Source organism: Flavobacterium hungaricum, assembly GCF_015182285.1.
Classification (GTDB): domain Bacteria; phylum Bacteroidota; class Bacteroidia; order Flavobacteriales; family Flavobacteriaceae; genus Flavobacterium; species Flavobacterium hungaricum.
Genome location: NZ_PRDM01000004.1, coordinates 57672 through 115342, shown reverse-complemented (window position 1 = coordinate 115342; position 57671 = coordinate 57672). Strand labels below are relative to the sequence as shown.

Below are 57671 nucleotides of genomic sequence, written 5' to 3'. Positions count from 1 at the left end.
TATTTCTAATTCGTGGCAGTTAACACCAGGATTATGCGAAGAATATATTAAAAAATCGAATGATAATGGCGATAATTTTTTTGGTGTTGTTAATGAAGCCCTTCATAGAACTGCATTTAAAGTTTTAGGATCAGGAAATGCTGATAATCCCAGTAAATATAAAAATTACACGCAGTTAGACTGGCTGCAGCAGCATCACAAAAACGAGGGAGTAGAAAATGTTATTTTATGGCTTGGCGCAAATAATGCGTTAGGAACGGTAACAAATTTGAAAATAAAACAAACATCTCCAGACGGGACAGCTTTTTTAAAAGGACCCGATAAGGTAAGTTATAAAGAACGTAAAGAGAACGATTGGAACTTATGGCATCCAGAAGATTTTAGGGTCGAATACCAATATATGATGGACCAAGTAATAAAAATTATGGAAAGTAATCCCGATAAAAAGGATTATAAAGTTTTTGTTGCGACTATTCCGCTTGTCACAATTTGCCCTCTTATCAAAGCCGTAGAGTCTTACGGCAGAACCATGATAGAAGTAACAGAGTGGATTGTTGATGCTGCAAATCCTGCACCAATGGGTGTCGGCCAATTGGGTGGGAGAACTAAAGAACCTGTTTCTTATGGTAAATATTATCCTTATTTTCTTTTTGAAGACACCTTTGATATAACGTTGAAACACCTCAATCAAAGAGATATTTTACACATAGACAACTGCATAAGAATGTACAACAGAATTATACAAGAAATTGTTGCAGAAGCTAATGAGAGAGTAGGAAAACCAAAGTTCTATTTGGTGGATATTGCGACGGCTCTTAATCAAATGGCTCTTAAAAGAAATAATAATAATCCGCCGTATGAATATCCTTCTTATTTCGAGTTCTGCCACCCTAGAGTTGATTCGCGTTATTACGGTGTTACCCGTAAAAAAGAAATCAAATCGGGAGGTCTTTTTAGTCTTGACGGAGTGCATCCAACTGCTATAGGACACGGTCTCATTGCTTACGAATTTCTTAAAGTAATGAAAAAAGCAGGGTCTTTTTCTGGATTTCCTGAAGCCGCAATTGATTGGAAAGCTGTTTTTGAAAGTGATACCTTGTACAGTAATCCAATTGGACTGCTGGGGGAGATTTACGACAACGCTAATTTTAAAGAATGGATCTACAAAAGAATTGAAGATTCTTGGGAACATAAGAAATATTAGAAAGTGGAATATTCTTAAATGCTAATCCAATTTGTATTGAGAGCAAAGCAGTGGTTTTTGTTATAGAATTCAAACATTATTAAATGAAACTATTATGGATAATGAAAAGACTGAAAATAAAGCATCGTTTTTCTCCAATATTGTTGCAATAGGAAAAGATTTAGCTGCCTTGTTAAGAGATTTTGCTTTACTTATTATTTTTCTCGCATTGTTGTTATTTCCAGAAACATTCAATGATATTATGATTAAAGCAGGATTCGAAGAGGGAAGCATTATTGGAATGAAATGGAAAAAAGGCATTGCAAAATCGGATATTGCTTTAAAAGAAGCTCAGGCTACTATCGGTATTATGCAAAAACAACTCGACAGTGTATCAAAAGTACTTAATGAAGCAAAAAAAACAACAAACAATCCTGATTTGAAGAAAAAGATAGAAAATGTTCAATTGAAAAATTTTGAAATCGAAAAACAAACCGAGCTAATTCAAAAATCTGTAAAAAAAACTATTTCTTCTAATGCCGTTCTGGTAGAAAATGCTCAAAAAGCAGTTAACACTACAAATTCGTGGGGAGTATTATTAGGAACAGATGCTACGCTCAAACTGGCACAGAACGAATGCAGGATTTACAGCAGTAAATACGGAATTCAAAATGCTGTTATTTACTACCGGCAGGGATTTTATCTCAGCATTGTACTTGCAGGAGACAGGGATACGGCGGGAGAACTGTTGTCAAAAGCAAAACGAAGACGATCAGATTCTTATATTGTTCCAATGACAACCTGGTGTCAAAATTCAGTTCAAAGAGATGGCTATATAGAATGTTTGGGTAAATGATAAAGATATTCTGAAAGGTTTAAGGCTTCGGTTTAGACTTTCCTGAGGTGCTTATTCAATTTGTAATGTGGAATAAAAAAGACAAAATGATAGATAAAACAGAAATAAAATTAGAAACGGAACTTTCCATTTTTAAATATTCTTTGATAGGTTTAATACTTGGTGTAATAGTGGTTATTGGATTTCCATTGGCAAGTACAGGAAACGGGTTTTCTCTAGTTTTTATAGGGCTTCTGCTTGCAATGGCATCTTTGGTCTGCGGTTTCTTTACAGGAACATTGTTTGGAATGCCCAAAAGAAACGAAACGGATTCGAGCGATTATACTTTAAACAATAGTCTTGTCGAAATTTCGGAATGGCTCACAAAAATAATTGTGGGGCTGGGTTTGGTAAATTTAACAAAAGTGCCGGATTATCTTAATAGCGTAGGGCAGTTTGTAAAAAAAGATTGTAAGGATACTTGTTATGTTGATTTTTATGCAATGTGCATTTTAGTTTATTTCTCCATTTTAGGATTGTATATGGGGTATAATTACATGAGACTTGTGCTGTCACCTCAATATAAAATAGCAGATGACAATATGCTTAAAAAGCAATTAGTTAAAGTGAATGAAAAATTGGAAGAAACAACAATTGAAAATAAAAAATTAAAAGAAGCCGCTACTGATTTACAAGATGAAATGAATGTAAAAGGCAATGTGACCAAAGAACTTATAAAAATGGTGAATCAACCAGAAATTCCGATTGAGGATATTCAGATTACAAGTTCAGAAATTGCCAGCAGGGAAGATGTAAACGAATCAGAAGAAACGATACAATCATATGTTGATAATATGATTAATGAAGCAAAAGAAAAATTGAAACGAGGATTGGTTATTAATCCTATTGACCCGCAACAGGGACAATGGGGCGGAAAAGCCATAAATAACGAAAGAGAATTGTCTGCAGCTGTTGTTGAATTCTCTAGATGGATTTTTGAAATTAACATTACTATTAAATCGACTAACGATAATAAACCATTACAGTCTGGAGAAGTTATACTTGTAGCATTACATGATACGTTTGGAGAGCCGCCTTTCCGTTTGGTTACAGTTGAAAATGGAATTGCGCAGCTAAAACTAGTTTCCTATGGCTCTTTTACGATAGGAGCATATGCTGATCGAGGCACTACAGAATTGGAATTAAATTTAGCGAAATTACCAGATGTCTCGGATTATTTTAAAACTCATTAAAAAACAAATAAAGATATTCTAATGGAGTGTCTTTATTGTTATTATACTCTTTCCAAAACAGCTGCATTATCATTAAAAGAAATCCCACTGAAAAAAGTAAAATACAAGCCTATAAGATCAAAAAACCACATTTTAAACTGCAAAAAGAAACAGACAAATAGTTGATTTCTCTTGTATTAATTGAAAGAGACTACCTCTTTTACTCTCAAAAAAGTATTTTTTTATAGGGTTAATCTTAAAAACAGGTATTACTACTCGGTGTTGATCAAAAACACCATGCTATATTTGTTATTGTTTACTGCTCAAATGTTTATAGTGTGAAGGAGGTAGTAGTTCTAGAGCGTAAAGTCTCTAAATGACCCTATAGAATATACAATTTTAAAGAAAAATAAATTTTAAATCGCAGCAGCTTTGCTCTAATAGGGATTAAAGTTTCTATGAATTTAATAACGATCTGTTTTATCCTTTAAAAGTTTAAAAAAAATAAAATCCAAATCTTACTGCTATGAAAAATACTGTAAAATTCTTTCTAAACGGAAAACCTACGACCATAGAAAATCCTTCACCAGATTTGCTTTTAATTGATTTTTTAAGATCGCCGGAAGTGGGGCTTTCTGGTCCCAAAAAGCCTTGCGGTCAAGGAGGCTGCGGCGGCTGTACCGTTATTTTATCTGAATGGGACGGAAAAGAAAACAAAGCCAATCATTTGGCTATAAACTCCTGTCTTAGACCTGTCTGTGCCATAGGAGGGCTTTCGGTCACTACAATCGAAGGAACCGGTGCTGCCCGTAAACCTGATCCGAAACATTTTGTGCAAACAAGTAGTTCAACACGCGGCAGTGTGCCCCTGGGTGAAGATAAATCTCCAGTATTATACGATGCAAAAAAAGAAGCAGATGAAAAACGCAGCGCTGTTAAGGCAGCTATAGCCAATAGTGCGCCAAGTGGGACTTGCACGGCAGAAATAGAAATAAAAGAAGATATTGCAGATTTTCCGTCTGAAGAAACACATTCAGGAATAAACCCTGTTGCTTATCAGCTCGCCTTAAATAATGGAAGTCAGTGTGGATATTGCAGTGTGGGATTTGTCATGAACATGTCCGAATTTATACACAACAACCCAGCGGCAACCAAAAAAGAAATTGAACAGGCGTTTGATGGAAATTTATGCCGTTGTACGGGATACCGATCTATTCTTACCGGAATGAAAACTTTTGCTTCTGACTGGGACGCTGCTGATGAAAAAAAGAGAATGCCTTGTAAACTTGATCCTGTAAGTAAAGCGCAGCTTCCAGGTAAACTAGAAATCCCTTTCCCTCCTGCAGCACAAAATCCTGCTTCTGGAGTATCCACCAGCCGATGGACAACTCCAACTTCACTTTCAGAACTTGCAAAAACTATAAAAAATAATAAAAACGTTCGACTTGTACATGCCAATACTTCTTACGGTATTTATAAAAATGAGTACTTAGAGGATACTTTTTATATTGACATTCGATTTATCCCAGAGTTAAATACTAAAAATGAAGTAACAGATGACCATCTTGAAATTGCAGCCAGCACTACCTATACCAGCCTAATTGAACTGCTTTCTGAAGGTATTGAAAAAGCCAAACATGCTGCTGGTAAAATATCCAAATCGGATAGTACAACTTTGGAAGCTTTAGATTATATGGCCAGAAGAACTGCGGGGCGCATTGTTCGTAATGCGGCTACAATTGGAGGCAATACTATGTTGGTCTTAAAACATATCCCGAAGGGTACGGGCGAACCATTTCCTTCCGATCTTTTTACAGCTTTATACGCCGTCGGAACCAAAATCAATTATTTTTCATTAGAAAAAAACGGCGAATTTAAAGCCTATACAAAATCAGCAAAAGAACTTGTCGATGCGGTTGTAAAAGACCCGGAACTTGCCGATACTATTGTTCTGAGTTCTTACGAAATTTCTTTAAAGGATTCCAATGCGATAGTATTTGCCCAAAAAGTAGCTCTTCGTGAAGTAAACGCGCATAGTATTGTTAATACCACAACCAATTTTAACATCGATGATAATTGCATTATTAAATCGGCAGTAATTACATTTGGAGGTATTGCACCTTTTCCGTGGAGAGCAGCAGAAACCGAAAAAGCAATGAAAAATAAAGAATTGACATTAAAAGATGTCAATGAACTTTCAAAAATTCTTGCAAAAGAAGTCTTAGAAGAACTTATCCATCAAGAAGAACGTATGGAAGAAGTTCCTAATGAGGGATTTACTTTAGAATATCGTACACAGCTGGCAGTTTCCTTTTTTTACAAATCCGTTGTAAATGCTTTATCAATTAAGGGAATCGATATTCCAGCAAACCTTAAATCAGCAGCAGAAAACAAATGGGGTAATTGGCCGGTGAGCGACGGTGTTCAAAATTACAAGACCCAAGATTATAAAGCACCTGTAGCGCAGCCCTATATCAAAGTCACGGCGATGTATCAAACATCTGGACAGACTCACTATACACATGAGCTTCCTGTGCCGCCGCTTACATTAAACGGAGCATTTGTACAAAGTCAAAAAGCTTTGATGAATTATTCATTTGGTTTAAAAAATGAAAAAATAGAGCTTAGTGAATTAAAAGCACATCTAAAAGATAAATACCCTGCTTTTGCGGATATTATTACCCATGAAAATATTAAAAACGGAGGACGTAATTACCAGGGAATGGGCAATGACCAGCCGCTTTTTGCAGAACAATTAGTAAGCTATGTCGGGCAGTCTATTGCGATGATACTTGCTTCAAGCGAGCAGGATGCTGTCAAAATTGCATCCTACGTTTCTACAGAATGTGTCTTTTACGAAAAACCTGGCGCCCCTTGGACAGGAGAGTGGGATGAGCCGATTATTGATTTAATTGAAGCCATCAAGAAAGGAAGTATTTTTCCAGATGCACCTGTTTCTGCTTCATTTAATTCTCATATCTGGAAAATAACGCGCCCCGGAAGTCAATTTGACTGGGTGAAAAATCACCAGCCAATTGCGCCTAAAACTCTTATAAGAGAAAAACAAATAGATACAAGAACAGAAAATGTAGATAATATTCCGTGTACGGTGGTGACTTCTTCGCAGCTTTGCGGGGGACAGGCACATTTTTATATGGAACCTCAGGCTTGTATTGCAACTCCTGTAGATGAAGGGCGTATAAAAGTACAGCCATCTGTGCAAAGTCCTGGCGGAATGCATGACACTGTTGCTTCAGCATTAGGACTATACCATCACCAAGTCGAAGTTAATGTGCCGCCAGTAGGGGGAGGTTTTGGAGGTAAAACAGAACAAACTCGTTTTGTTGCCGGGCCGACTGCAGTTGCGGCAAAAGCAACCAAAACCCCTGTCAGATTAGCAATACCTCGTGATGAAGATACTGCAATGATAGGAAAACGCCATGCCTATTATGGCGAATACGAAATTGCCGTTGACACGGGAGAATATAAACCAGAAAATAAGGGAATCATTCATGGTTTTCAATTGAAAATGTGGGGAGATGGAGGAGCATTTTACGATTGTTCTTTTATAGTTTCAAATTGCGTCCAGCTGCGTACAGACAACGCTTATAAAATTAAAAACTTCGAAAGTCAAATAGATGTATGCCGAACCAATACTGCTCCTAGTACCGCAATGCGTGCTTTTGGAGACGTACAAGGCAAAAACATTGTTGAAAATGCCATTGATGATGCTGCTATTTCGATCGGTATGAGACCAGAAGATTTACGAGAAAAAAACCTTTATGATCGCGGTGATGTAACTCCTTTTGGGCAGGCTCTTACCTACTGTTATATGAAACAAGTATGGTCGTATGCCAAAGATGTTTCCAATTTTGATACAAAATACGATGATGTCCAAAAGTTTAACCGAGAAAACAAATGGGTGAAAAGAGGTATTTCTATGCTCCCTGTAAAATACGGTTCAGGGTATAATTTACTTGCGTTAGAGCAGTCAGCCGCTATCGTAGCCATCAATCCAAGTGACGGAACTGTTGTGATTCATCAGGGAGGTGTTGAGATTGGACAAGGTTTAGTTACTCAGGCACAACAGGTGGCCGCTTATGTGTTGGGAATTCCGATGGAAATGATATTTATTGACAATGTAAATACCAGCATTACCCCAAATCCTACAAGTACAGGAGGTTCTACCGGAACACCCTATTCTTGCGAAGCAGTAAAACAAACGTGTGAAGAAATGCGAGCCAGACTTATGGAATTTGGTTATCAAATGCTGAAAGAAAATGGAGAAGATTGGTGTAAGCAGAAAAATATAGATTTTTGGAACTATGGTGCAGGAGAAAATAAAGGCTGGGCCCAAAAAATCAACCCCAATCTAGGAAATAAACCAATGATTTGGCAAAATCTAATCACTTTAGCGGCATCACAAAGAGTCAATCTTATTGCTTCTTTTAATGCTAAAATACAAGGCGGTGAGGTTCAGATTCCGGCCATGACTTTTAAAACAGAAAAAGACCAGCCTAATATTCCAGGGGTAGAACGTGTAAAAGATGCGAAACTTGGCGGAGGTGTCGATTCGTTTGTCGGTTTTACTTACTCTGTAGCATGTTCAGTTACTGAAGTTGATATTCTTACTGGAGAAGTAAAAATCATCAGCTCTGATATTATTTACGATATGGGATGGAGCATGAATCCAGCGATCGACATAGGACAGATAGAAGGTGCTTTTGTTCAGGGTATCGGCTATTTGATGACTGAGAAATTAGTGGCAGAAACAAAAGGAACAAATATCGGACGATTAAATTCAACCAATACCTGGCGTTATAAAATTCCAGCTGTAACGACTATCCCATTAGAAATGAATACGTTTCTTTTTCCTAGAGACGAACAATCGGTAAGCAGTATACCGGCAGATCCTAATCAAATATTTTCTGCCAAAGAAGTTGGTGAGCCGCCATTAGTGCTTGCCAATAGTGTCTTCTTTGCCATAAAAGACGCTATACGCGAATCAAGAAAAGAACGTAAGCTGCCTGATTTGTTTCAATTTGATGCCCCGGCAACAGTTCAGGAAGTACGAAGAGCTTGTCAGGTAAGTTTAAAAGATCTCTCAGAATAACTATAACACACAAACACACACCAAAAACACAATAAAACAAATACGAACCAAATTATCTACTAATGAAAGAACTAAGATCTATTATTATTGCAGCTTCTATTCTTTTTGCGTCTTGTAACGAAAAAAAGGAAACTCCAGAAGCCGAAAAAAAGATGTCTAATGCTTTGGCAGTGCTAGAAAGACAAAACTATGAAGAAGATGGATTTCCTGATTTCGGTTATATGGTCAGCCCTCAGGAATACAGAGAAAAATATTCTGATCAGCCGATATTTCGTCTCAAAACAGATTTCCCGACTGAAATGCCTAAAGAAATGCCTAAATTTTTAGACATTGATTTTAAAAAAGATCCTTTAAAATACATAGAAGCTGTTCGCGATTACGGCTTTGAAGGAAACACAGAAGAATGGAATCCGTTCAAAAATAAAATACGCGACTGGTACCATATTCCGTGGCTGCACCCAAGTGTAGAAGGACCAAATGCTTATCCGCCAAATGGAGGAACAGAAGGTTTTCACGGACTTATTAAAGAAGCGCCTCTGGGACCACTTCAATTAGGACCGGGATTAAAAGGAATTGAAGGCGATTATTCTGTATACGCGATTACTTTAATCAATGATAAAGCCGGTTATGCCATGTACAAAATGTGGAAAGACACGCAGAATCCTAATATAAAAGTATTGGATAAACGTTATGATAATGGAGGATTTCCAACAGGAACTGTTTTTATAAAATTACTTTTTACTGATGCGCCTAAAGGAACCGATTTCGTAGATTATCTTGTAAATCCGTTGACATGGAAAGCGTATATTACTGAAAACTTCTGGAAATCTGACAAAAGAGTGGTTTCTGATGTACATCTTTTACAAATGGATATTTCCGTTCGCGACCCAAGAGCAGACAGAAGTGCAAGCAATCCTGAAGGAACCGGATGGGTATTTGGAACTTTCTGCTACAACGGTAAACTGAACAATAAAAACAAATTAATGAATCTGGTACCGGTTGGACTTACATGGGGGAATGATCCTAAAAACAAAATTAACAAAACATCACCATACCCGCCAATCAAGACCGAAGTAAACAAAGATTTGAAAGAAACCGTGATTTTTGATGGTCCAAATCTTCCGCCGCAGCACCTTGGATGGAACGGAAGGTTAGATGGTCCTGCTGATTTAAATACTGTTTCTTGTATGTCCTGTCATAATGCGGCCCAATATCCGGCAGTAACATCATTGGTACCGCCAGGTGCTGCTCCAGACGGTGGTCAAGCACCGCCAAAAGAAGGAGGTAGTGCTGAATGGATGAAGTGGTTTCAGAATATAGACTGCGGTACTTCTATGAACGACAGTGTATATTCAACCGATTTCTCTTTTCAGGTAGCCATCGCTTTAGAAAATTTCTTCACTGCTAAAGAAGCTTCCGATAAGGGAAAATTTGCTTCTCAATACAAAGCAGTTCACGTGCCTATACGTCGTGGAGACATTGCACCAAACAAATAATCTTATAACATGCTAGATTCTAAAAAATACCGATTCAAGTTTAACAATTTGGATCGGTATAATTAGCATGCACTATTATAACCCAACCTTATAAAATAAAAAATGGCTAATACTATCAATAACGGAATTTCTGCATTAGATGAAAGCGGTAACCCAGTGGATTGGTGGTTCGCATATAAAGTTCCTAAACTTGGAAAAACAGCAAACGACCCTACAGCTACTGGTTACGAATACATTTATTATGATCCTAATATAAAAAAAGTTGTTCAATCGCCTAATTTACTGACAGACGGAAAAGGGGCGCTTGATCTTACGTTAAAGGCAGTTTTTGATAATCCGTCGCCTACTACAGGATGGATTCTTTATAATGACGAAATGCCTGCCGATGCCAACAGAACAGACAGTAGTTCGTACGGGCATACCAAAGGAGTGCTTGCTTTTGATACCGATACCAAAACTGCTTTATGGGTATTGCATTCATGGCCAAAATATGCCGATGCAGAAGCAACCTCGATGCCGACTCCAGAATATGGGCAAACCTATCTTTGTATTTCTATAGATATTGAAACAGCAAGTAAAATTGCAGCTCAGATGGCAAACCATCAAGTACCGCAAGTATATGTACCCCGCATTCCTTCCTCATTAGATAAGAATGATCCGCTTTATTTACTTAGCCAGCCGCTAAATCCTGATCCCGCAGGAGATTCAGATGTATTGTCGTATCAATCGAGAGGAGGATTTGATTTTAAAGTCATTGCAAAAAATGTAAAATGGAATAAGGATTTCTGGAACGATCTGGTGGGGCCTACGCTTGGAGCAGATATTAATGTAGAAACCTGGATTCGAGGCAAAATTCCGCCAACATTAGACAGCGACGGTATTCATAAAACTTTCGATGTTAAATATATCGATCTAAGTCCGCTTGGGGTTCCGTGGAACTGGCCAGAAACACACGACCATGCTAAATGGGCTGTTACCACCGACTCTGACTGGGTGTGCGTAGGAGACATCAATCGTATGATCTCTCAGGAAAAACGCGGCGGCGGTACTATTGCATTTCAAGACAATACATTATGGACCGCTTTGTCAAAAACAGATCTGATTGTCTCGCCTCCAGGACACACAAGAGTTGATGCACAGAACTTAATCACGGCAACACACTAAACGATACCCGATTCTTATCACAAAACCAAAGCAAGATGAACCAATATCTCACTCCTAATAAAGACAAGTTACAGAGTACAATAAAGCACATCGTCGTGCTCATGTTAGAAAACAGATCTTTTGATAATTTATTAGGCTGGTTATACGCAGATGAGGTTCCGCCTCATGACCAACAATTTGAAGGGCTCAACAAAGACCTTTGGAATCCTCTTGAGAATATAGACTCAGATGGTATACCGTTCATTGAAAAAGTGATGATTGAGAAAAACGGTCAAGCCAAAAAAAGAAGAGACGAATATATTCCAAATCCAGTAGATTTTACCCTTCCGAATCCAGATCCGGGTGAAGGTTTTAAAGACACCAATCACCAGTTGTTTTTAAAGTATGAGGTAGCACAGCAATATGCTCCGCCCGCTATTAATATGGGATTTGTTCAAAATTATCAAAATGCAATGCTCTATGGAGCCTTTAGTTTTGGCGATAATCCAACAAACCCTAGGGCTATAATGAAATGTTACACTCCAGAACAAACCCCTGTTTTAAGCGAATTGGCCAAGAGTTTTGCTGTTTGTGACCATTATCATTGCTCGGTGCCCAGTCAGACGATTCCGAATCGTGACTTTGTGCACGCTGCAACCTCTACAGGACATGTAAACAACAATCCTGTTGCGCAATGTGATGCAAAAACGATCTTTAACCAAATACAAGATGCGATTGACAGCGGGAGAAACGATTTAAGCTGGGGGATTTTTGGCAACAATGACTTTGCCAGTTCTAAAGATCAGGACGGAGAATTTGGAGACAATCATTTTTCGCTTACCCGATTGATCATGACGCAGCTGCATGATGCTAAATACAATAATAATTTTGGGACATTGTCTGATTTTGAGGCAAATTGCAAAAACGGAAACCTGCCCAGTTATTCTTTCTTAGAACCAAATTACGGTGGAACAGGGCAAAACGATCAGCATCCGCCGACCGATATTAGAGCCGGTGAAAAGCTTATTGCAGATCTTTACAATATGATAAAAGAATCACCTGTTTTTCATCAAACCATGTTTATTATCACTTATGATGAACATGGTGGTACCTATGATCACGTGGCACCTCCAAGCGGAGCAAAAAATCCTTACGCAGATGAGCGAGCCGGTCAGGACGGATTCCTTTTCAATCGTTTTGGGGTGCGTGTACCTTGCGTCGTAGTTAATCCTTATATCAAAAAAGGACTTATTGCAAGACCAGATGGGTACATTCCATTTGATCATTCTTCTATTATAAAAACGGTTCAAAATTGTTTTAATCTTGAAGGACATCTTACCGAAAGAGATAAAGCGGCGCCTGATTTTTCTTCCTTATTAGAATTAGAATACGCCCGAAAAGAAGACATTCCCACTGTTACTCCATTAGAATGGAATTTGCAGGCAGGAGAACTGCACGTAAACGATTTACATCATTTGATAGCAGATGTTCTAGAAGACATGACGGGGAATCCCAAACCTTCTTCCAGTGAAATTCTAGAATACATTCAGATCAACTATAAAAACCTTTTTGGCAACAATTAAGTAGTACCAAAGCTTAAACCGCAGGATAAATGACCCACGAATTTTTACAAATAATAGCATCCTACAAAAAAGCTGCTCAAAAAAATACACGAACAGTTCTGGCAACCATTGTTCATGTAGAAGGTTCTTCTTATCGTAAAGAAGGAACTCAAATGCTTATTGACCAATTTGAAAATATAACAGGAGCACTAAGCGGCGGTTGTGTAGAAAAAGAAGTAATCAGACAAGCCGATAGTGTATTTGCTTCCGGCTGCCCAAAAGTATTTAAATATGACGGTCGTTTCAGATTAGGATGCGAAGGCAGTATTTATATTTTAATAGAATTATTTTATCCTAATAACGAACTCCTCAATTTAATTGAAGATGCGATACAGCAAAGACAGGATTTTTCTTTATCCTTTTCTTTTTTGGCCGATGAAATAAGCAGACCCGATTTCGGAACTTCGTTTATCTTCAAGGACATTGTTATTTACCATTCTAATTACAAGAAAGATTCTGATAATCGGATTTATACGCAAAAGATAGAACCCCTAAACCGATTGTGTATTTTTGGAATAGAACACGACGCGGCAAAATTAAGCCAAATGGCTTCCTTTTTAGGTTGGGAAGTTATTGTAATAGGTTCTGAATACAGTAGCGTTGATGGTGCTGATTTCCCGTTTGCAAAATCAGTTTTAACAATGAAACCAGAAGATTTGGATCAAGACTTATTTTGTAAAAATACTGCCGTTGTTGTCATGAGTCATAATTTTTCTAAAGATTTACGTTTTTTACTCCAAATCATTACTTCAAAAGTTCGGTATATTGGTCTTCTAGGCCCCGTGCATCGAAGAGAAAAACTTCTAAATGCCATTCTGGAAACCGAGTTGTTTATTGATGATTTTGAATTTGACAAAATTCATGGTCCTGCAGGATTGTCTATCGGGAGCAAAACTCCAGAAGAAATAGCATTAGCCATCATGGCAGAAATTACAAGTATTTGGCGGACAAATCAAAAAGAGATCGAACATGCTTGTTGTTCAGTAAGTAAATAATTTTTTTAACTATCATTTAGAATGTTTTATAAAAAAGCATTCTATTCTTACTTTTTTGCAGTATATGTGCCGAATTGATGCTAATTGTTTGGTCAAATTAAGGTTTTGTTGATATAAAATTTATATTTGCTTCATAAACAAACACAAAATTAATTCAGAAAAAGAAAATATTCGTATTGATGAAGCGTACTACAAAGAACTTTTTTATTCTTTGTATCCAAGACTTGTGAGTTATAGTTTTGGTTTTGTAAAAGATAATTTTCTTGCCGAAGAAGTGGTAGAAAATGTAATGCTGCAGCTTTGGGAAAACCGCATCAAATTTGAAAAAATAATCGATGTTAAGTCCTATTTATATACTATGGTTCGCAATGGTTCTTTATTGGCTTTAAAAAAAGAACAAAAAGTTGTCGAACTAGATCCTAAACTTTCAGACCAGACAACAGACTTTGACTTTAACATTCTGGAAGAAGAATTATATTCGGTTTTAATGGATGCTTTAAACTCGCTGCCGGAAAAATGTAAAGAAGTTTTTGAACTTTCCTGTCTGGAAGGAATGAAGTACAAAGACATCGCCGAACAGCTTAATATTTCTATCAATACAGTTAAGTCGCAGCGTGCCCGCGCCATCGAATTATTGAAAGAAAAGCTCAAGAATCACTCCGAACTTTTATTTATTTTGCTTTTTCTTTAAAAAAAATCAAAAATCTTTCCACCCATTTTTGGTATTTCGTACTCTTACTTATATAACATTTATTTAAAGTGTTAATAATAGAGACTTAATATCAAAAAAACATGTATTCAGGAAAGAAAGAATTTGTAATCGCTGCTCTTATCAGGAAAGAACTGCTTGTAGGAGAATTATCGATTGAAGAAAATGCTCTTTTGCAGGAATGGCTTTCTGTACCCGAAAATCAAGAATATTATCAAAAAGTTATTGATTTAGAAACTTTAAAATCAAAAGAAAAATTTTATAGTGCTGTCAATACCGATGCTGCATTTGAAAGAATTCAGGGAAAAATCAATTTAGTTGAGAAACCTGTGATTTCACTTTTTACTTATAGCAAAATGTTGAGGTATGCAGCAGTTTTAGTGCTTTTGGCAGGAATCTCTTCTGTTTTCTTTTATTTAAATACGACCAGCGTTTCTAACAATCAAGTAGTAGAGGTAAAAAGCATTGAGCCAAAATACAATCATCCTACTTTGGTTTTGGCAGACGGAAGTGTTGTTTCATTAGAACCTAAAAAAGAAAAAATCGTTTCTAAAAATGGTATAATTTCGAATGTAAATCATGTTTTGGTTTACGATTCCAAAGATTTAAAAGGAGTGATTTCTACAGGAGACAATACGTTAATTGTTCCAGTAGGCGGAATTTATGCCGTAAATCTTTCAGACGGAACCAAAGTCTGGCTCAACTCCAAATCTTCTTTAAAATATCCTGTAGAATTTAGCGGTGACAAAAGAACCGTAACCCTTGAAGGAGAAGCTTACTTTGAAGTCAGTAAAAATGTGCACAGTCCGTTTACTGTTAAAACAAAATCTGGAAATGTTACCGTATTAGGAACGCATTTTAATATAAGTGCTTATGATGAAGACCGAAATTTTGAAACCACACTTGCCGAAGGCAAAGTTGCAATTTCTGGAATAAGCAAATCAAAAGAAAGTGAACCGACTATTTTGACACCAGGGCAGCAAGCCAGAGTTCGTAACGAAACATTAAGAATCGCAACAGTTGACCCGGCCGTTTATACTGCATGGAAAGACGGCAAGTTTTATTTTGAAAATGAAAATCTGAAAAACATTTTGACCAAAATGGCAAGATGGTACAACTTTAATGTGAAGTTCGAACAAAAAGCACTGGAGCAGATAAAATTTACCGGAATTGTTTTAAAAGACGAACCAATCGATCAATTTCTGGACATTATTAGTAAAACATCGAATGTGAAATATAAAATAACCAAACTAAACCAAACGTATGAAGTAACCGTAAGTAAATAAAACAAAAAACCGGAAAATGTTTGCACCATTTCCCGGCGAGTATTTGTTCAGTCGAAAAAAAGAGTTCAAAATCTATTAACCAACCAAAACATTTAAAAGTATGAAAAAAAAACTATCCGCAAAAGATTGTGGGGTAAAATCCGCGCTTTGGGATAAATTTCTTGACATTATGAAGAAATCCCTAATATTATCCATATTTCTTTTCAATATTGTTGCCTTTGCCTATTCCCAAAAAGTAAGCATAAACGCGAAAAACCAGTCTGTGTCTAATGTTTTAAAAACAATTACGAGAAAAACCAATGTCGAGTTTTTTTACAGTGATGACGTTTTTGACGCACAGAGAAGAGTAAATATATCAGTTAACAATGCTGATGTAATGGAAGTGATCAAAGAATTAATTGGAGATGATTACAAAGCAGAATTTGTAAATAATAAACTGATTGTTATTGCAGTAAATCCAAAAACAAATAGCGGCACTGCTGCTGTAATGGACGAAAAAGTCAAAATTAAGGGAGTCGTAACCAATGCCAAAAAAGAATTTTTAATTGGTGCAACCATCTGGGTAAAAGGCACAAAAAATGCAGCAATTACAAACTTTGATGGTTCTTACGAAATCATGGCCAAAAAAGGCGATGTGCTCGTTTTTGAATACATGGGGTACAAAAAACTAGAGGTCACCGTTTCGGACAGTTTGATTATCAACCCTATTTTGCTGGAGGATGTGAGCAAATTGGATGAAGTAAAAATCGTTTCTACAGGTTATCAAAATATTGATAAAGAGCGTTCTACAGGTTCGTTTGCTGTAATTACGGCAAAAGATTTAGAAAAAGTTCCTGTTAATAACGTATTGCACAGATTAGAAGGTCAGGTTGCAGGTTTGCAATTGAACATTTTAGATTCTGATAATACCTTCGTGTATGGAACTACGTTTGGTGCAGGAGCAGGAAAATCGAGTTACAATGTTGCCATTAGAGGAAAATCTACTTTTGATACTGGAGGCACTAATGCAATGCCATTAATTGTGCTTGACGGTACACCTACAGAATTGGACATTAGAACGATAAATCCAAATGATATTGAAAAAATTACTTTTCTAAAAGATGCAGCTGCAGCTTCTATTTATGGCGCAAGAGCGGCAAATGGGGTTATGGTAATTAATACTAAAAAAGGAAAACAGGGACAAACCAGAATTAATTTTTCTCAAAATTATAGTTTCTCTAACAAACCTTCTTTGTCAAAATTACCTTTGATGAATTCGTCTCAGGTTTTAAATTTAGAGCAGGAATTTGTAGATAAAAATCTGGTTACAGATCCGGCAAGTGTAACCTACATGCTTACTACTCCGGTCAGCCAGGGAATGGATTTAATGTTTCAGTACAAACGCGGGCAGATCACACAGGCTCAGAGAGATGCCGGGTTAGATGTTTTACGCGGTCGTAATACTTATGGTCAGGCAGAGCAGTATTTGCTGCAAGCTGCAACAAGCCAGAATTATGATTTGTCTTTTAGCGGAGCAGAAAATGATTATTCTTATTTCATGTCAGGTTCGTATTCTAAAGAAGAAACTCAGGCAAAAGGATCCGGCGGACAACGTTTGACATTACTGTCTAATCAGGATTTTAAGCTTTTTAATTATGTAAAAATAAATACAAATTTAAGAGGTTCGATCTTTAAATACCAACAAAACGGTTTAGGACTTTCTCCGTTAGGAACGTCATTGAATACTTTACTGCCTTACGATCAAATCGTTGGAGATAATGGTAACTCAGTTGATTATTACCGTCATTACTATGCGGGACAAACAATTCCATTAGAACAAGCTGGATATTTACCGTGGACTTACAATTACATTGATGAATTAAACAATAGAGATAATACCATAGACGAACAAAATTTTGGCGCTACCGTTTCTGCTACACTTCCTTTATTAAAAGGTTTAGATGCTGTTGGTACGTACTCTGTAGAAACTTCGACTTCATCAAATGATAATATGTACAATGAAAATACCTATTACGCCCGTGACGCTGTCAATTCAGCTACTTCAATAAACAGTAGCGGTGATTTGGTATACGGAATTCCGTTAGGAGGTATTTTTCAAAGTAATAGATTTGGAAAAACCAGCTCTACAATGCGAGGACAATTAAATTATGACGGCATTATTGGTGAAGATCATTTGATTAACGCTATGGGAGGTATTGAAGCAAGAGAGGCTGGAGAAACCCAGGATTCGAGAACACTTTATGGTTATAATTCAAAAACGCAGACTTCTGTAGATATCCCATCACAGCAATATATAGACGTTAATGGATATAATTATACTGTAAGTAACGGTAATGTGCATAAAGATTTCAAGAGAAGATTTTTATCTTATTATGCAAATGCAGGTTATACTTTCAAAAATAAATATACACTTACAGGAAGCGCAAGATTAGACGACTATAACAATTTTGGAGTTAGTAAAAAATTAAGACGAACGCCTTTATGGTCTACCGGAGCTAAATGGAACATTAAAGAAGAATCTTTTCTTAAAGACGTAAACTTAGTTAATAATTTAGCTTTCAGAGCGAGTTACGGATTTAACGGAAATATCAACTTAGAGGTTTTCCCTTTTACAAATATTAGTATAAGTGATTTAGATAACTTTTCGCAGCAGCCGTATGCTTTTATCAGCCAGCCGGCAAACCCTAATTTGCGTTGGGAAAAAACAGCAATCTTAAATTTTGGATTGGATTTTTCGCTTTTAAACAACAGATTAAGCGGTACAGTAGAATATTATAAAAAAAATAGTACGGATTTAATTGTAGACTTTCCGGTATCACCATTTTACGGAGTATCAAACAATACATTAGTGCAAAATGCTGCAACTTTAGAAGGGCATGGAATCGATTTAAATTTAAATGGAACTATCCTTAAAGCAAAAGATTTTTCATGGAATTCGGCTCTTGTAGTTTCTTTTAACAATACAGAAGTTACAGATACCCGTCTTCAGAACTACAGTTCTTATTTAAACGGTACAGGATCAACACCACCAATTGAAGGTTATCCTTTAAACAGTGTATTTGCTTTTAGATCAGCAGGATTAGATGCAACCGGGAGAACTCAGGTATATGATAAAGACGGTAATATCGTAAATTCTTTTACTTCTCTAAAAGATATTGCAGACATGAAGTACATGGGAACCAATATTCCTTCGTATTACGGAAGTTTGAGTCATACTTTCAATTATAAAAAATTGTCACTGTACATTTTGGCAACTTACAAGTTTGATTATGTATTATTTAAACCAACTTATGGAGGTTACGTTAACAGACAAGGAAGATTTAATCAATATGATTTAAATACAGATATCGATCAAAGATGGAGAAATCCAGGTGATGAGGCAACTACTTCTGTACCGGGAATCCAGGGCTCAACAGGACTAAGTTACGTACGATATATGTTTGGAGAAGATCAAGTTATGCAAGGAGATCATATTCGTTTTAGAGAACTTTCATTAAAATATGATATGACAAACCTGATTGACAGAGGATTTGTACGAGGAGCTTCTTTAACTTTTACAGCTAGAAATCTTGGTTTCTTCTGGAGAAAAAATAAAGATGGTTTAGATCCTGACTTTTTACCTTATACAGGAACTAATATGAAACTGCCTGCAACGGCGATCTATTCAATTGGTTTTAATGTTAATTTTTAATTTTTTAAAGATGAAAAAATATTTAAAATACATAGCAATTGCTGCAGCAGGAGTTCTTGTTTTAAGCTGTGATAATTATGTGGATATCAAGACAGAGGGTAAACTAATACCTGAGGAAACATCAAACTACCGATATCTTCTAAACAATACGTCTGTATTAGACAAAAGTTATGGTAATGTGGATATACCATCAGATGATATCAGTTTTCAAAATGCAGCGCAGACCACTGCATTAGAGGCTGCAGATTACCTTCGTCCTTTTAGAAATTTGTATAAATGGTCTGATGTTGTCTATTTTGACGGGGAGACGGATTATGATATGAGTAATCTGTATAATGCATTATACACTGTTAATATAGTCATCAATGAAGTAATGAAAAGTAAAAATGGAACGGAAGCCCAAAAAGCGGCCATAAAAGGGGAAGCAGAAGTGCATCGTGCCTTTATTTTTCTTACTCTGGTGAATGCGTTCGGAAAAGCGTATGATGCCAATACATCGGCCACAGATCTTGGAATTGTTCTTTTTACAACACCAACTGTTTCAGATGATATCAAAAGAAGTTCTGTACAGGACGCTTATAATGTAATTCTCAGCGATCTTAATGATGCAGTAAATTCAGGATTAAAACCTGTAAATTCTGGTAACAATGTGGCATTTCCATCCAGAGCTGCGGCATACGCACTTTTGGCGAGAACCTATTTGTATATGCGTAATTATCCGCTGGCTTTAGAAAATGCCGAAAAATCGCTGGCATTGCAAAGTACACTTAACAATTTGGAAGATTATGAGTTTAGTGCTTTCCCTACAAGAAAATTAGATAGAGAATTGATCTTATCAAAATGGAATGGATACAGCAGTTACTCGTATGCACCGCAAATATTATCGTTAAGCAATGAATTGATTAATTCTTTTGATACCAATGATTTACGCTACGTATTGTTTACACAGCCATCCAGCAGTTTTAATTCGGAATATACTTTAGGAAGAACATACTCTAAAGAAGGTTTGACAGGAGAAAGCAGAAATGCAGGCCCGACTGTACCTGAAATGATGCTGATAAAAGCAGAATGTCTGGCAAGAGCAGGTTCTGGAGATTTAGCAATGGACGAAATAAATAAATTAAGACAAAAAAGATTCAGGGCGGGACAATATGCCGCCATGACCGCAGCAGACAGTAAAGATGCCTTAATCAAAGTTTTAGCAGAAAGAAGAAGAGAGTTAATGGGAACTGGAGGTTTTAGATGGTTTGATTTGAAACGTTTAAACAAAGAACCAGAATTTGCCAAAACCATTACTCATGATTTTGCCGGACAGACGTTTACACTTGCCCCAAATAGTGATCGTTATCAAATGCCTTTTGCCCCAATTTATTTTGAATACGCACCAAACTTACAGCAGAATCCATAATTAAGTTAATTAAGAATGTGCACTCAAGAAATTGAGTGCACTTAATTCAAAAAAAATAAAAAAATGAAAAATTTAAAATTAATCCTAGCCTTATTTAGTGTTGCTGCACGAATGTTTGCTCAGGATGCACCTGCACAAAAACTGTCACTTTCTCCCGAACATCCCAATCCAGGAGATGAGATCACTATAACTTATAATGCCGCCGAGGGACCGCTGGCAAATGCCATGTATGTAAACGGGGTAGTGTATACCTATGATAATTTTAAATGGATTACAAACGATATTACTTTAAAAGCTGCAGGAGATAAAAAATGGGAAGCTAAAATGAAACTTTCAGATCATGCTTCCTTTATTAACTGTGTTTTCAAATCTGATACAATAGTTGACAGAGGAGAAAGAATGCCTCACGCCTACATGTTTGCACAAGTCCCGGGAGCATATACAGGATGGGGGATTTTGAGAAGCAGGGCTTTTCAAAATGAAGTTCCAAATGTGGTGAGTGACAGCGCGTACATTGCAGATCAGGTTGGTTTGATGTGGATCAACTATGAATTGCAATACCATCCTGAAAGCCGCAAAAAAGTTTTTTACTACGGCCTAAAATTAAAACAGCTTTCAACTGGTATCGATCAGTCTGCAGCAATAAAAAAAGAATTACGAGGCTTATTGGCAGAAAAGAATCTAGATAATACAACACAATATGATATTCAAAAAACATTGTCTGTATTAGATAATTCGACAAACAAAGTATTTACAGATTCTGTTCAAAAGGTTTTAGTAACGAAATATCCTTTTGGGGTTTTAGCCAGAGACAAACAAATTCAGGAAATATTTAGAGAACCTGATTTTTCTAAAAAAGTAAAATCATATGCTGAATTCAATAAAAACTTTCCGCAGAACAAATTTGAAGATGTTTACACTGATGTAGAAAGTTTGTATTATGATAAAATGGTTAAAGCAATCGTTTACGGCTATATCGTAAATAATAAAGATTATAATTATGCTCTTAACAGTGTAAAATCAGTTTCTTTTACAAACTTATTGGACTATCACTGGCATTTAGTATCTATTCCTTTTGACAGAGATCATGAAGGAACCGAAAAAGCTTCTATAGAAACTTTAAAAAAGTATGCAGATATTTTTATGGGAGAAATGGAAAACAGATTAACCTATGTTCCAAAAATGTTTGCTGGAAAATTATCTTTGAAAGAATGGCAGGAGCAGGCTTTACAAATGATGGCAAGAGAATATTTTACGTATGCTAAATTGGCAGAAGTAACAAAAAACTATGATGTAGAAGAAAAATATATGGCAAAAATTAAACCATTGTACGGTTATAATGATGCTGTATACAATGAGGTTTATACCAGAATGCTGTTGAGAAAAGGACAAACAGCCGATGCTAAAAATTATATGGCACTTGCGGTAAAACAAAATCAGGTAACACCACAGATGCTGGCTTCCTTAAAAGAAATTTACCTAAAAGATGGCGGCGCGGCTGCTGGATTTGAGGCTTATGTGGAATCTTTAAAATCTTTAAGCAATATTGAAGAACACAAAAAGAAAGTAATTTCAGAATTGATAAACCTTCCGATTGCAGATTTTGATTTAGAAAGCAGCAAAGGAGGCAGCGTAAAACTATCTGATCAAAAAGGAAAAATCGTAGTATTGGATTTTTGGGCAATGTGGTGCGGACCATGTAAAAATGCCATGCCGGGTATGCAGATGGCAGTTGAGAAATATAAAAAAGATGCGAATGTAAAATTCTATTTTGTAGATACTCAGGAATACATCAAAGATTTTAAAGCACAGACCCAAGCCTTTATCAAAGAAAAAGGATTTGATTTTAACGTGCTGTATGATGGAAAAAATCCCAAAACAGGAAAGTTAGATTTAGTATATGAGCAGTACTCAAAAGCTTTTGGATTTTCTGGGATTCCAGAGAAAATGATTATTGATGGCGATGGAAAATTACGCTGGAAGTCAAACGGTTATTTTGGAAGTCCAAGCGAATTGGTAGATGAAATTTCAATTATTGTTGAGTACTTAAAGTCAGAGAAAAAATAATGAAACGATTATTTAATTTAAAGAAAACAAACCTTCTTTTAAGATTGTTAATTTTCGTAATGATGACCAGCCAGTATAGTTTTGCACAAACTATCTGGCAGGGCCAGCATCACTCATATCGAATCATTTTATCGGGAGATTTGGACAAATACAAAACAGATTCCCTGAGTCTTAGTATGCCCGAATTAGATATCAATAAAAAAGTAGCCACAGTCGTAAAAGGAGACAGCGTCTCTTTTAGAAATGAGATGTATGGTTTTTCTTTTAAAGGAAAATACAATGCAGACAAAACCGCTCTTTCAGGGATTTTTGACTACTATTCCATTCCAAAAACAGCAATTGTTCTAAAGAAAGAAAAAGAAATCCAGCCGTTGTTTTTTACACAGCATCCTAAAAAGCCCTATCCGTATCAAGTTATTGATATGACTTTTCTAGGAAAAAATACAAAACTGACTTACGGAGGAACTTTGACTATTCCGCAGGGAAAAAAGAAATATCCGCTGGCAATTTTAATTTCTGGAACAGGAAGACACGATCGCAATTATACTTATTCTGGAAGAAAATCCTTTGCAGTTCTGGCAGATTATCTTGCAAAACACGGAATAGCAAGTTTACGTGTCGATGATAGAGGAATCGGTAAAACAACAGGTGATTTTGAAGCCTCCACGACTGGAGATTTTGCCGATGATGTTGAGGCACAGATTGCATATTTAAAAAGTGATAAAAATATAGACGCTTCTCACATTGGTTTAATCGGACACAGCGAAGGCGGTATGATTGCCTCAATTGTAAGTTCGAGGAACAAAGACGTAAAATTCATGATAAGCTTGTCTGGAGTAGGCGTAAGCGGATTGGATATGCTGAATCTTCAAAACACAGCAATTCTAAAAAGCTATAATTTTTCGGATAAAGTGGTGGCCAAACAAATGGAAATGTACAATATCATGTTTAAAGTAGTTTACGATACTAAGGACGGCGAGTCTGCACAGCCCGAAATGGCAGTCAAGCTGAAAGAATGGATGCAGCAGCAAGATTCGACAACTTTAAAAGAAGTTCAAATGTGGGACGGACGCGAGCAGACTTTCTTGTATCGTTACGGAAAAGATGCCGATAGAAGCTGGTACCGTTACACCATTCATTATAAACCAGAAAATTATCTTCCTAAAATTACGATTCCCGTAATGGTGGCAAATGGAGATAAAGACATACAAGTTCCAGCGGTTGAGAATATTAATTCGTTTAAAAAATATCTAGGGACAAAAGATTTGACAACCAAAATTTATCCAGGTTTAAATCATATGTATCAGCATTGTAAAACGTGTACACAGAAAGAAGTTTCAGAACTTGATGAAGTCTTTGCTGTGGAAGTGATGGATGATATTTCGAAGTGGATTTTGGCAAGATACAAAAAATCATAGCTTGTCAGACTAAACGAAGTCGAAGGGCGCAAAGAAGTGCCGCGGGCTTCGACTTCGTTCAGCCTGACAGTGCGTGCCGACTTGTGAAAGTTTAAGAGATAAAGGCTGACTTCTCGTTTCTCAAAATGACAAGATTGAGTCAAATTAACTCTTTTAAAAGCCTGACAAAACAAGAGATTTCATTGCAATAATCTAAAATCTGAGATCTAAAATCTAAAATTAGTTACATGAAAAAACTATTCTATTGTATCGTATTTCTATTTACGATAAGTAACCTTACTGCCCAAATTTACGATCCAGTTTCGTTTACCACATCGGTAAAAGAATTGGGAGAGAACAAGTATACGTTGATCATAACGGCCAAAATTGATAAGACTTGGCATATTTATTCGCAAAATGTTCCATCAGGCGGACCAGCACCAACGGCATTTACTTTTCCGAAGTCCAAAAACTACAAAACAATAGGCTCTGTAATAGAACCTGCAGGACATGAAGTTGATGATCCGGTTTTTAACATGCGAATTAAATATTTTGCAGACAAAGCTGTTTTTACACAAAATATAGAACGTAAAACAGCAGATGCTTTTACAATAGATGCATCTGTATTTTTTATGGTTTGTAATGATAACAGCTGTTTACCGCCAGGTGATAAAGAAATAAAATTTATTTTCAAAAAATCAGATACGCCGATTAAAAACGAAAATGCTGCGAATGCAGTAAAAGAAGAGAAAAATACAGATTTGACTGCAAAAGACGAATCAAGTACTAAAAAACAGGATACCACAAACAACACAACAAATTCTGTTACCAAGAGCGGTAAAGCCGTTCCTGAAAGCTTAGATAATAATAGAGAAAAAGCGTCGGCAGGAAAAACAGCCCCTGAAGAAAGCTTGTGGACATTATTTTTCTTTAGTTTTTTAGGAGGTCTTGCCGCTTTGTTTACTCCATGTGTTTTTCCGATGATCCCAATGACAGTAAGTTTCTTTACCAAACAAAGTAAAAACAAAGCTGTCGGAATAAGAAATGCCATGTTTTACGGGTTTTTCATTATCGTTATTTATGTAATTTTAGGAAGTCTTGTCACGGCAGTTTTTGGTGCAGATGCCTTAAATGCTCTGGCAACAAATGTTACCTTCAATATTGTTTTTTTCCTGCTTTTGGTTGTTTTTGCTATCTCATTTTTAGGCGCATTCGAAATCGTACTGCCAAGTTCTTGGATGACCAAAGTAGATCAGAAATCAGAAATCGGCGGTATTGTGGGCATCTTTTTTATGGCTCTGGCATTGGCTTTAGTTTCATTCTCCTGCACCGGACCAATTGTTGGCACTTTATTAGTTCAGGCAGCAAGTCAGGCGGGAATAGCACCCATCATCGGAATGTTAGGATTTTCATTGGCCATTGCATTGCCTTTTACCTTATTTGCCGCATTTCCAGGCTGGATGAATTCGCTTCCAAAATCTGGCGGCTGGTTAAATTCTGTAAAGGTTGTTTTAGGCTTTTTAGAATTGGCTTTAGCCTTTAAATTTTTAAGCAATGCCGATTTAGTTTTACAATTACATTTATTAGAAAGAGAAGTATTTCTGGCTATTTGGATTGCTATATTTTCTGTCCTCGCTTTATACTTATTTGGAAAAATCCAACTATCTCACGATACTCCGCTAACACATATTTCTGTCGGAAGATTGAGCTTAGGAATCGCTGTTCTCGCGTTTGTAGTGTATTTGATTCCAGGACTATGGGGAGCTCCGTTACAATACATCAGTGGATTTCCGCCTGCAAAACAATACAGCGAATCTCCAAATGGTTTTGGAAATACGACTGTTTCTACTGTAGAAAAAACAACTTTACCAGAAGGAGCAGAAAGCGGTCCAAACGGAATTCCGACTTTTCATGATTACGATTTAGGTCTGGCTTACGCGAAAAAAGTAAACAAACCTGTTATGATTGATTTTACCGGATACGCCTGTGTTAACTGCCGTAAAATGGAAGAACGTGTCTGGCCGGATCCAAAAGTATTGCATACTTTAAATAACGATGTGGTTTTAATTTCGCTCTATGTTGATGATAAAAGACCTTTGGCAGAAAAGGAACAGGTAGTTTCTAAAATAACTGGAAAAACCCTAAAATTTACAGGTCAAAAATGGAGTGAATTGCAAATCCTAAAATATAAAACCAATGCACAGCCGTACTATGTTTTAATGGATCACAGCGAAAATGATTTGAACAAACCATCGGCTTACAATCCCAATATCGAAGAATATTATAATTGGCTGCAAGAAGGAATTAATAATTTTAAAAAATAGAACGCTGATAAAAACAGTTTAAAATCTGTGTAGAGCTGCTTTTAAAATTAAACTCAAGAATAAAGACATAACTATCAAAATGAAAATCTCAAAATCAAAATACTTGTTTTTTGCCTTTTTAATAGGATTTAAAAGCATGGCTCAGTTTACAACCACAATTCCGTTGAGCAAAGACGTGGTTTCTGGAACTTTAAAAAACGGAATGAAATATTACGTTCTTCATAACGAATGGCCAAAAGACCGTGTTTGTTTTTATTTTGGCCAAAATGTAGGCGCAATTTTAGAAAACGACGATCAGAACGGACTAGCGCACTTTTTGGAACACATGGCTTTTAACGGAACGCAAAACTTTGAAGGCAAAGGCATAATTGATATGCTTGAGAAAAAGGGAGTAAGTTTTGGTAAAGATATTAATGCATATACAGCACAAGATCAGACGGTGTATAATTTAAGCAATGTGCCCGCAGGAGATTCTAAACTAATAGATTCCTGTCTGTTGGCATTACACGACTGGTCCGGTTTTCTTTCTTTAAAAGATGCAGAAATAGATGCAGAACGCGGTGTAATTCGTGAAGAATGGCGTACCAGAAGAAACTCAGAATTCAGGCTTCGTTTAGAAACCGATAAAATATTGTACAAAGATTCTAAGTATGCAAAACGTGATGTAATAGGCGATTTAAATCTCATCAATACTTTTGATTATCAAGTACTAAGAGATTATTATAAAAAATGGTACCGTCCAGATTTACAAGCCGTTATTGTAGTTGGAGATATTGACGCGAAAGAAATTGAAAAGAAAATTATGGCCGTTTTCTCCTCTATAGAAATGCCAAAAAATGCTGCGGAGCGCTATTATGTTTCGATTCCTAAAAATAAAGGAATGGAATACGTTTTGGCAAAAGATAAAGAAGCACAAGAAACGTCTGTTGTTTTGTATTATAAAAAAGATTTTGATAAAGTAAAGAATAACGAAACCATCCGAAGAGATTTAGTAAATAATCTTTGTACGGATATGATGAACAGACGTTATCAGGAATTCATTCAGAACAATGAAACTTCGGTTTTAGGAATAGGAACAGGAACTTCGGAAGTATCAAGATTGACGGATTCTTATTATTTGTATGTGACGCCAAAAAACAATAAAACACTGGAAGGCTTCAAAGAAATGATGATCGAAACCGAAAGAGCCGTGCGTTATGGATTCACACAAAAAGAATTAGACCGCAACAAAGAAGCTGTTTTGAGTTCTTACGAAAACATGCTGAAGAACAAAGATAAATTCGAAAATGACGGATTATCAGAAGAATTGGTGAATTATTTCTTGAAAGCGATTCCGTTTGAAAGTATCGAAACACAATATGAAAATGTAAAAACAAGATTGGCTTCTATCACAATTTCAGAAATAAATCAGGCAGTAAAAAAACTGCAGACCAGCGACAATATGGTAATGACCGTTACAGGGCCAGAAAAAAGTGATGTTGTTTACCCTGCCAAAGCCGATTACCTAAATGTTATGACGGCGGTAAAGAAAATGAAGCTTGAAAAATATAAAGAAACCAATACCGACCAGCCTTTGGTTACCAGAGTTTTAAAAGGTTCTAAAATCGAAAAGGAAACCCCTGTAGAGGGAATTAAAGGAGCAAAAAGTTATGTTTTGGCAAATGGAGCAAAAATTGTTTTGTATCCTACTGCTTTATCAAAAGATGAAATTTTATTTGCAGCTTTTAGTTTTGGTGGAAATTCATTAATCAAAACAGAAGATATACCGTCTGCTCAGATCGCTGTAAGTCTTGTAGAAAGTTCTGGTTTAGGTACTTTTAAAGCAACAGATTTGAGTGATAAACTCAATGGGAAAATTGTAAATATCAAACCGTATATTACAGAATTGACAGAAGGTTTTAAAGGTTCCAGCAATCAAAAAGATTTTGAAACGATGCTGCAATTGCTGTATTTGTATTTTGAAGAGCCAAGATTTGATAAAGATTCCTATTCTAGAATGCTTACAGGATTTAGCAATTCTCTGGAAAATGCAGAAAACACCAATCCTAAAATTTTTCAGGATACCATTTCACAGTTAAACTACAATCATAATAAGAGGGTACCCCTGTTCAATAAGGAATTTTTGAAACGATTGAGTTTCGAAAAAGCTGCAGAATTATACCAGCAAAGAATTCAAAATGCAGCCGATTTTACTTTTGTATTTACCGGAAACCTTCCTGAAAATACACTTTCATTACTTGAAAAATATATTGGAAGTATAACATCAGATGCCACTAAAAAAGAAAATTTTGTAGACAATCATCTTGATCCTGCAGCCGGAATTTCCAAACAATTATTAGTTCGCGATATGAATGTGCCTAAAGCGAGTGTTTATATTCGTTTTGTAAAACAATTTCCGTACAGCTACAAAAATGTATTTACCTCTCGCATTGTAGAAGAACTATTATCTAAAAAATATCTGGATTTAATTCGTGAAGAAGAAGGAGGCAGCTATGGTGTTCATGTTTCGTCTGGCATCAGCAGAAAACCATCTGACGAATATTCGATGACAATCAATTTTGACAGTGATCCAGAAAAAGAAGAAAAACTGACTAAAATTGTATACGAACAAATCGATTTAATGCAAAAGAACTTAGCAAAAGACGAAGACATACAATCGGTTAAAAATACACTTTTGAAAGCGAGATCAGAAAAAATCTTAACAAACGGATTTTGGTTAGGAAACCTTAATAATATGTTCCTTAATGACGAATCGTTTAAAGACGATGCCATTTACAAGAAAACTTTAGACTCTGTAACCGCAGAAGACATCAAGGCCTTTGCAAAAGAGTTTTTCGCAAAACCGAGTACAGTAGAAGTAATCATGAAATCAAAACCGCAGTCTGAAAAAGCGGCGTATTAGAATATAAAGGTTTTTCTGTTATTATATTTTTTTAGAAGTATTTTGAATTAGTAAGCTTGTACAACTAACTCGAAAAACCTTAAAGAGCTGTTTTTGCCAACAGCTCTTTTTTTGTTTTTTTAATAATCAAAATAACGTAACTTAGTGTAAGAGCTAAAAAAAACAACCTCAAATTTACACTAAGAATGCACATTAAATACGTCCTGATTTTTATAATTCTATTTTCTATTACATGCAATTCACAGATTGTAGAAGAGAAGAAAAATTTTCGTGCCGCAGATTCACTGCTGAAAGAAAATAGTTTTTCTGTTCACCGCGACAACTACTTTTTAACAGGAGTACCAATCAACGAGCCCATAACCCGTACTTCTGCCGATGTAAAATATCAGGTCAGTTTTAAACTCCGATTAAATTCAAAACCATTATGGGGCGGTTTTTTTCCGTATTTAATGTATACTCAAAAAGCCTTTTGGGATATTTACGCCAGTTCCAAACCCTTTTCAGAAATCAATTTTAATCCAGGAGTAGCCATCGTCCGCCCTTTTTATTTAAAGGGAGGAAGACTTACCTACGGAACCGTGTCATTAGAACACGAATCCAACGGCAGAGATTCGATCTATTCCAGAACTTGGAACATGCTTGCTTTTTCACTAAAATCGCAGGTTTCACCAAGATGGACAGTAGGAATTAGAGGCTGGATACCATTAGTAGATAAAGACGATAATCCCGGCCTTACACAATATGTCGGTTATGGCGAAGCGAGTGCAACCTATCAAATAAAACCCGGACGCTGGAGTGCCGATGTGCTTTTTAGAAAAGGAAGCGGTTTAATAAATTACGGATCCCTGCAGACACAAGTAAACTGGAGGCCTTATAAAAATGAAAACTATTACCTTACACTTCAATGGTTTGTGGGTTATACAGAAAGTTTAATAGATTATCAGGAACATAAAAGCATGATTCGTCTGGGCTTTACAATTAAACCAGAGGGAATGGGAATCTTTTAATGTTGTTTGGATAATTTTCTAATGATTCTGGGGCTTTATCTTCTTGATTTGGCCAAAGTATTTAGAATGTATTTTTAGACCCTGCAGATATTGTTCCAATGTCATGCCGTATAATTCGTGCACCTTAATGGCTATCGTATTTGGCGGTTGTTTTTTAAAATGATTTTGAGCGGCACTTTTTAAAAGTGCTTCTTTTTTATTAGAGCGGTTTTGGGTTGACATAGTAAATTTTTGGTTTTTAGTTATGGATTAATTGGACGTTAAAAGTTTAATTTTTTCGATTGCTTCCTTATTCTCTTTCGCCACTTCTACTAATGCCAGTAAAATATCATTTCTAAAAATAGTTCTGTTTCTTACATTTCTGACTAAAGATTTACTCGGAGCAGCCTGTCCTTTTTTTGTAATACAAGCAATTGTCAAGTCTACATAAGTGACTGGTAAATGTTGATCTATATACGTGTAGGCAATTTCGGTGTGAGAATTATCTTCCTTTGGCTTGTTAATTTTGATTAATTTTGACATATATTTGCTATTTATTACTTAATATTGCTTCCAATTGTAAAAGTAAGAAAAATAATATATAAAACATATATTTTGTAGTTAAAAAAGTATACATAATGTTATGTTTTGTAACAATTTTAAAAAAAATATGTACAACGAGAAATTGGGAAGATTTTTTAAATCGAGAGGGCTTAAGCAAAAAGAAGTTGGTGAAATTTTAGGGTACAGTCCCGCAATGATGGGAAGATACCTGCATGGAACGGCAAGTATTGGTCCAGATTTTTTGATCAGTCTGCACAAGCATTTTCCAGAAATTGATTTAAATGAACTTTTTGAAATTGAAAATGGACCAAGTATGGTTAACGATACAAGAGCTGTTTATGGAAAATCAAATGTATTATTTGATTTGGAAGATATAGAACAGCGAATTCATAAAATAAGAATACAGCTGGAAAGTAAAAAATTTGATGAATAAAGCGCAATACAGTATTCTCAGCTGTAGATAATGCCATTCAAAAGCTGTAAAAAAGTAAATAGAAAGACAGAATAATTTTGATTTTATTATTCTAACGTTTTGATTTGTTGTTGTTTAGTAATTTTTATTAAATTTGATAATAGAATTTCTAGCCAATAACCACATGGAAAAATTAAAACGACCAGTTTATGTCAAATCTGGAACTGATGATTTTTTTAAAAAGATGCGTTTAGAAGTGAATGAAACGGTCTTGAAGAACTCATCTTATTATGTTCTAAATGTTGTTAAGTCTTTGGGACTTCTTGTAGTTTTCTTTTTGTTTTATTCCGGCATTTTACTATTCGGAAATCAAACTTCTTTATTGTTTCTTTTTTACATTTTGTGCGGTATTACTATGATTGTGCTTTTTATCAATGCCTTTCATGATGCGGCACATGGCGCTTTGTTTAAAAAATCAAAACATAACAATTGGTTTCTGTATGTTTTAGAACTTTTTGGCAGTAATCATTGGCTTTGGATGCGGCGTCACATTGGGCTCCATCATGCTTATCCAAATGTTCCCGACTGGGATATAGACATTAAGCAAAGTGATATTATTAGGATTTTTCCAAACAGTCCGCATTTTAATTATCACCGCTACCAGCATATTTATATGTGGTTTATATATCCTTTATACAGCCTGAATTGGATCTATATTAGAGATTTTAAAGACTTTTTTGGAAAGAAAAATAACTACGTCAAAAAAATAGTCGATAAAATCCCGAGACAAGAGATTTATCGATTGTTTGCGGCAAAAATCACTAATCTGGCGTATTTGCTTTTTGTACCCATGTTGCTTTTAAAGCAGCCTTGGTATACTGTGCTTTTGGCGTGGCTGGCTATGCACATGTCCGGTAGTGTTTTGGGCGTTGTTGCTTTGGTTTCGACTCATGTCGATGAAGATGCCCATTTTCCTGAAACAGATCAAGAAGGAAATCTCTCAGATACTTGGGCTGTACATCAGATGATTGTAACAAAGGATTTTAGTACAGAAAGTAAATTGGCAAATTTTTTATACGGAGGGTTTACGCATCACGTAGCGCACCATCTATTTCCCAATGTCGGTCATACCTATTATCCGTATATCACGCCGATTATTAAGAAATACGCCGAAGAATATAATCTGCCCTATACCTCTTATCCATTTTACCATGCAGTTCGTTCTCATTTTAGAATGCTCAAAAATAAAGGTGTAAAAGAGAATATTTTGAGGATGGGAGAGATCTAGTTTATATTTTTACTCAAATAAAATTTTCATCTCAGGATTATTAGATTCTTGGGATAATTTATAACCTAATTCCCATATTTTTCTTTCCCATTCTTTCCAGTCTTCTGTATTTGGATTGTTAACGTCTATGTAGGTATCAATATTTTTTGAGACTATTCTGATTTGGTAAGCAGCACCATCAAGAGTAATATTATCGTTAGTTTTGAATAAATTAAAATGGAATGAATTTATTATTTCATCTGATGTATCAGTAGATTTTATAGTAAAAATTTCAGGTTTGTTATTATTAAAAAGAAAAAGTCCTTGTATTAGCTCTGCTGGATTTTCATGTTCCCTAAATTTGTTTTCTTTAAATTTAATTCCAAAAATACTGCCCCAGCCAACAAAAGAGCGGGCAATGTTAACAACCCAAATATAATCAACAGCTATTTCATTTTCACGCAATCCTTTTTCATTTCGAATTATCTGAATACCGCTTTTTAATTCAGCAAGCCCCAGACATTTCGCAATTGCTTTTTGTATTTCAAGAAAATGAATTTGCTTTTTAAGATAAAGATCACTGCTCGTCTCTCGTTCTGCCATATTTTATTTATATTAAATCTATATTTGTTTTGAAATAAGCTATCATTTCAAAACCGGAATTTTCACAAAACTGTCGTTATACCATTTTATTTCTAATGGCACTTTTGCATCCTTAATCGTTTCTTCGCTCACATCTTTTTCGGTTCCGTAATTTAACTGCGAAAATGGATTTTTATTTACGTTTAAAGAAATTAATAAACGACTTCCTTTTTTCAACTGCTTGCTCACAAAATGCGTATTAGAAAAAGCAATCGTCTCTATTTTGTTAGGTTCCAAAAGCTGTCTCTTCTCAATATCTTTTGCATAACTTGCTCTTCCGATGTAATACGACAAATGAAAATATTCGCCTTCAGGAGTTACTTCGTAAAGCGTTACGCCCACATCCAAATCTTTTTTATTAATGCTCAGTTTGATTGCTCCCAAGAAAGAACCGTTTACAATTAAAGGTTCTTTGAGCGGTTCGCTGATAAAAAAGAAACCATCATTGGCATTTACTTCTTTTCTAATAATAGGACTCGGATAATAATTATTATTGCTCGTTTCCCGATCTGCAAAATTGACCTCTTGGGTTAAAAAAGCTTTCACTTTTGGTTTTTGAGAAGCCGCCTTAAAAAATGAATCAGCTGGAACAGCAGTAAGATAAAAAGTCAGGAAGTCATTGTGCATTTTATCAAAAGACGGAGCACTTTTCCATTCATTAGCGCCCATAACCTCGTAATTAATTTTGTCCTTTAAAAACTCAGGTTTAGTTCCGTTTTTCAAAATATAATCAAACCATTGATACGTAATTTTTTTGATGTCTATTAACGCATTAGAATCTACAGTATAATCGTTTAAAACTGCTTCGCCTCCAACTTGAGTTCCAAAATGCCCATAAGGACCAATGACCAGATAAAAAGGCGTTTTGGGACTGTATTTTTGAAGTTCTTTCAAATAATACAAACTCGAGTTTTGAGAATCATTATAATAACCGTCAAAAGCCAAAACCGGAATATTGATCTGCGAAAAATCTTTTTTATAAGGCGCCATTTTCTGCCAGTAACTGTCGAATGAAGGATGGCTGATCCATTTTTGAAACCATCTGTTTGGTGCTCCATCAATGCTGTCCATTTTTTTGTAAGCAGCACCGGTTTCCCACCATCGAAACATCATTCCTCTAAAACGGCCCCTGTTAGTTCCCGCAACCGTATCCAGATATTTATTGTTTCCAACATAAAAAGCCCATTCGTAATTAGGATTTATAAACACATTATTTTCCATCGGAAGCCCCATTCCCGGCCGGTTGGCAACATAGGGTACAATGGTTTTGAGCGCTGGATGCATTTTTTTGCAGGCTGCCCATTGTGTAAAACCGTTATAACTGCCGCCATACATTCCGATACTGCCATTACACCACTTTTGTTTGCTTATCCAATCTATGGCATCATAAACATCATTACTTTCGTTTTCATACGGATTAATTTCGTCGGGGCTAAAGCGTTTTCCTCTCGCATAAACAATTATTCCGATATACCCTTTATCAACTGCTTCTTTTATGCTTTTAAGATCTCTGCCTTTGTCTCGTACATAAATAGTGTATTGCAATACAACCGGTTTAGATTCCGTATCATTTTTTTTACGTGCAACCATTGCAGACAAAATTGCTCCGTCTCTTGTTTTAATCGAAACGCTGTCTTGAATATCGTAATCAGTACTATTTTCTTTTGATTTAAAGACTTTTGTCTGTTGTGCGTTAAGAGCTGCCACCGTAAAAAGGAAACTTAGAAACAAGAAATATACTTTTTGAGTCATAATTAGAAAGCTTTTAAGTGGAACGAATTTAATTATTATTTCTATATTTACTTATCAAAGACTCAAATTATAACTTTATGTTACATTTTATAAAACCACTCTTTTTATTGTTTTTCTTTTTTAGCATCACTGCTGGGAATGCTCAAAATGAAGCGTACTCAGATGCTGCAGAATCACAAATTTCTGATACAACTTTTGTAAAACTGAGAGATTACAGCAACGATTTTGTGTATGATATGAAATATGCGACCGAGGATAATTTCTTAAAAGCAAAAGTCTATGATTGTGCAGAATGCATGCTGCGCTTAAAAACCGTAAAAGCTTTGATTGCAGCCAATAATGATTTCTTGAAAAAAGGATTTAGAATAAAATTGTATGATTGTTACAGACCTTTGGACATACAAAAAAGAATGTGGGCCATTGTATCTAATCCGTCTTATGTGGCAGATCCAAAAAAAGGCTCCATCCATAATAGAGGAGGAGCCGTTGATATTTCTTTGGTTGATATAACAGGAAAAGAAGTAGATATGGGAACTTCTTTTGATTTTTTCGGAATTCAGGCGAGTCATAATTTCAAGCAGCTTTCAAAAGAGATACTTTCCAAAAGAGCCTATCTAAAAAGTACCATGATCAAAAACGGCTTTAATTCTTTTGACTCAGAATGGTGGCATTATAATTTAAAAACAGGTTTAAAAGATAAAGTCGCCAACGAAAAATGGAAATGCGATTAATTATTCAACGCATCTGATATTTTCAATAAAATAGCTGTCGGGTTTGTAAACTTTGCCATTCATTTCAGACTTTATTTCGGTTTTAATAATGTAGTCTTCTATGTTAGTCAGGTATTTAACGCGCATTAAAGTTACAGGAGATTTCTTTAGTTCTTCAAAATTATCTTTTACAAAAACAAAAATTCCGGTATTAACACGATTATCAAATCCTTTGTCGTCACGAATAAGCGTACCGCAGTTTTCTTGATCTATATGGCGGAGCGAAACGATTTTTCCGTTTTGCAGCTGCAAGAAAATTTTAGAGTTTTTATCAAAACAGTTCGCTTTAATAAAATCTTTACTTTTTTGAATAGACTGTACATTCAATGTCGGAAGTCCGTCGGTTTGTGCAAGCGAAAAAAACAAATAGTTAAAAGTACCGCCAAAGTTTTTTTCACTAATCAAATATTCATTGGTTACTTTATAAGTTCCTAAAGAATCGGTAACATTTGTGCTGTATTCGCACGGTTTTTGGGCAAAAGCAGAAAAAGTTAACAAGAAAAATGTTAAGGTAATAAGTTGTTTCATTCGTTAGTTTATTTTGGTGCAAATTAAAACTATTTTGTTATCTTTTACATCTGTTGTAAAAAAACAATATAAATTTCCACCGCTTTTTATTTTCCATTTCTTTCGAATGTTTTCGACAGTATCGGGAAAATTTCGGGTTGTAATATTAGCCTGCTGATTGGCGAGTTCATTTTTCATGTCATTCTTATTGTATGAAATTACTTTTTGAATTTCGAATCGGCGTCCAGGAAAATCAATTATACTCTCAGAAGTATACAAATGCGAATGTTTGTGCAGTTTATCAATTTTAAAAAATGAACTTACTTCATCAAAACCGCCGGATTTCATAATAGCGGCATTCGGTTCATACAGATATTTTTTAGGCAGTTCATAAAGCGAAAAGGAGTTTTCTTCGCCTAAAATAAACTCAAAAGTTTCTGTTTTTTCTTTTAAAATGTTGGCCGTTTTTAAAGTTATTTCGCCAGAATAATTTTTATGAATTTCAAAAAGCAATTCTTTAACTTCATTTTCTAATGCTATGATGTGAATGTTTTTTACATTTTTCAACTCAGACAATCCAGCCGATATATCCAGTAAAGGAGCCGTTTTGATTAAAATAGCATCTGATTTTTCAAAGTAAAAATCAAGGAATTCGGGAACATTCGGCAGACAGTCTTTTAACATAAAAACTTTGCCTTTGGCATCATTTCTTCGCGACGGATCAATGTAGATCCAATCCCATTTTTGATTTGATTTTTCTAAAAAATCCTGCGAATCTCCAGCATAAAAAGTACTATTTTCCACTTGCAGCTGTTTGAAATTATGCTTTACAATGGCAGCTAAATCTTCATTAAGTTCGCAATGCGTAATAGATTCAAATTGTTTCGAAAAATAATAATCATCAACACCAAAGCCTCCCGTCAAATCAATTAAGGTTTTTCCAGAAATTAAAGACGTTTTATACGCCGCTGTTTTTTCAGACGAAGTTTGTTCGACCGAAATTTTACTCGGGTAGATCATATTCTCAGAAGCAAACCAAGTCGGCAGTTTATCTTTTGCCTTTGTACGGGCTTCTATTTGATTTAAAATTAAAATCCATTCCACATCTGGGAACGGATTTTTTTGAAGTGCTAATTTTGTTATGTCTGCACCCGTATTTTCAATTATAAATTTTTGTATATCTGGATGCAGTATTGGAGTATTCAAAGCTATATTCTTTCTGTTAATACGGAGACGATTCTGTTTTCTGGAAAAAATTCTTTTAAAATTACTTTAATCATGGTAAAGACGGGAACGGCGATAATCATACCGACAATTCCAAACGTAATACCGCTGATTAAGATAATTAAGAATATTTCCAGCGGATGCGAATTTACACTTTTTGACGAAATTATAGGCTGGCTGATGTTATTGTCAATAGCCTGCACTAATAAAAAGCCAACTATTACGTAAATTGTCGTTGGCAGAATCTCTGATTGAAAATCTTGTCCGATCATGCTGATCATCGTTAAGATTCCCGCCAGAGTAGTGCCGATAATTGGTCCTAAGTACGGTATGATGTTTAAAATGGCACATAAAAAAGCAATTACAAAAGCATTTTTATTTCCGAAAATGATTAAAACAATCAGATAGAGAATAAATACTACAATCAACTGCAATAATAAACCAATAAAATAGCGGGTCAGCAGATGGTTTATTTTGATAATAGAATTTATTATTTTGTCTTCATTAGAATCTGGAAGTATTCTTCGGGCCTGATCTTTAAAAGTTGCCTGATCTTTAATAAAAAAGAACGTGATAAAAAATACTGATACCAATCCCATACCCATATTGGCCATAAAATTGATTATCGAATTGATAAATCCTGTAAAATAACTGAAATCCAGCACTGACGTAAGTTTGGAGTCTTTTATAACTTTATTTAAATCAATATGCTGAATATTAAAGTATTCTTCAAGATGTCTTTCTGTCTCCATAAATTTAGTCTGAAGATGCGCCGTATCTAAGAGTGCTAAATTATTGGCCTGTGAGATTATTAAAGGAACAAACAACAATATAAAGCCCACAATCAGAAAGATAAATAAGATAATGGTTGTGGCGGCCGCCATTGAATTGCTGAATTTTAATTTATTTTGTAAAAACAATACCAGTGGATTGGCAATTAAACACAACAGCAGTGATATGCACAAGTAAACAATTACGGTTTGTATTTCATACAAAAAATATAAAACAACCCCAATAATTAAGATTGTTGCCAAAGCCCTTAAAATTCCGTTTGAAATTGTTTTTGATGTGATCATGTTTTTATTTTAGACCCTAAATATAGCGAAAACCTTTTTTAATTTTTAGTATAAACCAAAAAAAGCGAGATGAAATTCATCTCGCTTTGGCTGGTGGTATTGTGACCGCTTATTGTGCAAAAGAAGCTCTTGCTCCTCCGGCTGTAAAAATCGCTGCGATTCTGTTTTTCTGTCCAGTAGAGAACATATACATTCCAGCATCGTCAACATAATCCATGTAATTCATGGTCATTTCTACAGGTGTTCCAGAACAAGTACTGTAATGCGGGTAAGCAGGTATGCCGTAATTTGCAGCATTGTGCGTTGGCGTATCAGAAACAAGATCACTGCCGCATGATGCGTCTCCCCATATATGACGCAGATTCATCCAGTGTCCTACTTCGTGAGTAGCCGTTCTTCCTAAGTTAAAAGGCGCATTTGCCGATCCAGAAAGACCAAAATATTTTGGGTCAATTACAACTCCATCTGTAGAAGAAGCTCCGCCGGGAAATTGTGCATAACCTAAAATACCGCCTCCAATTACGCAAGACCACATGTTAAGTTTTGTTGTTGGAGAAGTAGGAGCAAGACCGCCTTGAGCTGTCTTTTTCATAGCATCATTAGTTCCCCAAGAAGTTTTGGTTGTTGATTTTCGGATTACCTGATCCAAAACAAAGGTGATTCCAATGTTGGCTTTAACTCCCGCGAAAAGAGCCGGCACACTGTTGTAATCAGAATTTAAGGCATTAAAATCTTTGTTTAAAACATCAATCTGAGATTGAATTTGAGCATTGGAGATATTCTCGGCAGTAGTTCTATAAAGAACATTTACGACAACCGGGATCTCAATTTTGCCATTTACCAGACGGCCCGTAAAATTGCCTAGAGAATGTTTTGCTGTAAAAGCTTCAATCTCATTCATACGAATGGCCAAAGACGGATCTGCTTTAAGCTGGGCGTTTAAAACATCCTGCGAAGCACATTCACGTCGAGAAGCAATAGCACTATCTGAATTTACAGCTTCAGATTGATCATTTTGGCACGCGAAAAGCATTAACGCAATGCATGCGGAAATAATAACTTTTTTCATAATAATTCGAGTTTTTTGTTACAAAAATGTTGTTTAGTTAAATATTTAAGCAATTCTATAACAAAATTTTTTTGTGACAAAATTTTTACAAAGAATTATTTGTGAGAAAATTACAAACCCTTACAAATGCTGATTCCTACAAAATTTGAGTTAAAATTATTAAGCAGTATTTTCTTATATTTTATTTTTTTTTGATGCATTTTGACGGTCTTATTTGCATTTCATCGATTGAAAACCAGTTTGATGCAAATTTGAAGTTTATTTTTTGCGTGTGAAGAGGTGTTTTTGTTGAAGCATCCTTCAACAAAATGGGCTAAAATGAAGTGATTTGGTACAGTGCGATACTCGCCGCCTGAACAACATTCATGCTGCTGTTTTTACCAAACATATTGATGTGAACAATTTGATTTGAAATTTCTAAAAGTTCGTCAGAAATTCCGTTGATCTCGCTTCCGATCAAAAGTGCAATTTTTTTGTTTTCTGGAATAACAACTTCATTTAAGGGTTTGCTGTTTGAAGCAATCTCTAAAGCAATAATTTCAAAATTATTGGTAGTAAGATAGGAGTGAAGTTCTGTAAAATTTTCGATTACAGTATGAGGAACATGAAGATGCGTGCTTCTTGAAGTTTTATTGATTTTGCGCGGTGTAAGCGGAATGTCTTTCCCAAAAAAGATAATATTCTCCACTCCAAAAGCTTCAGAAATTCTAAATAAAGAACCAATATTCTGCTGAAAGTAAATATGATCACAAACTAAAGTAATCGGAAAAGTTCTTCTCTCAAATTGATTTTCTTCGTGAGTAAGCTGCACTGTTTGGATTTTAATTGGTAAAGATATAATTAATGATGTTTGCGCCCATTTTTAAGGCTTTGTCTCTTGCATTTGCAGGGTCGTTATGCACTTCAGCATCTTCCCATCCATCGCCCAAATCACATTCGTAGGTGTAGAGCAGCACCAATTTATTGTCTACAAAAATTCCAAACGCCTGCGGACGTGTTCCGTCATGTTCGTGTATTTTGGGTAATCCGTTCGGAAAAGGGAAAGGTTTTTGAAAAATAGGATGATTGGCAGGAATTTCAACTAAACTATTATTAGGGAATATTTTCTTGATTTCTTTGCGGATATATTGATCCATTCCGTAATTATCATCAATATGCAGAAAACCGCCGGCTGTTAGATAATTTCTTAAATTGGTAACATCTGCATCACTGAAAACCACATTTCCATGTCCTGTCATATGCACAAAAGGATACGAAAGCAAATCTGGATTACTCGGCTCAACAGTAGATGGTTTTGCTTTTATTCTGGTGTTAATGTTGCTGTTGCAAAAGTTAATCAGATTTGGCAATGAAGTAGGATTGGCATACCAGTCACCGCCGCCGCTGTATTTAAGCAAAGCAATTTCTTGTGCAAATGAAGAAACAGAAATCAATAAAAACAAAAGTACTATTTTTTTCATGTAATTAATTATTTGGTATTTTCTCTAACTTTTTTTCTGGTCATACTTTGTTTTTTCAGGATCACACGATTGTGTTTAATCTACTGTCAAGCATAGATTTCTCCTTCGTCGAAATGACAATTTTGAGTTAATTTGATCTCTTGAAATGATCAAATCAGATAATTTATTCATTAAAAAAAACAACACTATGACAAGCCACAACAGCAGCTGTTTCGGTTCTTAAACGCGTATTCCCTAAAGTTACAGGTTTATAGCTGTTTTCTAATGCCAATGCAATTTCTTTCTCAGAAAAATCTCCTTCGGGACCAATTAAAATAGTCACATTTTCATTTGGTTTTAAGACTTGTTTCAACGACTTTTTATCCGTTTCTTCACAATGTGCAATCAGATTTAAACCTTGATTTTGCTGCTTGATAAATTCTTTAAAAGAAACAGCATCATTTAATTTAGGCAGAAACGTTTCGTTACATTGTTTCATTGCCGAAAGGATAATTTTTTCGAAACGGTCTTTGTTGATTACTTTTCGTTCAGAGCGATCGCAGAAAATAGGTGTTATTTCCTGAATTCCGATTTCTGTAGCTTTTTCCAGAAACCATTCAAAACGATCGTTCATTTTAGTGGGAGCCACGGCTAAATGCAAATGAAATTTTGGTTTTTCAGCATTTTTTATAGAAAGTACTTCAACCGTACATTTGTTATCTGACGCTAAGGTTATCTGAGTTTCAAACAGTAAACCAAAACCATTGGTGACTTGAAGAATATCACCATCTTTTTTTCGTAAAACTTTAATAATGTGACGGCTTTCTTCTTTGTCAAAAGAAAAACTCTGGGTATTGGCGTCTATGTTTGGATTGAAAAATAACTGCATGATTTAAAATTGAATTCTTGCTTTAGAAACCACAGCAGAAGTCTCAAAACGATTGGATAAATATTTTTGATAGCCCACAATTCCGATCATAGCAGCATTATCTGTAGTGTATTCAAATTTCGGAATAAAAGTTTTCCAGCCATATTGGTTTTCAGTCAAACGCTTTCTAATTCCCGAATTGGCAGAAACACCGCCGCCAATAGCAATTTGCGTGATGCCGGTTTCTTTTACAGCAAGTTTCAGCTTGTCTATTAAAATTTCGATAATGGTATGCTGAATAGAAGCGCAGATATCATTGAGGTTTTCTTCAATAAAATTAGGGTTCGCTTGTTTGTTTTTTTGAATAAAATAAAGGATAGCCGTCTTTAAACCAGAAAAACTAAAATCTAAACCAGGAACTTTTGGTTTGGTAAAAGCAAAAGCTTTCGGATTTCCTTCTTTGGCATATTTATCAATCAGCGGTCCGCCGGGATAAGGCAGTCCTAAGATTTTAGCACTTTTATCAAAAGCTTCTCCAACAGCGTCGTCGGTAGTTTCGCCTATAATTTCCATGTCAAAAAAGCTGTTTACTTTTACGATCTGTGTATGCCCGCCGCTAATGGTTAGGGCTAAAAACGGAAATTCAGGTTTATCATAGCCTTCTTCGTCGATAAAATGAGCCAGAATGTGGGCATGCATGTGATTAACAGCGATCAAAGGCACATTTAAAGCCAGTGATAACGATTTACTGAAAGAAGTTCCAACCAATAAAGATCCCATAAGTCCCGGACCTTGTGTAAAAGCAATGGCACTTAGCTGTTCTTTTTGTACATTTGCTTTGCGAAGTGCAGCATCTATCACGGGTACAATATTCTGCTGATGGGCTCTGGAAGCTAGTTCTGGAACCACACCGCCGTATTGATTGTGAATTAACTGATTGGCCACAACATTTGACAATACTTTGTCGTTATGTAAAACCGCGGCAGCAGTATCATCGCAGGAACTTTCGATGGCAAGAATAAAAACCTCTGAATTTTGCATATAAAGGCACAAATTTTGAATTATATTTGACAAGTCAAATCTTTAGAAATATCTTTGATAGAAGCAGTGCCCAAAATTAAAGAATTTTTATCAAAAACAGTCCTTCTTTGTCTGTTCAAAATAAATTAAAAGAAAACTAAAATTAAAACAGCTATCAAAAAAGTAAAGAAAATAATATCACGAACCCTACTCGGGCTGCTTTTACTTTTGCTGGTACTTGCTATCATCTTGTCTCTTCCTGTGGTTCAGACTCAGATTGCCAATTATGTTACCAATTCCTTAAATGAAGATTTTAATGTTGATATCAGCGTTGAGAAAACGGCAATTAATATTTTTGGCGGTGTCAAACTAAAAAACGTACTGATTCGCGATCATCACAAAAAAACGTTGATCTATTCGGATATTATTACAACCGATATTGCCAGCTTTAGCAGACTCCTCGATGGTGATTTGATTTTTGGCGACCTTCGCCTTACGGGCTTAATTTTTAATCTCAAAACTTACAAAGGCGAGGACGAAAACAATATGAATAAGTTTGTCCAAGCTTTTGAATCCGATCAAAAAGGAAAAAAATCAGACAAACACTTTTTATTGACGGCAAAAAACGGTTACATAGAGAAAGGAAGATTTACTGTAATTGATGAAAATAAAACGACTCCCAAATTCTTAGATTTCACAAAATTAAATGCTTATATCAGTGATTTTAAACTTTATGGGCCAGATGTGAATACCAATATTCACCGATTTTCTTTTCAGGATCACCGCGGTTTGTATGTTTCTAATTTTGCAGGGAAATTTAGTTATACTAAAAAACAGATTAAAGTAGAGAATCTTGCCATTAAAACGAAACGATCGTCTATTTACGGTCTGGCAGAATTAAATTATAAGCCAGGGGATTTTCTTCATTTTACAGATAAAGTCCGCTTTAATGTAGTAATGGATTCTGCTTCTATCGGATCAAATGATATTCGATATTTTTACGATGGTTTAGGAAAAAACCAGCATTTTAAAATTAAAACCAAACTTACAGGACCGCTAAACGATTTAACGCTTAATAAACTAAGACTAAGCGATACTAATGGTTCTAAAATTAACGGAACAATTAATTTTAAAAACCTTCTGGGCACCAAAGAACAAAAGTTCTTTATGGACGGTAAATTTGACAAACTGATTTCGAGTTATGATAATTTGGTGGTCCTGCTTCCTGGAATTCTAGGCAGAAAACTGCCGAAAGAAATGAAACGAATTGGGAAGTTTAATATCGTCGGAAAAGCAAAAGTTTCGGTAACGGCCTTAGAAACGACTTTTAAAATGGGAACCGATTTAGGAAACGGTCAAGTAGAACTTCATATGAATAATATGGATTTTATTGATAAAGCTTCTTATTCGGGAAATATTATTTTGGATAACTTTAATATCGGTGCCGTTCTGGCTCGAAAAGATCTTGGTAAAACAACTTTAAACCTAGATGTTGACGGAGTTGGCTTTACAGAAAAGTATTTGAATACGATTATTAAAGGGGATATTGCAAAATTAGATTACAACAAATACACCTATAATAATATAATAGTAAACGGAAACTTTAAACTGCCGTATTATAAAGGACAAATTGCAATAAACGATCCCAATCTAAATCTTACTTTTGACGGTTTGGTTGATTTGAGCAAACGAGAAAATCGTTATGATTTTCATATTAATATAGAAAACTCAGATCTTAGAAAACTAAAATTTGTTTCAGATTCGATATCTCATTTTACAGGAGATGCCGTAGTACAGGTTACAGGAAATTCTATAGAAAACCTGCAGGGAGCTGTGTACATTAAAGATGCTGTTTATCAAAATCCAAAATCGACTTATGTTTTTGACGAAGTAAGCATTAATTCTAATTTTGACGAAAACAAACTAAGAACGATAACCATAAATTCTTCTGATGTGGTTAACGGAAAAATCGTAGGTAAATTTCAGTTTGCGCAACTAGATAAATTGGTAATGAATTCTGTCGGAAGTCTTTATACCAACTATAAACCTTATAAGGTTAAAAAAGGACAGTTTCTCCGTTTTAATTTTCATGTTTACGATAAAGTGGTCGAAATGCTTTATCCGGAAATCAATATTGATTCTTCCACTGTTGTACGAGGAAAAATCGATTCAGATCTGCAAGAATTCAAATTCCGTTTCAGATCTCAGAAAATTACCGCTGCCAAAAATACTTTTGACAATATCCGTATCAATATCGATAATAAAAATGCGCTTTATAATGCTTATATCGAATTGGACAGTATCAAAACGCCTTACTATAAGATACGCGATTTCAACTTGATTAATGTTACGGCAAAAGATACTTTGTTTGTACGTTCTGAATTTAAGGGCGGTAATCAAGGTGAAGATTATTTTAATCTTGATTTGTATCATACTATAGATAAAAATAAAAACAACATTGTCGGAATTAAAAAGTCTGAAATGAAGTTTAAGGACTATTTATGGTATTTAAACGAAGATGCAGAAAAAGACAATCAAATTATTTTTGACCAGTATTTTAAAAATTTTACGATTGATAATATTGTCTTGTCGCACGAAAATCAGAAAATTGATTTAAATGGTGTCATAAAAGGCAGTGATTACAAAGATCTCGTCTTAAATTTTGAAGATGTTGATATTAATAAAATTACACCGCTCAATTCTAAATTTGTATTTAATGGTAATTTGAACGGAAGTGTCAATTACAAACAGAATAAGAGTGTATACCAGCCCACAGCTTCTATAAAAATTGACCATCTTAATTTGAATAAAATCGAATTGGGAACGCTGAACTTTGATATTTCCGGAGACGAAAGCTTTAAAAAATTCACTGTAAATTCTTCTATCCAAAACGGATTTACAGAATCCTTTAGAGCAAACGGAACTTTTGCGGTAGAAAATAAAGAAACAATGCTGGATATGAATCTGAAACTTGAAGGTTTTAATCTGGCTACTTTAGGAACAGTTGGCGGCGATGTTTTGTCTAATATCCGCGGTTCGGTTTCTGGAAACGCAGCAGTAGTTGGTAATCTGAAAAAGCCAGAGATCAACGGAAGATTGTATGTAGAAAAAGCGGGTATGACTATTCCGTATCTTAATATCGATTACGAATTGAGCGACAGAACGGTTATCGATTTAACTAACGAAAAGTTTTTGTTTAGAAATAATCAGCTTACCGATACTAAATACGGTACAAAAGGTTTGTTGAACGGAAGTATTGAGCATCATAATTTTGGTGATTGGAAACTTGATTTAAATATTACTTCGAAAAGATTATTGGCACTTGATACCAAAGACAGTGAAGATGCGGCGTATTTTGGTACTGCATTTATAAACGGTTCTGCGAGCATAAGAGGGCCTGTTGAAAGTCTTTTTATTAAGGTTGATGCAAAATCTGAAAAAGGTACAGAAGTCAAAATTCCAATTAACAATACACAAAGTGTTGGAGAAAGCAGCTGGATTCATTTTGTTACACCAAAAGAAAAATACAATCTAGCCAACGGAATTGTAGAGAAAACACGAAACTATAATGGCCTTGAGCTGGAATTTGATTTTGATATTACGCCGGATGCCGAGGTAGAGGTTATTCTCGATCGAAATTCTGGTCATGGTATGAAAGGAAAAGGATACGGATCGCTTTTATTTAAGATTAATACGCTTGGTAAATTTAATATGTGGGGAGATTTCCAGGCATACGAAGGAACGTATAATTTTAAATACGGCGGACTTATTGATAAAAAATTCTCGGTTAAAAAAGGAGGCTCTATTATTTGGGAAGGAAACCCCATGCGTGCCCAGTTGAATCTGGAAGCAGTTTATAAAACAAATGCCAATCCTGCTGTGCTTTTAGATAATACTTCTTCATTCAATAAAAAAGTTCCTGTAGAAGTGGTAATTGGATTAAGAGGGGATTTAGCAAGTCCAGAACCTAATTTTGATATTCAGTTCCCTTCTGTTAGTAATGTGCTAAAATCAGAAATTCAATATAAGCTTGATGATAAAGACATTCGTCAGACACAAGCGTTGTATTTATTGTCCACAGGTTCGTTTATGAGTACAGACGGATTCAGTCAGGGAGATTTCTCTGGTACCTTATCAGAAACGGTTTCCAGTTTATTTGGCGGTATCGTAAAATCAGATAATGATAAAGTAAATGTTGATTTTACCTATAGTGCAGCCGACCGTAGAATGGGGCAGGAAGCCGACGGACGTTTTCAGGCTAATATTTCTTCTCAGGTCAATGAACGTATCACTATTAATGGTAAACTGGGTGTACCGGTGGGTGGTGTAAATGAATCTGCCATTGTGGGAGATATTGAGGTCTTGTACCGTGTCAATGAAGATGGAACAATGAACCTGCGATTGTTTAATAAAGAAAATGATATCAGTTATATAGGGCAGGGAATTGGTTATACACAAGGAGTTGGTATTTCGTATGAGGTTGATTTTGACACTTTCAGCGAATTAGTTAATAAACTTTTTAAAAATCATAAAATAGAAAAAGCAGGAAAAAGCTCTAATGATGATCTGCCGGATTCGTATCTAAATCCTGATTTTGTGAATTTCTCTAGTAAGAAAGATTCTGAGAAAAATAAAAAGAAAGCCAAAGAAGAGGAAGAGAAAAAGAAAAAAGAAGAAGAAAAGAAGAAAAAGCAAGAACCATCCAATAATCAAGGGCTTATTCCAGACAATGATTATTAACACTTTGTTAAAAATAGCTATTTATAAAACCATTATTCTCATAATGGTTTTTTTTGTGCTAAATTTAGGGCCGTTTTCAGATTTTTCCAAGTGAGCGGGAAATTCTATTTTTATAACACTTCAATAGGGTATTGTTAATTTTGACGATTTAATCAAAAAAATAGCGTTTTATTATTTTTAATGAAATTTTTTCATAGAAAAAACTTATTAACGAAAACGTTTGAATTTAACATATTTTATTAATTTATGATAATTGTAACCTGAGAAGTGCTGAATGTTTGCTAATTTTACACTTTAATACTTAAATAATGCCAAAAACAATAAAAAAAGTAGGTGTTCTTACCTCGGGAGGAGATTCACCTGGAATGAATGCGGCAATAAGATCTGTTGTTCGAACTTGCGCATACCATAATATAGAATGCATCGGAATTTATAGAGGTTACCAAGGAATGATTGAAGGAGACTTCAAAGAAATGGGGCCTAGAAGTGTAAATAATATTGTGAACAAGGGAGGAACTATCTTAAAATCGGCTCGTTCTGTTGATTTTAGAACTCCAGAAGGTAGAAAAAAAGCTCATGAAAATCTTCTGAAAGCTGGGATTGATGCTTTGGTTGTTATTGGTGGTGACGGAAGTTTTACCGGCGGATTAATTTTTAATGCAGAATATGATTTTCCAGTAATGGGAATTCCAGGGACAATCGATAATGATATTTATGGTACAAGTTTTACTTTAGGGTACGATACGGCTTTGAATACTGTAGTAGATTGTATTGATAAAATTCGTGATACTGCAAGTTCACATAACCGCCTGTTCTTTGTAGAGGTTATGGGTAGAGATGCGGGTCATATTGCTCTAAATGCCGGAATTGGTGCAGGAGCCGAAGAAATTCTTATTCCTGAAGAAGATTTAGGTTTAGACCGTTTGTTAGATTCACTTCAAAAAAGTAAAGCTTCAGGAAAATCATCTAGTATAGTAGTTATTGCAGAAGGAGATAAAATTGGTAAAAATGTATTCGAATTAAAAGATTACGTTGAAGCTAATCTGCCTGAGTACGATGTAAGAGTTTCTGTTTTAGGACACATGCAGCGCGGGGGATCACCATCTTGTTTTGACCGTGTTTTGGCCAGCCGTTTAGGAGTAAAAGCAGTTGAATCTTTAATCGAAGGAAAATCAAATTATATGGTTGGTCTTCGTGAAGATAAAGTGACTTTAACACCGCTTGAACAGGCTATCAAAGGGAAATCAGAAATTGATAGAGAATTATTAAGAGTGTCAGACATTATGTCGACATAAACCATATAAAGTTTAAAAAAGGGAGAAGTTTATTGTGAGGAAATTAGACTTTGAATTAGTGTAATAAAACAAAAACAAAAATTTAGTAAAATGTCAAAAGTAAAATTAGGAATAAACGGATTTGGACGTATCGGAAGAATCGTTTTTAGAGAATCTTTCAATAGAGATAATGTAGAAGTTGTTGCAATCAATGACTTGTTAGACGTTGATCACTTAGCTTATTTATTAAAATATGATTCAGTTCACGGTCGTTTTGATGGAACTGTAGAAGTAAAAGAAGGAAAACTATATGTAAACGGAAGAAACATCCGTATTACTGCAGAAAGAAATCCTGCTGACTTAAAATGGAATGAAGTTGATGTTGATGTTGTTGCAGAATGTACTGGTATCTTCACAACTATTGAAACTGCAAATGAGCACATTAAAGGTGGTGCTAAAAAAGTAATTATTTCTGCTCCATCTGCAGATGCTCCAATGTTTGTAATGGGAGTTAACCACGAAACAGCAAAAGCTTCTGACGTAGTTGTTTCTAACGCTTCTTGTACTACAAACTGTTTAGCTCCATTAGCTAAAGTTATCAATGATAACTTCGGAATTGTTGAGGCTTTAATGACAACTGTTCACGCAACTACTTCAACTCAAATGACTGCTGACGGACCTTCTAGAAAAGACTGGAGAGGTGGACGTGCTGCTGCAATCAATATTATTCCTTCATCTACAGGTGCTGCAAAAGCAGTAGGAAAAGTTATTCCTGAGTTGAATGGTAAATTAACGGGTATGGCTTTCCGTGTACCGACTGCAGACGTTTCTACTGTAGATTTAACTGTAAAAGTTGCAAAAGAAACTTCTTACGAAGAAATTATGGCAGTTTTGAAAAAAGCTTCTGAAAATGAATTAAAAGGAATCTTAGGATATACTGAAGATGCAGTTGTTTCTCAAGATTTTATTTCTGACAAAAGAACTTCAATCATTGATGCTACTGCTGGAATCGGATTAAACTCTACTTTCTTCAAATTGGTATCTTGGTATGATAATGAGTACGGATACTCAAGTAAATTGATCGATTTATCTGTGCATATCGCAGGTTTGAAATAATATTTTATATTTTTACAAAATCCCGTTATCGAAAAGTAACGGGATTTTCTTATTTTGTTATGTCTTTAATTAATGTATAAAGTACACTTATTAAAGAAGAACTAATCCAAAAACAAAAAAAAATGAAATTAATAGTTGATAGTGGATCTACTAAAGCCGATTGGATTGCAATTGATGATAATGGAAAAGTATTATTCACGACACAAACTTTAGGATTAAATCCTGAAATTCTTGACGGTCCAGAAGTTATTGCTAGAATTAGTGACCGTTTTGATATCTTACAAAATAAAAATAATGCAACTCACTTGTTCTTTTACGGAGCGGGATGCGGTACTGAAAGAATGCAGAAAGCGTTGACAGAAATCTTTAGAGAATTTTTTGTAAATGCAATTGTAGAAGTTCACGAAGATACTTATGCGGCAGTTTATGCAACGACTCCAAAAGGTCAAGAAGCAATTGTGAGTATTTTAGGAACGGGGTCAAACTGCAGTTATTTTGATGGAAAAGTATTGCATCAAAAAGTACAGTCTTTAGGTTATATTGCTATGGACGACTGCAGCGGAAATGTTTTCGGAAAAGAATTGATCAGAAAATATTACTTCAATAAAATGCCAAAAGAACTGGCGGTAGAATTTGAAAAAGAATATAATCTTGATGCAGATTTTATCAAGAATAAATTATACAAAGAACCAAATCCAAATGCTTATTTAGCAACATTTGCTAAGTTTTTAATCAAACACAAAGACACAGAATTTTGTAGAAAAATTATCTTCAAAGGAATGAAATCTTTCGTTAAGAACTACATCAAACAATTTGATAACTGCAAAGAAGTACCGGTACATTTTGTAGGTTCTATTGCCTTTTATTTAAAAGAAGAATTACAAGAGACGTTTAATAAATATGAACTTCAATTAGGGAATGTATTAAGAAGACCTATTGATGGATTAATTGCTTATCATGTCGCTAATCAATAGTTCTGGTTTTATGGAAATTGCTATTATTGCTCATGATGGCAAAAAGGCAGATTTAATTGATTTTTTGATTAAAAATGAAGCCGTTTTGCACAATGAAAAAATAAGGCTGATTGGTACAGGGACCACAGGGGGAAAGGCAGAAGCTGCGGGATTTAAAACTCAAAGAATGCTGTCGGGACCGCTTGGAGGTGATGCACAGATTGCGGGCAGGGTAGCAGAAGGGATTACTCAAATGGTTTTCTTTTTTAAAGATCCTCTGTCGAGCCATCCGCATGAAGCAGATATTAATATGCTGATTCGTGTTTGTGATGTACATAATGTGCCGCTGGCAACCAATGAAGCAACGGCACAATTATTATTAGATGCTATTGCACTGCGATTATAGAAATTTCTACATTAACATTTTTTGGCAGGCAAGCCACTTGAACCGTTTCACGAGCTGGAGCGGTTTTTTCGTTAAAATAAGAACCGTAAATCGTATTGATTGCGCCAAAGTTGTTCATGTCCATAATGAAGATTGTAGACTTTACAACGTTCTCAAATGTCATTCCTGCAGCCTCTAAGATGGCAGCTATATTTTGCATTACCTGATGCGTCTCATCATGGATATTTTCTGTAACCAATTCACCAGATGATGGATTAATTGCAATTTGTCCAGAAGCATAAAGCGTATTTCCAGATAATACAGCTTGGTTATACGGACCGATAGGAGCTGGTGCTTTGTCGGTAAAAATGATTTTTTTCATAATAATTAGTTTTATTCGATGTTTTATCGGGTAGAAACACTTCGCTTGTTCCATTTAATGTCACTAAGCATTCCTGATTTAATTCCAATAAAGAAATTCCAGTTAGAGTTTGTTCCAAGTGGCTGGTAGTTAAAAGCCATTCGCCAGCTTAATAAATCGCGCTCAAAACGGAATTGAGTAAAAGTAACTCCTTTTTGTACAAAATCGTAACCTGTAGAGACTCCTCCTTTCCATTTAGGAGTAATATCCATATTTATAGAAACCATGAGCGAGTTACCGCTTATTTTGCTCTCTCGGTTGACATTTTGATAGGTCAAAGAATACGCAAGAGTCATGTCCCAAGGAATCTTAGAATTAAAGAATTCGGTAATTACATCATCTTCTTCTCTTTCGGGATCATCAGCAAACTGACTGTTCCTGGTGTCATTCAGATCTGTATTGGTTCCAAACAAGTCATCGTTTCGCCCTCCATTCCGCTGACTCTGTTCATTTTTTTCTTTGCCGCTGCCTTTATTTGAAAACGAATAATTTAAAGTAAGATTCGCACTCGTCATTCTAAATAAACTACCGCCGTTGTCGATATTGTATTTATTAATTCTTACACCAGAATTGTCTATTGCATACGGGTCTAATGTAGCACCAAAGTTCATGTTCAGTTTGTTATCAAAAAACTGAGTTCCACCGCTTATTAAAACAGGAGACCATCCAAGAACTGTTTTTCCGTCTGCGTTAAAATTATAACTCGTATTAAAGTTTAAGTTATTTAAAAGCATTATTTTTTTAGGCTCGGTCTTGGTGCTGTCTTTGTCGCGTACTTTTGCTTCAAAAGTATTGCTTAATGAGAAACCTACGATATTTGAATTGTCTTTACCAGGCTGTCCAAAAATACCATTTTCAAAACGTGTATACTGTCCTGTAATCCTTCCAGAAGCATCAAGGGTATAATCGTCATAATAACGTTCAAAACTCGGCGTATAAGAATAAGTTAAGCTCGGACGCATTACATGTCTGATGGCTTGGATTTTTTTGTCTTCTCCAAAATTAAACGTACCGTAAATAGTTGTTCCTAAATTGGTGCTGAAATTATAAGTTCTAAAAGAATCAAAACCACTAACCGGACTCGAAACAACTTCTCCCTGGGCAGCACTATAATCTTTAGCAATTGTTTTGTTTACCCAAGTTTCCTGATAAGTAGTAGAGGCTCCGGCACTAAAATATTTAAATATTTTAAAGTTGGTACTAATCGGAATAGTCTGCTGCAGTCCAAGCTGTGCATCATTAAACATCTGCGGTTTGAAAAACAAAGAGTCCTTAGTTTTAAAATAGTTTTTACCGCTTACGTTGTACTGTAAGTTGATGTTTTTGATCAAACCTTTCTTTACACCGCTTTTTCCAACAAAAGGATAAATACGGTCAATACTTCCCTGTAATGCAGGCAACGTCATGATGATGTCCTCTGTTTGTGTATTTTGCTGGTGGGTAGCGGTTAACGAAATACGAGACCCTGGAATTGTATTAAAAGTTTTGTTGTAAGAAATAGAAGAGCTTAAAGTATTATTAAGGCTCGAACCTATGTTGGCTTGATTGATAGATCGTTTAAAATATTTACTGCTACCCATGTTGACAGAAGCAGAAAATGTAGAATTTGGGTTTGCTTTTGTGTCTTTAGTATGCGACCACTGAATGTTATAAATGTTTTGTTTGCTGTAATCGGGATAACCTCGCTCACTGTTAATTTGATTTTCAAAACGGATATTTAAATTACCTCGGTATTTATACCTTGTAGCATACGATGATTCGAAACGCGCGGCGTAACTTCCGTTTGTGTAATAATCTCCGAGGACTGTTAAATCATAATTATCACTTAACGCGAAATAATACCCTCCATTCTGCAAAGAGAAACCTCTCGTATTCGAGTCATTATAACTAGGCACAATAATTCCGGAAACACTTTTTTCTTTACTTAAAGGAAAATATCCATACGGAAGTGCTAATGGAGTAGGTACATCGGCAATAACCATTTGCGTTAAACCGGTAACGATTTTTTTACCCGGTACAAATTTGATTTTGCTCGTTCTAAAATAATACTCTGGATTGTCAATATCGGTAGCCGTGGTAATACGAGCACCTTTTAAAAAGTAAGTAGAGTCGTTTTCTTTTTTGGTAACTGCTGCTTTTATATTTAACTCGCCCTGTTTTGTTCTGGAATTGTAAATTAAAGCTCGTTGTGTCTTGAAATTAAATCGGATAGAATCTGGCTGTACTTCATTTTCTGCCTGCTTAAAATTTGGATATTGCACCAGCACACCAGCAGAATCTTTTATTCTTCCAGCATAAACTTCGTCTTTTTCGTAGTTAAGAATAATGATTCCCGACTTTAATTCTACATCTTTGTAGTAAAGTTCGGCTTCATTGTATAAGGTGATCAATTTATTTTTTTGATCAATTTTTGCATAATCTTTGGCCTTGTACCGCACTTTTCCATCCAAAAAAGTCTTTTTGGGCTTAACAGTATCCAATTTAATGGTGTCAGTTACGATGCTGGCGGCTTTATCTGTTTGTTTTACAGCAGGTAAAGGTTTTTTTTGATTTTTTATTTCTTGAGAATATAATTTACCACATCCTATAGTTAGGAAAAATGATATTAAAACGATATTAAATAAGTTTGTATGCAAAGGTTTAAATACTATTTTTGTAAAATTATGGCTTGTTTTTTGACATGTCAAACTTACATATAATTTTTTGTCAAAAATAATCAATTGCGAAAATTATAGATGCTGCGTTTTATAAAAATTAACTTTTAGATTTATGAATAGAATTAACAAAATTAAGGTAATATCTACTTTTTTTCTAACGATACTCTCATTTTGTGCTTACAGTCAGTCAAATGTTTTTAAGGTAACACTTGATGCAGGACACGGAGATCATGACTTTGGCGCTGTTTACAGCGGCCGGATCGAAAAAAATATTGCTTTAGCTATTGTCTTAAAAGTTGGTAAAATTTTAGAATTAAATCCAAATGTTAATGTTATCTACACCAGAAAAACAGATGTTTTTATTGATTTGGTAGAAAGAGCCAACATTGCAAACAGAGCCAATTCGAATATTTTTGTTTCCATTCACTGTAATGCCAATAAAAATACAGCAGCAGACGGAACAGAAACCTATGTGATGGGTTTAACTAAATTAGCATCAAATCTTGAAGCGGCTAAAAAAGAGAACTCGGTAATTACTTTAGAGAAAGACTACCAGCGTAAGTATGAAGGTTACGATCCAAATTCGCCAGAATCAATGATCGGAATGACTTTAATGCAGGAAGAATACTTAGATAATAGTATTTCGCTGGCAACTTACATTGAAGATAATTTTGAGAAGTTAGGAAAAAAACTTCGTCAGGGAGGTGTTAAACAAGCGCCTTTTATGGTATTGCATAAAGCCTATATGCCAAGGGTTTTGGTAGAAACAGGATTTGTATCGAATCCGACCGAAGGAAATATTCTGAATTCTGAACAAGGACAGGACGATATAGCCAAAGCGATTGCCGAAGCTATTTTGAGTTACAAACGAGAATATTTTGGTTCCGGAGCACCAGAAGCACCGGAGAGTCGGCCCATAAGAGATACTTCAACTCCGGCTAAACCAAAAGCAGCACCTGTGGCAGCTGTTAAAAATGCGCCAAAAGGAACATTTTTTAAAGTACAGCTTATAGCAAGCATCAAAAAAACAGCTTTAGAACCTAAGAATTTTAAAGGCTTGAAAAACGTAACCATGATTTTTGAGAATAATATTTATAAATATTTCTACGAAGAAACTTCGGATTACGAACAGGCTAAGAAATTTCTGCAAGAAGCTAAGAGTAAAGGATATGGGGCAGCATTTTTGACCGCAACAAAAGACGGTGAAAAAATCAGTATTCAAGACGCGATCAAATAAAAAGCGCAAGTTCGAATAATTATATTAATTTTGTACAAACACTAAGAATTTTGAAAGTAACAAGAGAAATTAAAACGGCTATATTAGTCATTGCGTCAATTTTATTATTTATCTGGGGATATAGTTTCTTAAAAGGCAGAGACCTTTTTACAAATTATAAAGTATTATACGCTGAATATGATAATGTTGAAGACCTGTCAGCTTCGGCTCCAGTAACACTTAACGGATTAGCAATTGGAAAAGTAAGTAAAATTACAATTGATAATGCAACTGGAAAATTACTGGTTGAATTACAGATTAAAACAGATTTTCCAATTTCTAAAACAAGTAAAGCAGTAATTTACTCTCCAAGTTTAATTGGAGGAAAGCAGATAAAAATCGTTCCTAATTTTGCAGATACTGAAGAAGCAGAAGACGGTCAGAAATTATTTTCTACAGTAGAACTTGGTTTAACTGATTCGTTAGGAGGTAAAATAGAACCTACACAGCAAAAATTAGAGAGAATGCTGGTGAGTATTGATACTTTGGTTCACGGATTAAACAATGTTTTGGATAAAAAAGGTCAAGCTGATATTAAGAAAACATTGGCTGAGCTAAGTCAGACTATGGAGCAGTTTCATAAGGCTGGAGGAAGCATAAACAATATTTTGGACACTAATAAAGGGCAGATTAACGGAGTGGTTACAAACTTCAATAAAATGTCGAGTAATTTTTCTAAAATATCAGATTCATTAAATAAAGCAGATTTAGGTAAAACAGTTAAAAACTTAAATCAGACATTAGCAAAAGTTGATTTGTTAATGAACAATTTAAATTCTGGGAAAGGTACAGCAGGAAAAATTCTTAACGATGATGCGTTGTATACTAATTTAGCAAAAACTTCAAAAGAGTTAGAGTTATTGTTACAAGATGTTCGTCTTTACCCAACACGTTATGTAAATGTTTCTCTTTTCGGAAAGAAAAACAAACCTTATGTAGCACCAGCAGAAGAAACAAACTCAACTGATAAAAAATAATTATAAATGAGTTATTTAGATAATATTTTATTTGCCATACTTCTAATAGTTGGTTTCGGCTTTTTTGCAGCGAGCGTGAAAAAGATCTACCGAAACATTAATCTGGGAGTTGATGTAGATCGAAAAGATAATCCGAAAGCTCGTTGGACAAACATGGCATTGATTGCCTTAGGACAATCAAAAATGGTGAGACGCCCTGTTGCTGGAATTCTGCATATTTTTGTATATGTAGGTTTTATAATTATTAATATTGAATTACTTGAAATAATCATAGACGGATTATTTGGAACACATCGAATTTTCGCACCGTATCTAGGTGTTGTTTATAATGTTCTAATCGCGTCTTTTGAGATATTAGCAATCCTTGTGATTTTTGCGGTTACCGTATTTTGGATCAGAAGAAACTTTATTAGATTAAAGCGTTTTATTCATTCGGATCTAAAAGGATTTCCAAAAAGCGATGCGAATTACATCTTGTACTTCGAAACCGTTTTGATGATTTTATTTTTATTGATGAATGCCGCCGATTTTCATTTGCAAAATGTTCCAGGAGGTTATTCTCATTTTCATAAAGCAGGAAGTTTCCCAATCAGTCAATGGATTGCACCAATTTTTAACGGAACATCAAACGAATTAGTTGGATTGTTATACGAACTTTTTTGGTGGCTGCATATTGCTGGTATTTTAGTTTTTATGAACTATTTATACTTCTCCAAACATTTGCATATTCTTTTAGCATTCCCAAATACTTATTTTGCAAACTTAAAACCAGAAGGACAGTTTGATAACTTGGCTTCGGTTACTAAAGAGGTGAAATTAATGATGGATCCAAATGCAGATCCGTTTGCGGCAGCGCCTGTAGACGAAAATGCA

General features: G+C 35.2%; 42 protein-coding genes (2 of these 42 cut by a window edge). 28 read left to right on the top strand and 14 right to left on the bottom strand.

Translation table 11 applies throughout. From position 1 onward, the window contains the following. The 17 genes from C4F50_RS16710 to C4F50_RS16630 all read left to right on the top strand — a co-directional run. Positions 1-1204, top strand: partial view of an SGNH/GDSL hydrolase family protein gene (locus C4F50_RS16710; protein WP_194139796.1) — the 3' portion only. 356 nt of this gene lie to the left of the window's left edge; 1204 of the gene's 1560 nt are visible here — the last part of the coding sequence; its start codon lies beyond the left edge, outside the window; the stop codon is at positions 1202-1204. A gap of 94 nt (positions 1205-1298) precedes the next feature. Then, positions 1299-2039, top strand: coding sequence for a hypothetical protein (locus tag C4F50_RS16705; protein WP_194139795.1), 741 nt, complete (start codon positions 1299-1301; stop codon positions 2037-2039). Between the two features lie 86 nt (positions 2040-2125). Next, positions 2126-3271, top strand: coding sequence for a pYEATS domain-containing protein (locus C4F50_RS16700; protein WP_194139794.1), 1146 nt, complete (start codon positions 2126-2128; stop codon positions 3269-3271). 505 nt (positions 3272-3776) lie between these two features. Next, entirely contained in the window at positions 3777-8363 is a 4587-nt protein-coding gene (locus C4F50_RS16695) for a molybdopterin cofactor-binding domain-containing protein (RefSeq protein WP_194139793.1), read from the top strand. A gap of 62 nt (positions 8364-8425) precedes the next feature. Next, complete coding sequence (locus tag C4F50_RS16690; RefSeq protein WP_194139792.1) at positions 8426-9859, top strand: hypothetical protein; 1434 nt, start codon at positions 8426-8428, stop codon at positions 9857-9859. A gap of 102 nt (positions 9860-9961) precedes the next feature. Then, entirely contained in the window at positions 9962-11023 is a 1062-nt protein-coding gene (locus C4F50_RS16685; RefSeq protein WP_194139791.1) for a deoxyribonuclease II family protein, read from the top strand. Between the two features lie 35 nt (positions 11024-11058). Continuing rightward, positions 11059-12585, top strand: a complete 1527-nt coding sequence (locus tag C4F50_RS16680) for an alkaline phosphatase family protein (protein WP_194139790.1) — start codon at positions 11059-11061, stop codon at positions 12583-12585. Between the two features lie 29 nt (positions 12586-12614). After that, a complete protein-coding gene (locus tag C4F50_RS16675) occupies positions 12615-13619 on the top strand; it encodes an XdhC family protein (protein WP_194139789.1) in 1005 nt (334 codons plus the stop codon). 118 nt (positions 13620-13737) lie between these two features. After that, positions 13738-14310, top strand: coding sequence for an RNA polymerase sigma factor (locus C4F50_RS16670; protein WP_348537021.1), 573 nt, complete (start codon positions 13738-13740; stop codon positions 14308-14310). 101 nt (positions 14311-14411) lie between these two features. Beyond that, entirely contained in the window at positions 14412-15614 is a 1203-nt protein-coding gene (locus tag C4F50_RS16665) for a FecR family protein (RefSeq protein WP_194139787.1), read from the top strand. Between the two features lie 100 nt (positions 15615-15714). After that, entirely contained in the window at positions 15715-19305 is a 3591-nt protein-coding gene (locus C4F50_RS16660; RefSeq protein ID WP_194139786.1) for a SusC/RagA family TonB-linked outer membrane protein, read from the top strand. A gap of 10 nt (positions 19306-19315) precedes the next feature. Continuing rightward, the gene (locus C4F50_RS16655; protein ID WP_194139785.1) at positions 19316-20713 is read left to right on the top strand and encodes a RagB/SusD family nutrient uptake outer membrane protein; all 1398 of its coding nucleotides are present in this window, start codon (positions 19316-19318) and stop codon (positions 20711-20713) included. A 63-nt stretch (positions 20714-20776) separates the two neighbouring features. Then, entirely contained in the window at positions 20777-22780 is a 2004-nt protein-coding gene (locus C4F50_RS16650; protein ID WP_194139784.1) for a TlpA family protein disulfide reductase, read from the top strand. Continuing rightward, positions 22780-24198, top strand: a complete 1419-nt coding sequence (locus tag C4F50_RS16645; protein WP_194139783.1) for an alpha/beta hydrolase family protein — start codon at positions 22780-22782, stop codon at positions 24196-24198. The genes C4F50_RS16650 and C4F50_RS16645 overlap by 1 nt, the downstream gene beginning before the upstream one ends. A 227-nt stretch (positions 24199-24425) precedes the next feature. Beyond that, entirely contained in the window at positions 24426-26501 is a 2076-nt protein-coding gene (locus tag C4F50_RS16640) for a protein-disulfide reductase DsbD family protein (RefSeq protein ID WP_194139782.1), read from the top strand. Between the two features lie 136 nt (positions 26502-26637). Then, positions 26638-29403: a M16 family metallopeptidase gene (locus C4F50_RS16635; protein WP_194139781.1), complete on the top strand. Its 2766-nt coding sequence runs from the start codon at positions 26638-26640 to the stop codon at positions 29401-29403. 185 nt (positions 29404-29588) lie between these two features. Further along, a complete protein-coding gene (locus C4F50_RS16630; protein WP_194139780.1) occupies positions 29589-30410 on the top strand; it encodes a phospholipase A in 822 nt (273 codons plus the stop codon). 18 nt (positions 30411-30428) lie between these two features. Here the strand turns inward: C4F50_RS16630 and C4F50_RS16625 are convergent, their stop codons facing one another. Further along, a complete protein-coding gene (locus C4F50_RS16625) occupies positions 30429-30632 on the bottom strand; it encodes a hypothetical protein (protein ID WP_194139779.1) in 204 nt (67 codons plus the stop codon). A gap of 27 nt (positions 30633-30659) precedes the next feature. Further along, positions 30660-30932, bottom strand: coding sequence for a hypothetical protein (locus C4F50_RS16620; protein ID WP_194139778.1), 273 nt, complete (start codon positions 30930-30932; stop codon positions 30660-30662). Between the two features lie 127 nt (positions 30933-31059). Between C4F50_RS16620 and C4F50_RS16615 the strand changes: the two genes are divergently transcribed. Then, complete coding sequence (locus C4F50_RS16615; RefSeq protein ID WP_194139777.1) at positions 31060-31386, top strand: helix-turn-helix domain-containing protein; 327 nt, start codon at positions 31060-31062, stop codon at positions 31384-31386. A gap of 163 nt (positions 31387-31549) precedes the next feature. Then, positions 31550-32653: a fatty acid desaturase family protein gene (locus C4F50_RS16610; RefSeq protein ID WP_194139776.1), complete on the top strand. Its 1104-nt coding sequence runs from the start codon at positions 31550-31552 to the stop codon at positions 32651-32653. Between the two features lie 9 nt (positions 32654-32662). Here the strand turns inward: C4F50_RS16610 and C4F50_RS16605 are convergent, their stop codons facing one another. Together C4F50_RS16605 and C4F50_RS16600 are read right to left on the bottom strand one after the other, a co-directional pair. Beyond that, the gene (locus tag C4F50_RS16605; RefSeq protein WP_194139775.1) at positions 32663-33235 is read right to left on the bottom strand and encodes a hypothetical protein; all 573 of its coding nucleotides are present in this window, start codon (positions 33233-33235) and stop codon (positions 32663-32665) included. A gap of 42 nt (positions 33236-33277) precedes the next feature. After that, positions 33278-35026, bottom strand: a complete 1749-nt coding sequence (locus tag C4F50_RS16600; protein WP_194139774.1) for a CocE/NonD family hydrolase — start codon at positions 35024-35026, stop codon at positions 33278-33280. 77 nt (positions 35027-35103) lie between these two features. Here C4F50_RS16600 and C4F50_RS16595 point away from each other — a divergent pair, with 77 nt between their 5' ends. Continuing rightward, positions 35104-35757 (top strand): M15 family metallopeptidase, encoded by a 654-nt coding sequence (locus C4F50_RS16595; RefSeq protein ID WP_194139773.1) that lies wholly within the window; start codon positions 35104-35106, stop codon positions 35755-35757. Here the strand turns inward: C4F50_RS16595 and C4F50_RS16590 are convergent, their stop codons facing one another. The 8 genes from C4F50_RS16590 to tsaD all read right to left on the bottom strand — a co-directional run bounded on the left by C4F50_RS16590 (position 35758) and on the right by tsaD (position 43020). Next, positions 35758-36324, bottom strand: coding sequence for a hypothetical protein (locus tag C4F50_RS16590; protein WP_194139772.1), 567 nt, complete (start codon positions 36322-36324; stop codon positions 35758-35760). It abuts the gene before it with no gap. A 3-nt stretch (positions 36325-36327) separates the two neighbouring features. Beyond that, the gene (locus tag C4F50_RS16585; protein ID WP_194139771.1) at positions 36328-37509 is read right to left on the bottom strand and encodes a THUMP-like domain-containing protein; all 1182 of its coding nucleotides are present in this window, start codon (positions 37507-37509) and stop codon (positions 36328-36330) included. Positions 37510-37511: 2 nt separating this feature from the next. Continuing rightward, positions 37512-38603 carry an AI-2E family transporter gene (locus C4F50_RS16580; protein ID WP_194139770.1) on the bottom strand — a complete coding sequence of 364 codons (1092 nt, stop codon included), beginning with the start codon at positions 38601-38603 and terminating at the stop codon, positions 37512-37514. Positions 38604-38712: 109 nt separating this feature from the next. Next, a complete protein-coding gene (locus C4F50_RS16575) occupies positions 38713-39672 on the bottom strand; it encodes a zinc metalloprotease (protein ID WP_194139769.1) in 960 nt (319 codons plus the stop codon). Positions 39673-39985: 313 nt separating this feature from the next. Continuing rightward, complete coding sequence (locus C4F50_RS16570; protein WP_194139768.1) at positions 39986-40483, bottom strand: TrmH family RNA methyltransferase; 498 nt, start codon at positions 40481-40483, stop codon at positions 39986-39988. Positions 40484-40493: 10 nt separating this feature from the next. After that, positions 40494-41132: a DUF4159 domain-containing protein gene (locus C4F50_RS16565; RefSeq protein WP_194139767.1), complete on the bottom strand. Its 639-nt coding sequence runs from the start codon at positions 41130-41132 to the stop codon at positions 40494-40496. A gap of 163 nt (positions 41133-41295) precedes the next feature. Continuing rightward, entirely contained in the window at positions 41296-42000 is a 705-nt protein-coding gene (locus C4F50_RS16560) for a 16S rRNA (uracil(1498)-N(3))-methyltransferase (RefSeq protein ID WP_194139766.1), read from the bottom strand. A gap of 3 nt (positions 42001-42003) precedes the next feature. Then, on the bottom strand, positions 42004-43020 hold the full coding sequence (tsaD, locus tag C4F50_RS16555; RefSeq protein ID WP_194139765.1) for a tRNA (adenosine(37)-N6)-threonylcarbamoyltransferase complex transferase subunit TsaD: 1017 nt from the start codon (positions 43018-43020) through the stop codon (positions 42004-42006). A gap of 207 nt (positions 43021-43227) precedes the next feature. On the opposite strand from tsaD, the gene C4F50_RS16550 reads away from it, so the two are divergent. The 5 genes from C4F50_RS16550 (at position 43228) to C4F50_RS16530 (ending at position 51488) form a co-directional block, all read left to right on the top strand. Further along, positions 43228-47739: a translocation/assembly module TamB domain-containing protein gene (locus C4F50_RS16550; RefSeq protein ID WP_228012064.1), complete on the top strand. Its 4512-nt coding sequence runs from the start codon at positions 43228-43230 to the stop codon at positions 47737-47739. A gap of 308 nt (positions 47740-48047) precedes the next feature. Then, positions 48048-49034, top strand: a complete 987-nt coding sequence (gene pfkA, locus C4F50_RS16545; RefSeq protein ID WP_194139764.1) for a 6-phosphofructokinase — start codon at positions 48048-48050, stop codon at positions 49032-49034. 90 nt (positions 49035-49124) lie between these two features. Next, on the top strand, positions 49125-50129 hold the full coding sequence (gap, locus tag C4F50_RS16540) for a type I glyceraldehyde-3-phosphate dehydrogenase (RefSeq protein WP_035683135.1): 1005 nt from the start codon (positions 49125-49127) through the stop codon (positions 50127-50129). A gap of 122 nt (positions 50130-50251) precedes the next feature. Beyond that, on the top strand, positions 50252-51103 hold the full coding sequence (locus C4F50_RS16535) for an N-acetylglucosamine kinase (protein ID WP_194139763.1): 852 nt from the start codon (positions 50252-50254) through the stop codon (positions 51101-51103). 10 nt (positions 51104-51113) lie between these two features. Then, complete coding sequence (locus C4F50_RS16530; protein WP_194140293.1) at positions 51114-51488, top strand: methylglyoxal synthase; 375 nt, start codon at positions 51114-51116, stop codon at positions 51486-51488. Here C4F50_RS16530 and C4F50_RS16525 read toward each other — a convergent pair. Then, positions 51469-51849, bottom strand: coding sequence for a RidA family protein (locus C4F50_RS16525; protein WP_194139762.1), 381 nt, complete (start codon positions 51847-51849; stop codon positions 51469-51471). The two genes, C4F50_RS16530 and C4F50_RS16525, sit on opposite strands and share 20 nt — an antisense overlap. Positions 51850-51872: 23 nt before the next feature. Next, positions 51873-54575, bottom strand: coding sequence for a putative LPS assembly protein LptD (locus tag C4F50_RS16520; RefSeq protein ID WP_194139761.1), 2703 nt, complete (start codon positions 54573-54575; stop codon positions 51873-51875). A gap of 82 nt (positions 54576-54657) precedes the next feature. On the opposite strand from C4F50_RS16520, the gene C4F50_RS16515 reads away from it, so the two are divergent. The 3 genes in view from C4F50_RS16515 to C4F50_RS16505 are tightly spaced (at most 50 nt apart) and all read left to right on the top strand, a layout consistent with a single transcriptional unit that may run on beyond the window. After that, positions 54658-55782: an N-acetylmuramoyl-L-alanine amidase family protein gene (locus tag C4F50_RS16515; RefSeq protein ID WP_194139760.1), complete on the top strand. Its 1125-nt coding sequence runs from the start codon at positions 54658-54660 to the stop codon at positions 55780-55782. A 50-nt stretch (positions 55783-55832) separates the two neighbouring features. Beyond that, positions 55833-56798, top strand: coding sequence for an MlaD family protein (locus C4F50_RS16510; protein WP_194139759.1), 966 nt, complete (start codon positions 55833-55835; stop codon positions 56796-56798). Between the two features lie 6 nt (positions 56799-56804). Next, positions 56805-57671: the 5' portion of a 4Fe-4S dicluster domain-containing protein gene (locus tag C4F50_RS16505; RefSeq protein WP_194139758.1), read on the top strand. 471 nt of this gene lie beyond the right edge of the window; 867 of the gene's 1338 nt are visible here — the first part of the coding sequence; it begins with the start codon at positions 56805-56807; the stop codon falls past the right edge of the window.

Bases quoted from the DNA above. Each gene is read 5' to 3' on its own strand.
- C4F50_RS16650 (WP_194139784.1), top strand. From the start codon at position 20,777: ATGAAAAATTTAAAATTAATCCTAGCCTTATTTAGTGTTGCTGCACGA.
- C4F50_RS16515 (WP_194139760.1), top strand. From the start codon at position 54,658: ATGAATAGAATTAACAAAATTAAGGTAATATCTACTTTTTTTCTAACG.
- C4F50_RS16705 (WP_194139795.1), top strand. From the start codon at position 1,299: ATGGATAATGAAAAGACTGAAAATAAAGCATCGTTTTTCTCCAATATT.
- C4F50_RS16600 (WP_194139774.1), bottom strand. From the start codon at position 35,026: ATGACTCAAAAAGTATATTTCTTGTTTCTAAGTTTCCTTTTTACGGTG.
- C4F50_RS16640 (WP_194139782.1), top strand. From the start codon at position 24,426: ATGAAAAAACTATTCTATTGTATCGTATTTCTATTTACGATAAGTAAC.
- C4F50_RS16530 (WP_194140293.1), top strand. From the start codon at position 51,114: ATGGAAATTGCTATTATTGCTCATGATGGCAAAAAGGCAGATTTAATT.
- C4F50_RS16690 (WP_194139792.1), top strand. From the start codon at position 8,426: ATGAAAGAACTAAGATCTATTATTATTGCAGCTTCTATTCTTTTTGCG.
- C4F50_RS16660 (WP_194139786.1), top strand. From the start codon at position 15,715: ATGAAAAAAAAACTATCCGCAAAAGATTGTGGGGTAAAATCCGCGCTT.
- C4F50_RS16525 (WP_194139762.1), bottom strand. From the start codon at position 51,849: ATGAAAAAAATCATTTTTACCGACAAAGCACCAGCTCCTATCGGTCCG.
- C4F50_RS16605 (WP_194139775.1), bottom strand. From the start codon at position 33,235: ATGGCAGAACGAGAGACGAGCAGTGATCTTTATCTTAAAAAGCAAATT.
- C4F50_RS16620 (WP_194139778.1), bottom strand. From the start codon at position 30,932: ATGTCAAAATTAATCAAAATTAACAAGCCAAAGGAAGATAATTCTCAC.
- C4F50_RS16680 (WP_194139790.1), top strand. From the start codon at position 11,059: ATGAACCAATATCTCACTCCTAATAAAGACAAGTTACAGAGTACAATA.
- C4F50_RS16535 (WP_194139763.1), top strand. From the start codon at position 50,252: ATGAAATTAATAGTTGATAGTGGATCTACTAAAGCCGATTGGATTGCA.
- C4F50_RS16675 (WP_194139789.1), top strand. From the start codon at position 12,615: ATGACCCACGAATTTTTACAAATAATAGCATCCTACAAAAAAGCTGCT.
- gap (WP_035683135.1), top strand. From the start codon at position 49,125: ATGTCAAAAGTAAAATTAGGAATAAACGGATTTGGACGTATCGGAAGA.
- C4F50_RS16560 (WP_194139766.1), bottom strand. From the start codon at position 42,000: ATGCAGTTATTTTTCAATCCAAACATAGACGCCAATACCCAGAGTTTT.
- C4F50_RS16665 (WP_194139787.1), top strand. From the start codon at position 14,412: ATGTATTCAGGAAAGAAAGAATTTGTAATCGCTGCTCTTATCAGGAAA.
- C4F50_RS16590 (WP_194139772.1), bottom strand. From the start codon at position 36,324: ATGAAACAACTTATTACCTTAACATTTTTCTTGTTAACTTTTTCTGCT.
- C4F50_RS16655 (WP_194139785.1), top strand. From the start codon at position 19,316: ATGAAAAAATATTTAAAATACATAGCAATTGCTGCAGCAGGAGTTCTT.
- C4F50_RS16580 (WP_194139770.1), bottom strand. From the start codon at position 38,603: ATGATCACATCAAAAACAATTTCAAACGGAATTTTAAGGGCTTTGGCA.
- C4F50_RS16575 (WP_194139769.1), bottom strand. From the start codon at position 39,672: ATGAAAAAAGTTATTATTTCCGCATGCATTGCGTTAATGCTTTTCGCG.
- C4F50_RS16645 (WP_194139783.1), top strand. From the start codon at position 22,780: ATGAAACGATTATTTAATTTAAAGAAAACAAACCTTCTTTTAAGATTG.
- C4F50_RS16610 (WP_194139776.1), top strand. From the start codon at position 31,550: ATGGAAAAATTAAAACGACCAGTTTATGTCAAATCTGGAACTGATGAT.
- C4F50_RS16630 (WP_194139780.1), top strand. From the start codon at position 29,589: ATGCACATTAAATACGTCCTGATTTTTATAATTCTATTTTCTATTACA.
- C4F50_RS16625 (WP_194139779.1), bottom strand. From the start codon at position 30,632: ATGTCAACCCAAAACCGCTCTAATAAAAAAGAAGCACTTTTAAAAAGT.
- pfkA (WP_194139764.1), top strand. From the start codon at position 48,048: ATGCCAAAAACAATAAAAAAAGTAGGTGTTCTTACCTCGGGAGGAGAT.
- C4F50_RS16695 (WP_194139793.1), top strand. From the start codon at position 3,777: ATGAAAAATACTGTAAAATTCTTTCTAAACGGAAAACCTACGACCATA.
- C4F50_RS16565 (WP_194139767.1), bottom strand. From the start codon at position 41,132: ATGAAAAAAATAGTACTTTTGTTTTTATTGATTTCTGTTTCTTCATTT.
- C4F50_RS16700 (WP_194139794.1), top strand. From the start codon at position 2,126: ATGATAGATAAAACAGAAATAAAATTAGAAACGGAACTTTCCATTTTT.
- C4F50_RS16615 (WP_194139777.1), top strand. From the start codon at position 31,060: ATGTACAACGAGAAATTGGGAAGATTTTTTAAATCGAGAGGGCTTAAG.
- C4F50_RS16595 (WP_194139773.1), top strand. From the start codon at position 35,104: ATGTTACATTTTATAAAACCACTCTTTTTATTGTTTTTCTTTTTTAGC.
- C4F50_RS16635 (WP_194139781.1), top strand. From the start codon at position 26,638: ATGGCTCAGTTTACAACCACAATTCCGTTGAGCAAAGACGTGGTTTCT.
- tsaD (WP_194139765.1), bottom strand. From the start codon at position 43,020: ATGCAAAATTCAGAGGTTTTTATTCTTGCCATCGAAAGTTCCTGCGAT.
- C4F50_RS16685 (WP_194139791.1), top strand. From the start codon at position 9,962: ATGGCTAATACTATCAATAACGGAATTTCTGCATTAGATGAAAGCGGT.